The 52,553-nt window shown below is 65.8% G+C and carries 53 protein-coding genes; 27 read left to right on the top strand and 26 right to left on the bottom strand.

What is annotated here, in order from left to right; genetic code table 11:
• Positions 1–209 precede the first annotated feature (209 nt).
• A complete protein-coding gene (locus ACXJMY_RS31295; protein ID WP_456623201.1) occupies positions 210–1,175 on the top strand; it encodes a complex I NDUFA9 subunit family protein in 966 nt (321 codons plus the stop codon).
• Positions 1,176–1,258: 83 nt separating this feature from the next.
• On the opposite strand, the gene ACXJMY_RS31290 is transcribed toward ACXJMY_RS31295, so the two are convergent.
• The 3 genes from ACXJMY_RS31290 to ACXJMY_RS31280 all read right to left on the bottom strand — a co-directional run bounded on the left by ACXJMY_RS31290 (position 1,259) and on the right by ACXJMY_RS31280 (position 4,326).
• Positions 1,259–1,999 (bottom strand): SDR family oxidoreductase, encoded by a 741-nt coding sequence (locus ACXJMY_RS31290; RefSeq protein ID WP_456623200.1) that lies wholly within the window; start codon positions 1,997–1,999, stop codon positions 1,259–1,261.
• Positions 1,996–3,327 (bottom strand): FAD-binding protein, encoded by a 1,332-nt coding sequence (locus tag ACXJMY_RS31285; protein ID WP_456623199.1) that lies wholly within the window; start codon positions 3,325–3,327, stop codon positions 1,996–1,998. Before ACXJMY_RS31285 ends, ACXJMY_RS31290 begins: the two co-directional genes overlap by 4 nt.
• Positions 3,328–3,519: 192 nt before the next feature.
• Positions 3,520–4,326 (bottom strand): undecaprenyl-diphosphate phosphatase, encoded by an 807-nt coding sequence (locus ACXJMY_RS31280; protein WP_456623198.1) that lies wholly within the window; start codon positions 4,324–4,326, stop codon positions 3,520–3,522.
• 169 nt (positions 4,327–4,495) lie between these two features.
• Between ACXJMY_RS31280 and ACXJMY_RS31275 the strand changes: the two genes are divergently transcribed.
• From ACXJMY_RS31275 to ACXJMY_RS31265, 3 genes are all read left to right on the top strand, one after another.
• Positions 4,496–5,188 carry a glutathione S-transferase family protein gene (locus ACXJMY_RS31275; protein WP_456623197.1) on the top strand — a complete coding sequence of 231 codons (693 nt, stop codon included), beginning with the start codon at positions 4,496–4,498 and terminating at the stop codon, positions 5,186–5,188.
• Complete coding sequence (gene queG / locus ACXJMY_RS31270; RefSeq protein WP_456623196.1) at positions 5,137–6,312, top strand: tRNA epoxyqueuosine(34) reductase QueG; 1,176 nt, start codon at positions 5,137–5,139, stop codon at positions 6,310–6,312. Before ACXJMY_RS31275 ends, queG begins: the two co-directional genes overlap by 52 nt.
• A gap of 184 nt (positions 6,313–6,496) precedes the next feature.
• The gene (locus ACXJMY_RS31265) at positions 6,497–7,294 is read left to right on the top strand and encodes an acyl-CoA thioesterase domain-containing protein (RefSeq protein WP_456623195.1); all 798 of its coding nucleotides are present in this window, start codon (positions 6,497–6,499) and stop codon (positions 7,292–7,294) included.
• A gap of 132 nt (positions 7,295–7,426) precedes the next feature.
• On the opposite strand, the gene ACXJMY_RS31260 is transcribed toward ACXJMY_RS31265, so the two are convergent.
• The 3 genes from ACXJMY_RS31260 to ACXJMY_RS31250 form a co-directional block, all read right to left on the bottom strand.
• Positions 7,427–7,894, bottom strand: a complete 468-nt coding sequence (locus ACXJMY_RS31260; protein WP_456623194.1) for a nuclear transport factor 2 family protein — start codon at positions 7,892–7,894, stop codon at positions 7,427–7,429.
• Between the two features lie 182 nt (positions 7,895–8,076).
• Entirely contained in the window at positions 8,077–8,877 is an 801-nt protein-coding gene (locus ACXJMY_RS31255; RefSeq protein WP_456623193.1) for an alpha/beta hydrolase, read from the bottom strand.
• A 7-nt stretch (positions 8,878–8,884) separates the two neighbouring features.
• On the bottom strand, positions 8,885–9,091 hold the full coding sequence (locus tag ACXJMY_RS31250) for a hypothetical protein (RefSeq protein ID WP_456623192.1): 207 nt from the start codon (positions 9,089–9,091) through the stop codon (positions 8,885–8,887).
• A gap of 52 nt (positions 9,092–9,143) precedes the next feature.
• Here ACXJMY_RS31250 and infC point away from each other — a divergent pair, with 52 nt between their 5' ends.
• On the top strand, positions 9,144–9,683 hold the full coding sequence (gene infC / locus ACXJMY_RS31245) for a translation initiation factor IF-3 (RefSeq protein ID WP_456623204.1): 540 nt from the start codon (positions 9,144–9,146) through the stop codon (positions 9,681–9,683).
• A 249-nt stretch (positions 9,684–9,932) separates the two neighbouring features.
• Here infC and ACXJMY_RS31240 read toward each other — a convergent pair whose 3' ends face one another.
• On the bottom strand, positions 9,933–10,322 hold the full coding sequence (locus ACXJMY_RS31240) for a hypothetical protein (RefSeq protein ID WP_456623191.1): 390 nt from the start codon (positions 10,320–10,322) through the stop codon (positions 9,933–9,935).
• 263 nt (positions 10,323–10,585) lie between these two features.
• Between ACXJMY_RS31240 and rpmI the strand changes: the two genes are divergently transcribed.
• Positions 10,586–10,786 (top strand): 50S ribosomal protein L35, encoded by a 201-nt coding sequence (gene rpmI / locus ACXJMY_RS31235; RefSeq protein WP_008539890.1) that lies wholly within the window; start codon positions 10,586–10,588, stop codon positions 10,784–10,786.
• 80 nt (positions 10,787–10,866) lie between these two features.
• Positions 10,867–11,226, top strand: a complete 360-nt coding sequence (gene rplT, locus ACXJMY_RS31230; RefSeq protein WP_456623190.1) for a 50S ribosomal protein L20 — start codon at positions 10,867–10,869, stop codon at positions 11,224–11,226.
• Between the two features lie 32 nt (positions 11,227–11,258).
• On the opposite strand, the gene ACXJMY_RS31225 is transcribed toward rplT, so the two are convergent.
• On the bottom strand, positions 11,259–11,669 hold the full coding sequence (locus ACXJMY_RS31225) for a hypothetical protein (protein WP_456623189.1): 411 nt from the start codon (positions 11,667–11,669) through the stop codon (positions 11,259–11,261).
• 138 nt (positions 11,670–11,807) lie between these two features.
• Here ACXJMY_RS31225 and pheS point away from each other — a divergent pair, with 138 nt between their 5' ends.
• Genes pheS through ACXJMY_RS31205 form a run of 4 tightly spaced genes read left to right on the top strand, consistent with a single transcriptional unit; the run spans position 11,808 to position 16,527 of the window.
• A complete protein-coding gene (gene pheS / locus ACXJMY_RS31220; protein WP_456623188.1) occupies positions 11,808–12,890 on the top strand; it encodes a phenylalanine--tRNA ligase subunit alpha in 1,083 nt (360 codons plus the stop codon).
• Between the two features lie 2 nt (positions 12,891–12,892).
• Positions 12,893–13,282 carry an ASCH domain-containing protein gene (locus ACXJMY_RS31215; protein WP_456623203.1) on the top strand — a complete coding sequence of 130 codons (390 nt, stop codon included), beginning with the start codon at positions 12,893–12,895 and terminating at the stop codon, positions 13,280–13,282.
• A gap of 9 nt (positions 13,283–13,291) precedes the next feature.
• Positions 13,292–15,700 (top strand): phenylalanine--tRNA ligase subunit beta, encoded by a 2,409-nt coding sequence (pheT, locus tag ACXJMY_RS31210; protein WP_456623187.1) that lies wholly within the window; start codon positions 13,292–13,294, stop codon positions 15,698–15,700.
• Between the two features lie 56 nt (positions 15,701–15,756).
• Positions 15,757–16,527 (top strand): sulfite exporter TauE/SafE family protein, encoded by a 771-nt coding sequence (locus ACXJMY_RS31205; protein WP_456623186.1) that lies wholly within the window; start codon positions 15,757–15,759, stop codon positions 16,525–16,527.
• A 158-nt stretch (positions 16,528–16,685) separates the two neighbouring features.
• Here ACXJMY_RS31205 and ACXJMY_RS31200 read toward each other — a convergent pair whose 3' ends face one another.
• A complete protein-coding gene (locus tag ACXJMY_RS31200; protein ID WP_456623185.1) occupies positions 16,686–18,074 on the bottom strand; it encodes a flavin monoamine oxidase family protein in 1,389 nt (462 codons plus the stop codon).
• Positions 18,075–18,264: 190 nt separating this feature from the next.
• Here ACXJMY_RS31200 and ACXJMY_RS31195 point away from each other — a divergent pair, with 190 nt between their 5' ends.
• Positions 18,265–19,242 (top strand): YiiX/YebB-like N1pC/P60 family cysteine hydrolase, encoded by a 978-nt coding sequence (locus ACXJMY_RS31195; protein WP_456623184.1) that lies wholly within the window; start codon positions 18,265–18,267, stop codon positions 19,240–19,242.
• A gap of 178 nt (positions 19,243–19,420) precedes the next feature.
• On the opposite strand, the gene ACXJMY_RS31190 is transcribed toward ACXJMY_RS31195, so the two are convergent.
• A complete protein-coding gene (locus ACXJMY_RS31190; RefSeq protein WP_007598521.1) occupies positions 19,421–19,696 on the bottom strand; it encodes a metal-sensitive transcriptional regulator in 276 nt (91 codons plus the stop codon).
• A 63-nt stretch (positions 19,697–19,759) separates the two neighbouring features.
• Between ACXJMY_RS31190 and ACXJMY_RS31185 the strand changes: the two genes are divergently transcribed.
• Both ACXJMY_RS31185 and nikR read left to right on the top strand, forming a co-directional pair.
• On the top strand, positions 19,760–22,237 hold the full coding sequence (locus tag ACXJMY_RS31185; RefSeq protein WP_456623183.1) for a heavy metal translocating P-type ATPase: 2,478 nt from the start codon (positions 19,760–19,762) through the stop codon (positions 22,235–22,237).
• A 168-nt stretch (positions 22,238–22,405) separates the two neighbouring features.
• Positions 22,406–22,852, top strand: a complete 447-nt coding sequence (gene nikR, locus ACXJMY_RS31180) for a nickel-responsive transcriptional regulator NikR (RefSeq protein ID WP_456623182.1) — start codon at positions 22,406–22,408, stop codon at positions 22,850–22,852.
• 181 nt (positions 22,853–23,033) lie between these two features.
• On the opposite strand, the gene ACXJMY_RS31175 is transcribed toward nikR, so the two are convergent.
• Positions 23,034–23,981 (bottom strand): hydroxymethylglutaryl-CoA lyase, encoded by a 948-nt coding sequence (locus tag ACXJMY_RS31175; protein WP_456623181.1) that lies wholly within the window; start codon positions 23,979–23,981, stop codon positions 23,034–23,036.
• Positions 23,978–25,150 (bottom strand): CoA transferase, encoded by a 1,173-nt coding sequence (locus ACXJMY_RS31170; protein ID WP_456623180.1) that lies wholly within the window; start codon positions 25,148–25,150, stop codon positions 23,978–23,980. The genes ACXJMY_RS31175 and ACXJMY_RS31170 overlap by 4 nt, the downstream gene beginning before the upstream one ends.
• 105 nt (positions 25,151–25,255) lie before the next feature.
• Between ACXJMY_RS31170 and ACXJMY_RS31165 the strand changes: the two genes are divergently transcribed.
• The 3 genes from ACXJMY_RS31165 to ACXJMY_RS31155 all read left to right on the top strand — a co-directional run bounded on the left by ACXJMY_RS31165 (position 25,256) and on the right by ACXJMY_RS31155 (position 28,939).
• On the top strand, positions 25,256–26,188 hold the full coding sequence (locus ACXJMY_RS31165) for a LysR family transcriptional regulator (RefSeq protein WP_456623179.1): 933 nt from the start codon (positions 25,256–25,258) through the stop codon (positions 26,186–26,188).
• A 321-nt stretch (positions 26,189–26,509) separates the two neighbouring features.
• Entirely contained in the window at positions 26,510–27,925 is a 1,416-nt protein-coding gene (locus tag ACXJMY_RS31160; RefSeq protein WP_456623178.1) for an MFS transporter, read from the top strand.
• 273 nt (positions 27,926–28,198) lie between these two features.
• Positions 28,199–28,939, top strand: a complete 741-nt coding sequence (locus ACXJMY_RS31155; protein ID WP_456623202.1) for a sulfate transporter family protein — start codon at positions 28,199–28,201, stop codon at positions 28,937–28,939.
• Between the two features lie 6 nt (positions 28,940–28,945).
• On the opposite strand, the gene ACXJMY_RS31150 is transcribed toward ACXJMY_RS31155, so the two are convergent.
• The 3 genes from ACXJMY_RS31150 to nth all read right to left on the bottom strand — a co-directional run bounded on the left by ACXJMY_RS31150 (position 28,946) and on the right by nth (position 32,582).
• Entirely contained in the window at positions 28,946–30,574 is a 1,629-nt protein-coding gene (locus tag ACXJMY_RS31150) for an MFS transporter (protein ID WP_456623177.1), read from the bottom strand.
• The gene (locus ACXJMY_RS31145; RefSeq protein ID WP_456623176.1) at positions 30,561–31,703 is read right to left on the bottom strand and encodes an HlyD family secretion protein; all 1,143 of its coding nucleotides are present in this window, start codon (positions 31,701–31,703) and stop codon (positions 30,561–30,563) included. Before ACXJMY_RS31145 ends, ACXJMY_RS31150 begins: the two co-directional genes overlap by 14 nt.
• A 96-nt stretch (positions 31,704–31,799) precedes the next feature.
• Positions 31,800–32,582 (bottom strand): endonuclease III, encoded by a 783-nt coding sequence (gene nth / locus ACXJMY_RS31140; protein WP_456623175.1) that lies wholly within the window; start codon positions 32,580–32,582, stop codon positions 31,800–31,802.
• Positions 32,583–32,604: 22 nt separating this feature from the next.
• Here nth and ACXJMY_RS31135 point away from each other — a divergent pair, with 22 nt between their 5' ends.
• Positions 32,605–33,138 (top strand): DUF2244 domain-containing protein, encoded by a 534-nt coding sequence (locus tag ACXJMY_RS31135; protein ID WP_456623174.1) that lies wholly within the window; start codon positions 32,605–32,607, stop codon positions 33,136–33,138.
• 55 nt (positions 33,139–33,193) lie between these two features.
• Positions 33,194–34,090, top strand: a complete 897-nt coding sequence (locus tag ACXJMY_RS31130) for a methylated-DNA--[protein]-cysteine S-methyltransferase (RefSeq protein ID WP_456623173.1) — start codon at positions 33,194–33,196, stop codon at positions 34,088–34,090.
• Between the two features lie 116 nt (positions 34,091–34,206).
• Here the strand turns inward: ACXJMY_RS31130 and ACXJMY_RS31125 are convergent, their stop codons facing one another.
• The 8 genes from ACXJMY_RS31125 to dnaK form a co-directional block, all read right to left on the bottom strand.
• Entirely contained in the window at positions 34,207–34,830 is a 624-nt protein-coding gene (locus ACXJMY_RS31125; RefSeq protein ID WP_456623172.1) for a 2,3-bisphosphoglycerate-dependent phosphoglycerate mutase, read from the bottom strand.
• Positions 34,831–34,849: 19 nt separating this feature from the next.
• Positions 34,850–35,665 (bottom strand): 4-hydroxy-tetrahydrodipicolinate reductase, encoded by an 816-nt coding sequence (dapB, locus tag ACXJMY_RS31120; protein WP_456623171.1) that lies wholly within the window; start codon positions 35,663–35,665, stop codon positions 34,850–34,852.
• A 134-nt stretch (positions 35,666–35,799) separates the two neighbouring features.
• The gene (locus ACXJMY_RS31115; protein WP_456623170.1) at positions 35,800–36,111 is read right to left on the bottom strand and encodes a DUF1330 domain-containing protein; all 312 of its coding nucleotides are present in this window, start codon (positions 36,109–36,111) and stop codon (positions 35,800–35,802) included.
• Positions 36,112–36,182: 71 nt separating this feature from the next.
• On the bottom strand, positions 36,183–36,896 hold the full coding sequence (gene pyrF, locus ACXJMY_RS31110) for an orotidine-5'-phosphate decarboxylase (RefSeq protein ID WP_456623169.1): 714 nt from the start codon (positions 36,894–36,896) through the stop codon (positions 36,183–36,185).
• Between the two features lie 6 nt (positions 36,897–36,902).
• Positions 36,903–37,481 (bottom strand): NADPH-dependent FMN reductase, encoded by a 579-nt coding sequence (locus tag ACXJMY_RS31105; protein WP_456623168.1) that lies wholly within the window; start codon positions 37,479–37,481, stop codon positions 36,903–36,905.
• A gap of 57 nt (positions 37,482–37,538) precedes the next feature.
• Positions 37,539–38,138 carry a class I SAM-dependent methyltransferase gene (locus ACXJMY_RS31100; RefSeq protein WP_092190255.1) on the bottom strand — a complete coding sequence of 200 codons (600 nt, stop codon included), beginning with the start codon at positions 38,136–38,138 and terminating at the stop codon, positions 37,539–37,541.
• 93 nt (positions 38,139–38,231) lie between these two features.
• Positions 38,232–39,359: a molecular chaperone DnaJ gene (dnaJ, locus tag ACXJMY_RS31095; RefSeq protein WP_456623167.1), complete on the bottom strand. Its 1,128-nt coding sequence runs from the start codon at positions 39,357–39,359 to the stop codon at positions 38,232–38,234.
• A gap of 271 nt (positions 39,360–39,630) precedes the next feature.
• Complete coding sequence (gene dnaK, locus ACXJMY_RS31090; protein WP_456623166.1) at positions 39,631–41,532, bottom strand: molecular chaperone DnaK; 1,902 nt, start codon at positions 41,530–41,532, stop codon at positions 39,631–39,633.
• Positions 41,533–41,926: 394 nt separating this feature from the next.
• Here dnaK and ACXJMY_RS31085 point away from each other — a divergent pair, with 394 nt between their 5' ends.
• On the top strand, positions 41,927–42,868 hold the full coding sequence (locus ACXJMY_RS31085; protein WP_456623165.1) for a hypothetical protein: 942 nt from the start codon (positions 41,927–41,929) through the stop codon (positions 42,866–42,868).
• Between the two features lie 261 nt (positions 42,869–43,129).
• A complete protein-coding gene (gene pncA, locus ACXJMY_RS31080) occupies positions 43,130–43,852 on the top strand; it encodes a bifunctional nicotinamidase/pyrazinamidase (RefSeq protein ID WP_456623164.1) in 723 nt (240 codons plus the stop codon).
• A gap of 114 nt (positions 43,853–43,966) precedes the next feature.
• On the opposite strand, the gene grpE is transcribed toward pncA, so the two are convergent.
• Both grpE and hrcA read right to left on the bottom strand, forming a co-directional pair.
• Positions 43,967–44,584 carry a nucleotide exchange factor GrpE gene (gene grpE, locus ACXJMY_RS31075; RefSeq protein ID WP_456623163.1) on the bottom strand — a complete coding sequence of 206 codons (618 nt, stop codon included), beginning with the start codon at positions 44,582–44,584 and terminating at the stop codon, positions 43,967–43,969.
• A 96-nt stretch (positions 44,585–44,680) separates the two neighbouring features.
• A complete protein-coding gene (gene hrcA / locus ACXJMY_RS31070; RefSeq protein ID WP_456623162.1) occupies positions 44,681–45,769 on the bottom strand; it encodes a heat-inducible transcriptional repressor HrcA in 1,089 nt (362 codons plus the stop codon).
• 174 nt (positions 45,770–45,943) lie between these two features.
• Between hrcA and rph the strand changes: the two genes are divergently transcribed.
• From rph to hemW, 3 genes are read left to right on the top strand one after another with little or no spacing between them, the layout of a single operon-like run.
• On the top strand, positions 45,944–46,657 hold the full coding sequence (gene rph / locus ACXJMY_RS31065; protein WP_456623161.1) for a ribonuclease PH: 714 nt from the start codon (positions 45,944–45,946) through the stop codon (positions 46,655–46,657).
• A gap of 10 nt (positions 46,658–46,667) precedes the next feature.
• Positions 46,668–47,303, top strand: a complete 636-nt coding sequence (gene rdgB / locus ACXJMY_RS31060) for an RdgB/HAM1 family non-canonical purine NTP pyrophosphatase (protein ID WP_456623160.1) — start codon at positions 46,668–46,670, stop codon at positions 47,301–47,303.
• Positions 47,290–48,444, top strand: a complete 1,155-nt coding sequence (gene hemW, locus ACXJMY_RS31055) for a radical SAM family heme chaperone HemW (RefSeq protein ID WP_456623159.1) — start codon at positions 47,290–47,292, stop codon at positions 48,442–48,444. Before rdgB ends, hemW begins: the two co-directional genes overlap by 14 nt.
• Before the next feature lie 155 nt (positions 48,445–48,599).
• Here hemW and ACXJMY_RS31050 read toward each other — a convergent pair whose 3' ends face one another.
• Complete coding sequence (locus ACXJMY_RS31050; protein ID WP_456623158.1) at positions 48,600–49,832, bottom strand: penicillin-binding protein activator; 1,233 nt, start codon at positions 49,830–49,832, stop codon at positions 48,600–48,602.
• Positions 49,833–50,169: 337 nt separating this feature from the next.
• On the opposite strand from ACXJMY_RS31050, the gene rsmI reads away from it, so the two are divergent.
• From rsmI to gshB, 3 genes are read left to right on the top strand one after another with little or no spacing between them, the layout of a single operon-like run.
• On the top strand, positions 50,170–51,120 hold the full coding sequence (gene rsmI / locus ACXJMY_RS31045; RefSeq protein WP_456623157.1) for a 16S rRNA (cytidine(1402)-2'-O)-methyltransferase: 951 nt from the start codon (positions 50,170–50,172) through the stop codon (positions 51,118–51,120).
• The gene (locus tag ACXJMY_RS31040; RefSeq protein ID WP_456623156.1) at positions 51,107–51,514 is read left to right on the top strand and encodes a YraN family protein; all 408 of its coding nucleotides are present in this window, start codon (positions 51,107–51,109) and stop codon (positions 51,512–51,514) included. Before rsmI ends, ACXJMY_RS31040 begins: the two co-directional genes overlap by 14 nt.
• A gap of 10 nt (positions 51,515–51,524) precedes the next feature.
• A complete protein-coding gene (gshB, locus tag ACXJMY_RS31035) occupies positions 51,525–52,469 on the top strand; it encodes a glutathione synthase (protein WP_456623155.1) in 945 nt (314 codons plus the stop codon).
• The last annotated feature ends 84 nt before the right edge of the window (positions 52,470–52,553 follow it).

The raw sequence follows: 52,553 nt of genomic DNA, 5'->3' as shown, positions 1-52,553 counted from the left end.
CGGCCGTTAAGCCACTGGCACCTGAAGCCAGCGCGTCTACCAATTCCACCACCTGGGCATGCCGTTGGGGGCACGGAGGCGGTTACTACGGATCGGTGACGCGGTTGTCAATTCATGCTTGAACCGCGCCCGGGGTTGCCGATTGCGCATCGCAAAACGGCCCGATACAAGCCTCCCTCAGATCTACTCTTCCCGCAGGATTGGACCCCATGGCATCGAATCTGGAAACTCTCGTCACGGTTTTCGGCGGATCGGGGTTTTTGGGCCGGAATGTCGTCCGCGCGCTGTGCAAGCGCGATTACCGGGTCCGGGTGGCGGTTCGGCGGCCGGAACTGGCCGGATTCCTCCAGCCCTCGGGCAAGGTCGGGCAGGTCCACACCATCCAGGCGAATCTGCGCTACCCGGCGTCGGTCGAGGCGGCGGTGCGTGATTCGGATGTTGTGATCAATCTGGTCGGCATCCTCGCCGAGAGCGGCGCGCAGAGCTTTGACGCCGTCCAGGCCAAGGGCGCCGAGACGGTCGCCAAGGCGGCGGCCGCCGTGGGCGCCCGGATGGTGCATGTCTCGGCGATCGGCGCCGACGCGGAGTCGCCCTCGCGCTATGCCAAGGCCAAGGCGGCCGGCGAGGCGGCGGTGATGGCGGCGGTGCCGTCGGCCACGATCTTCCGCCCGTCGGTGGTGTTCGGGCCCGAGGACCAGTTCACCAACCGCTTTGCCGCGCTCGCCAGGATGTCGCCGGTGCTGCCGCTGGTCGGCGCGGACACCAAGATGCAGCCGGTCTATGTCGGCGACGTCGCCACTGCGATTGCGGATGCGGTCGATGGCAAGGCCAAGGCAGGCGCGACCTACGAGCTCGGCGGGCCGGAGGTGCTGACCATGCGCGAGATCATCGAGGCCATTCTGGCCATCACCGCTCGCAAGCCGATGCTGGTGCCGCTGTCGTTCGGGCTCGCCCGCTTCCAGGCCAACTTCCTGCAATTCGCGCCGAGCGCATTCAAGCTGACGCCGGACCAGGTCACGATGCTCGAGCGCGACAACATCGTCTCGGATGCGGCGAAGGCCGCAGGCCTGACGCTGGAAGGCCTCGGCATCGCCGCCGATTCGCTGGAGGCGATCGCCCCGCAATATCTCTGGCGTTTTCGCGCCGCCGGCCAGTTCCAGCGCATGAGCGTGTGAGGCTCTTTCTTCACCTCTCCCCGTAAGAACGGGGCGAKGGGGCGCACCGCCGCTGCGGCGAGCACTCGCGCGTCACACGACTTTCAAAACTTCAGCTTCTTGAACACCGCCTCCGGCAGCGTCTTGATGATCAGCATCACGAGCCGCCATTTGCCGCTGACATAGACGACGTCGGTCTTGTTCTCGACGGCCTGAAGGATCGCATCGCCCACCACGGGTGCTTCGACGGTGAGCGGGCCGATCAGCTTCATGCCTTCCGTCATTTTCGTGCGGACGAAGCCGGGTTTCACGGTGACGACGTGCACGCCCTTGCTGCTGGCGCGGGCGCGCAGGCCGGACAGGAACGCGGAGAAGCCGGCCTTGGCCGAGCCGTAGACATAGTTCGAGGCACGGCCGCGATCGCCGGCAACGGATGACACGCCGACGAGCGTGCCGCTGCCGCGCGCCAAAAACTTTTCGGCGAACAGGCCGAGGATCAGCGACGGCCCTTCGTAGTTGGAGCGCATGATCGTCGTGGCGTGCGCGAGATCGCTCTCGGCGTTCTCCTGCACGCCCAGCAGGCCGACGATCGAGATGACGACATCGGGCAATGCGGGGAGACCGCCGACGAAGCCGTCGAACGACGCGGTGTCGAGCACGTCGAATGTCCACGTGCTGCTTGTGACAGCGTAGCGCGCGCGCAGGTCGGCGGCGTCAGGCTCAAGCGCGGCGACGTCGCGACCCGCGAGGGCGACATCGTATCCCGCCTTGGCAAAGGCACGCGCCGCGGCGCGTCCGATATCGGAGGAGCCACCCAGCACCAACACAGTCTTGCGCGACGTCACGGCTGCACCTCATCAAACAGGCGTTGTGAAAGTTTCGACCGGATGTTGCCCGCGGGATCGAGCGACTTTCGGATCGCGTTGAACCGTTGCAGGGCGGGATAGCCCGCCTCGAAGGTCGCGCGTGACTGGCGCGCATCCTTGGCGAGATAGAGCCTGCCGCCGGCGGCGACGACCAGGCGGTCGATCTCGTCGAGGAAATTCAGGATGTCGCCCTTCACCGGGAAATCCAGCGCCAGCGTGTAGCCGGGCAGCGGAAACGACAGAATGCCGTCGCCCTGGCCGAGCTTCTTCAGCACCGCGAGGAAGGAGGCGTCACCGCGCCTTGCGACGCGGCCGAGGATCTCGCCGAGCACGTCGCGCGCGCCTGGCTCCGGGATCACGCATTGATGCTGGAGGAAGCCGCGCTTTCCATAGATGCGATTCCAGCCACCGATGCTGTCGAGCGGGAAGAAATAGGGGAAGATCGAAACCACATGGCTGCCGCCGGCGCGCCGCGCACCCATGCGGTAATAGAGCTCGTTGAAGGCGCGGACGCTGTAGCGGTTCAGCGTCATCGACGGCAAGTCGATGGGGATGGAGAGCCCGGGATCCCTGCCGGCCGGAAACCGATCGGCGCCGTCGGCAAGCTGGTCCGCGCCGGCGTGCTCGCCGAGATAGATCAGCGAGCGGCCGAGGTTGCTGCCGGCCGCCGCGCAATCGATCCACGCCACCGAATAGGTCGCGGAATCGCTCGCCTCGAGCGCGCGCATCGCGGCATCGAGATCGGCCGCGGAAATCACCCGCTCGCGGATCCAGCCGGTTTCGACGGTGCGCAGCCGGATCGTCGCCTCCAGGATGATTCCGGTCAGGCCCATGCCGCCGATGGTCGCAAGGAAGGCATCGGCATGGTGCTCGCGCGAGGCCTCGATGGTCTCGCCCTGCCCGGTGCGCAGCAGGATGCTCTCGACATAGCGGCCGAAGCCGCCCTCGCAATGATGGTTCTTGCCGTGCACGTCGGCGGCAATGGCGCCGCCCACCGAGACGAAGCGCGTGCCGGGCACGACGAAGGGCAGGAAGCCGCGCGGACCAAAAGTGTCGATCAGGTCCGACAGCAGCACGCCGGCTTCGAGGCGGATGCGGCCGGTCGCCGGATCGAACGACCTGACCCGGTCGAACCCGGTCATCGCCACGGTCCGGCTGGCGCCGATCGCGGCATCGCCATAGGCGCGGCCATTGCCGCGCGCCGCCGAGCCGGTCACCACGGCTTCGCCCACGGCCTCGAACGACCGCGGACGCAGCACATCGCTATCGACGACCGGGAAACGCCCCCAGCCGCTGACGAGGGTCATGGTTCAGCTCCTGTGCGAGGTGCGCGCCTTGCGTTGGAAACTGCCTACCGGTCAAAAGCTTATATTGCGTTGAGAACGCCGGTCTAACCGGGCGGCGTAGCCCGGATGAAGCGCAGCGTAATCCGGGGCCGTCAGCGCTTGTGGCACGATCCCGGATTGCGCTGCGCTCCATCCGGGCTACGGGCCATAAAGTTAACGGCCGAGCGCCAGCGCGATCAGGCCGAGCGTTCCGACGATGACGCGCCACCAGGCGAACACCACGAAGCCGTGGCGGGTGACGTATTCCAGGAAGGTCTTCACCACGATGATCGCGGTGATGAACGACACCACGAAGCCGATCGCGACGACGCCCATGTGGTCCATCGTCATCTCGGAGCGGTTCTTGTAGAAGTCGTAGGCGAACGCGCCGATCATGGTGGGGATGGCGAGGAAGAACGAGAACTCCGCCGCCGCGCGCTTGTCGGCCCCCAGGAACATCGCGGCGACGATGCTGGCGCCGGAGCGCGACACGCCCGGGATCATCGCTATGCACTGCGCGATGCCGATATAGAGATACATCAGCAGCGGAAACCGGGTGGCGTCATGCTCGCGCGCCTTGAGATCGAGCCGATCGACCCACAACAGGATGGCGCCGCCGACGATCAGCGAGAAGCACACCACCCACGGATTGAACAGCATGCTCTTGATGTATTTGCCGGCGACCAGGCCGACGATGACCGCGGGCAGGAACGCCACCAGCACGCCGATCACGAAGCGGCGCGCATAGGCGTCGCCGGCGAACATGCCGATCGCGACATCCCACAATTTCTTGAAGTACAGCACGACGATCGCAAGGATCGCGCCGAGCTGGATCAGAACCGTAAACGAATCCCAGAAGGCACCCTCGCCGAGGCCAAAAAAGCGTTCCGCGAGCAGCAGGTGGCCGGTCGAGGAAACGGGAAGGAACTCGGTCACACCCTCGATGATCCCGAGGATCACTGCCCGTATTTCATCTGACATATTTACGGTCCATTTCGGCTGGAAAAGCGGGGCTCTTCTCGCCCATTCGCCTCTTTGCTGCAATCGCAAAATGCGCCATCACGGCCTTGCCTCGCGGTTTTGAAGGACTAGTGTGGCGCCGAACAAACATTGATGGATTCTTAAGCACCACCCAATAATCAAAGGCTGCATGTTTACGCTGTTTCATCATCCGTTCTGTCCGCATTCGCGTTTCATCCGCCTGATCGCGGGCGAATACGGGCTCGAGCTGCGCCTCGTCGAGGAGCGCAGCTGGGAGCGGCGCGAGGCATTTCTCTTGCTCAATGCCGCGGGCACCACGCCGGTCCTGGTGGACGAGGAACAGCCGCCGATACCGGGCGCCGCCATCATCGCGGAGTATCTCGACGAGGCCTATGGCGCCGAGATGGGGCCCAAGCGGCTGATGCCGGAGACGGTCACCGAGCGCGTCGAGGTGCGCCGGCTGATGGCCTGGTTCAACGAAAAGTTCTTCGAGGAAGTTTCACACCCTCTCGTCACCGAACGCATCTACAAGCGCTTCATGAACGAGGAGGACGGCGGCGGCGCGCCCTCGGCCGACGTGATGCGCGCGGCAAAAGCCAATGTGCGCTATCATCTGGCCTATATCGGCTGGCTGGCGCAGACCCGTAACTTCCTCGCCGGCGACCGGCTCTCCTACGCGGATCTCGCCGCCGCGGCGCATCTTTCGGCGATCGACTATCTGGGCGACGTGCCATGGAGCGAGGACGACGCAGCAAAGGCGTGGTACGCGCGGGTGAAATCCCGCCCGTCGTTCCGTCCGCTGCTGAGCGAATGGCTGGCCGGCGTGCCGGCGTCGCGGACCTATGTGGACCTGGATTTCTGAACCCCGATCCGGCTGAATTGAAGGCGGCGCTCGCGCGCGAGGCGCAGACGCTCGGCTTCGACTGCATCGGTATCACCGAGCCCGGCGCCATCGAAGACGCCGGAAGGCATTTTCTCGAATTCATCGCCTCCGGCGGCCATGGCGACATGGACTGGCTCGCCGCGCAGCCGGAGCGCCGCGTCGATCCGCGCGGGCTGTGGCGGGACGTGCGCTCCGTGATCATGCTCGGCGTCAATTACGGCCCCGACCAGGATCCGCTGGCGATCCTGCAACAGCGCACGCGCGCGGCGATCTCGGTCTATGCGCAGGGCGACGACTATCACGACCTGATCAAGAAGCGGCTGAAGGCCTTGGCGCGCTGGCTGGTTGCGACCGCACCGTCGGAAGTGAAGGTGTTCGTCGACACCGCGGCGGTGATGGAGAAGCCCTTGGCGCAGGCCGCGCATCTCGGCTGGCAAGGCAAGCACACCAACCTCGTCTCGCGCGAGTTCGGCTCGTGGCTGTTTCTCGGCGCGATCTACACCACGCTCGAATTGCCGCGCGACGACGCCGAGATCGATCATTGCGGCTCGTGCCGGGCGTGTCTCGACATCTGCCCGACCGCGGCATTTCCCGCGCCCTACAAGCTCGATGCGCGGCGCTGCATCTCGTACCTCACCATCGAGAACAAGGGACCGATCCCGCAAGAGTTTCGCAAAGCCATCGGCAACCGCATCTATGGCTGCGACGACTGCCTCGCCGCCTGCCCCTGGAACAAGTTCGCGCAAGAGGGCCGCGAGGCAAAACTCGCGGCGCGTGACGCGTTGCGTGCGCCTGGTCTTGCCGAGCTCGCACGGCTCGATGACGCCGCGTTTCGCGCCCTGTTCACGAAGTCGCCGGTCAAGCGCATCGGCCGCGACCGCTTCTTGCGCAATGTGCTGATCGCGATCGGCAACTCCGGCGATGCGGCGCTGGCCGAGGCGGCGCGGCGATTGCTGGATGATGCGAGCCCGCTGGTTCGCGGGGCGGCGGTGTGGGCGCTGGGGCAGCTGGTGCGGAGTGAGGAATTTGCGGCGATGAAGCTGGATATGCTCAAGCGCGAATTGGATGATGCCGTGCGTGAGGAATGGGACCTCGCCTCCTGACCCTCACTGTCATGCCCCGCGAAGGCGGGGCATCCAGTACGCCGCGGCCTTTCGATTCAATCACCGCCGTCTTTGGAATACTGGATCGCCCGCCTGCGCGGGCGATGACACCTGTTGTTGCGGTCGGCTTACGCGCATACACCCACACTTGATTTCCCCGCGCGTTCCCGCAAAGTCGCGCATCATGACAAACACGCCTTTCTTCACCCGCGACGGCGATACATTCCATCCGACGGAAGCCGCCAACGGTCCCTGGGATCCGAAATCGCTGCACGGACGCGTCATCGTCGGCCTCGTCGGCTGCGCCATCGAGGAGCGTCATTCCGGTCCTGAATTCGTGCCGGCGCGCCTCACCGTCGACATGTTCCGGCTGCCGACCATCGACAAGCCGATCGAGGTGACGACGCGGCTGGTGCGCGACGGTCTGCGCATCCGCGTGGTCGAGGCGGAGTTTGTTTCCGGCGGCGTCAGCATGGCGCGCGCCTCCTGCCAGCTGTTGCGCCGGACGCAGAATTCCGACGGCAATGTCTGGTCGCCGCCGAACTGGGACGTGCCGAAGCCGGCTGATATTCCGCCGCCGACCGATCCGCGGCTCGGCATGCACGGCAAATGGACGACGCGGCCGATCGTCGGCCATATGGGTTCGCTCGGCCCGCGCCGGCTCTGGATGAGCGAGGTGCGCGAGCTCGTCGCGGGCGTGCCGATGACACCGTTCGTGCATGTCGCCACCGGCGCCGATTTCGCAAGCCCCTTTGCCAATGCCGGCGACAAGGGGCTCGGCTACATCAACAGCGACGTGACGATCTATCTGCACCGGCTGCCGGTGACGAACTGGATCGGCTTCGAGGTGGTGAACCATCACGCCACCGACGGTGTCGCGATCGGCGAATGCTGGCTCTACGACGAGCAGGGCGCGATCGGCACCGCGACGGTGGCCGCGCTGGCGCAGCGCAAGCCGATGGCGAATCCGTCGAAGCGGTAGGGACGCCCTCGTCGTCATTCCGGGGCGCGACGAAGTCGCGAGCCCGGAATCCATAGCCACGATCGGGAGTATGGATTCCGGGCTCGCGCCAAGAGGCGCGCCCCGGAATGACGAGAGGAGAGAGCCGTGCGCCTACCCCAGATGCCGCTTCATCTCCGGCCGCGCTTTCAGTTCGGCGCCCTGCTTTCCGACGATCTTCGCAATCCGTTCCGGCGCGAACTTCAGGTCGACGAAGGCGGGTGCAGTGTTGGCGACCTCGCGATAGCTCGCGATCCTGGCGTCGCGGAGCGTCATGATCGCCACGCCCTCGAACATCGCCCGCGCGCCGTTCGCGTCCGACAGCGTCGAGCGGTAGCTGAACGTATAGCGCGCATAGAGCGTGGTGCCGTCGGACACGGGATCATGCATGTCCCAGCGGAAATCGCTCGCGGTGCGATAGAACCAGTCGTCGATCATCGCGGCGATTTTCACACGCCCTGCGAAGACGCCGTAGAACACGTCGTGATAGACGCCGTCTTCGGTGAAGAGATCCGCGAAGGCACGGCCGTTGCGCTGCTCGACGGCATCGCAGAAGGCGCGCAGCATGGCGGTGGCGGTCATTGGCGTGGCTCCTTCCCCGTTCTCCGTCATGCCCCGCCACCGGGTCTCGCCTTCGGCGAGCCCGATGACAGGCTCCGGCGAGGCATCCAGTACGCCGCGGCCCATCGGCTCAATCACGACCGCTGGTGGAATACTGGATCGTCCGCCTTCGCGGACGATGACACCGACTGTTTAGAGACACTTCACCCGAACTCCGCCACCGCGGCAAGCATGCGGGCGATGTCCTGCGGGCGCGACAGGCGATGGTCGCCGTCCTGGATCATGGTCAGCACGACGTCGTCGGCCGGCAGGCGGTGCGTCAGCGCGAAGGCGTGCTGCCACGGCACGTCCGGATCCTGCGCGCCTTGCAGGATGCGGACGGGGCAGCCGAGATCGATGGCGCTGCCGAGCACGAGGTGGTTGCGGCCCTCCTCGATCAGGTTCCGCGTGATCGGATAGGGCGAGCCGTCGCCGTATTCGGACGGTCTCAGCCAGAAGCCCTTGGTCTCGATCTCCTGCTTCACCGCGGGCGAAAATTTCTTCCACATCAGCTCTTCGGTGAAGTCGGGCGCCGGCGCGATCAGCACCAGGCCCGCCAGCGACGCCTTCGCTTGCTGTTCTCCCTGCCGCTTGCGGATTTCGCGTGCGAGCAGCAGCGCCATCCAGCCGCCCATGGAGGAGCCGATCACGACCTGCGGGCCGTCGCAGAGGCGCTCGAACACCGTCACGCTCTCCTCGAGCCAGCGCCCGATGGTTCCGTCGGCGAAATCGCCGCCGGATTCGCCGTGGCCGGAATAGTCGAACCGCACCGCGGCGCGGCCGTGCCCGCTGGCCCAGCCGTCGAGCGCCACCGCCTTGCTGCCCTGCATGTCCGACTTGAAGCCGCCGAGCCAGAACAGGCCGGGGCCGGTTCCGGCGCGGCTGCGCACCGCGATCTTGCGTGCCGAGGGGCCCTCGCCCATTTCGATGAAGTCGAGCACGGCTTCGGAAATCGCATTGGTCATGGAACGTTTACTCGGGCTGTGCGGTTTGAGGTGTCTTGGTTTGAGCTATTTTGGCCGCTTCGGCGGCATAATCGGCTATCAACCCTGTCCTTTTGGGGCGCTTGCGGAACCGGAGCAAGGTGTCTATGTCGAGCGGCGTGCCGATGGGCGTGACCAAAATGCCTCGCATTTGAGGGTTTTCGATCGCGGTACACGCGACTTGCTTGCCGGCCAACGCTTCTTCCTTCAAACTAGCCGCTTCCTTTCACAACTTTGGAGAACCACCCATTCGCCGTCCTAATAGAGCCCCGGCCCCTGCCAGCAAAGACGGGCCGCGCATCAATGATGATATCCGCAATGCGCAGATCCAGCTGATCGATCAGACCGGCGATAACAAGGGCACGGTCGAGACCGTCGTGGCCATCCGCATGGCCCAGGAAGCTGGCATGGATCTGGTCGAGATTTCGCCGAATGTCAGCCCTCCCGTCTGCAAGATCATGGACTACGGSAAGTACAAGTATTCCGCCCAGAAGAAAGCCGCCGAGGCCCGCAAGCGGCAGAAGACCGTCGAGATCAAGGAGATCAAGCTCCGCCCGATGATCGACGATCACGATTACGACGTGAAGATGCGCGCGATGCAGCGGTTCTTCGAAGAGGGCGACAAGGTCAAGATCACGCTGCGCTATCGCGGCCGCGAAATGGCGCACCAGGAAATCGGCACCAAGCTGCTGGACAAGATCAAAAGCGACGTCGCCGAACTCGCCAAGGTCGAGCAGGACGCCAGGTTCGAGGGCCGTCAGGTCGTCATGGTGCTGGCGCCACGCTGACGCCGGTTGTTCAAGTTTGAGAGTTCAACGGCCCGTCCGGATCTCCGGCGGGCCGTTTTGGTTTGTGCAGTTTGGCGGGAACATCGCTCGCGGCGAACTCGCTGCAACCTCTCCCGCTTGCGGGAGAGGTCGGCGCGAAGCGCCGGGTGAGGGCGCTCACCTCTTGGGGGGTCCTCGCTTGCGGAGACACCCTCTCCCCAACCCTCCCCCGCAGGCGGGGGAGGGAGCGCACCGTCGTCTTGGCGCCAGCTACGACCGCGTCGCCTGCCAGGTGCCCTGGCAGCGGTCGCCGGAGATGATGCCGTTCCAGGAGCCCGCGCCCACCGCACCGGCGAGCCGGCCGCCGCCACTGGCGTGGGAGGCGCCGACCGAGACATGGACCGCGACGGCGCCAGAGCGGTTGACCAGGCCCGAGACCCGGCCGCCGCCGGCGGATGACACCCGGCTGCCCGTCACGGTGAACGGAACACTGTAACCCGAGCTGCAATTGCCGCGGGTGGTGGCGAAGGTGACGTTCCAGACGCCGTCATAGCGACCGACACGGGCGTCGGCGGTCGAGGGGATGGCGGCTGCGGCGAGCACGGCAAAGAGCGCCAGGCGGCGCGGAAAGCGGACGGAGAAACACGGGAAATCGGCCATTTGGGTCCACCTCCGGGCAGGAAATGTGGGGCGATCTCGAATAGTCGGCAAGCCCGTTGCCGCGGTTCATCGTTGCCATTTGGCTCCTGCTCTGTCATAAGCCCAGCCTTCATCGCCCGGCTGATTTAAGGGCTGCCGCGGCGGTGTCCGTGCGGGTTTCGCGCTGGTTCGCAAAACCTGAGCACAATCAACGCTCTAACGAGCATTTTAGACGGCCAGCCGCCTTCACGGGCGGCATTCTGTTGTGGCCATAGGAGAGCAAAATGCCCAAGCTGAAGACCAAATCGGGCGCTAAAAAGCGCTTCAAGGTGACTGCCACCGGCAAAGTGATGCACGCCCAGCGCGGCAAGCGTCACGGCATGATCAAGCGGACGAAGAAGCAGATCCGTCAGCTCCGCGGCACCCGCGTGCTGTTCAAGACCGACGGCGACAACGTCAAGAAGTACTTCTTGCCGAACGCCTGATCGCGTCCACGATCACTGCCACCGAGCCGCGTTCCGCGCGGCAATCCGAAAACCAAAGTCATCTCTGAAGGATATTTGTCATGTCTCGCGTCAAACGCGGTGTGACCGCCCACGCCAAGCACAAGAAAGTCTACAAGGCCGCCAAGGGCTTCTACGGCCGCCGCAAGAACACCATCCGCGCCGCCAAGCCGGCCGTCGAGAAGGCCCAGCAGTACGCCTTCCGCGACCGCAAGCGCAAGAAGCGCACCTTCCGCGCGCTCTGGATCCAGCGCCTCAATGCGGCCGTGCGTCCGTTCGGCATGACCTACAGCCGATTTATCAACGGCCTCGCCAAGTCGGGCATCACGGTCGACCGCAAGGTGCTGTCGGATCTCGCGATCAACGAGCCCGCGTCGTTCCAGGCGATCGCCGAGAAGGCCAAGGCTGCGCTGGCTGCCTGAGAGGCCGCTCGCGCCGGCTGAGCAACGCAACGCTAACGGCCGGCTCCGCCGGCCTTCAGCGCTCTTCGCGAGTAGCGCTGGGCGACCTCCGCCCGGCAGAAGGCTGTGGCCGAGAGATACATCGTGCCGGACTTGTTCCGGTATTTCCGGTCGCAGACCCGCAACTCGCGCTGAAAGCTGAGCGTCTGCGGCGGCTTCAGGGCCTTGAGAAAATCGGCCTCGCACTTCTTCTCGACCGCTGCGCCGAATTGCACATCGCCGCTGGCACCGTACGCGCAGGCTTCGAACAGCTTCATGGCGCGGTCGCAGCCCGGCGCTGCGTCGAGGGCGGCGATGATGTCGTCCATCGAATTGGATTTGGCCGGGCATTCTTCGGTCGCGGCCTGCGCCGCACCCGCCAGAAGCGCCAGGGCCAGACCGGCCAGGCATGATCGCAGACGCATCGTCCTCTCCTTCGATTTCCCGTTGGTGCCAGCCATGCCAATACGGTTCAAGTCCCCGACGGTCTCCACGCTCTAGACGGCTTGACGTTCCGGCCCGGCTGCGGCCACAACCCGGCAGCCTTTTGAAAGGATCTGACCGTGTCCGACCTCGCCAGTCTCGTCCAATCCATCCTCGCGCAGATTACCGCCGCCGGCGACGAAGCCGCGCTCGAAGCCGTCCGTGTCGCCTCCCTCGGCAAGAAGGGCTCGATCTCGGCATTGCTCGCAACGCTGGGCAAGATGTCGCCGGACGAGCGCAAGACGCAAGGGGCCGCGATCAACCAGGCCAAGGACGAGGTCACCCAGGCGCTTGCTGCACGGCGCGACGTGCTGAAATCTGCGGCGCTCGATGCGCGGCTCGCCTCCGAGACCATCGACGTCACCCTGCCGCTGCGCGATGCGCCGGCAGAGGCCGGCCGCATCCATCCGCTGAGCCAGGTCTGGGACGAGCTCACGACGATCTTCGCCGACATGGGATTTTCGGTCGCCGAAGGTCCCGACATCGAGACCGACGACTACAATTTCACCAAGCTGAATTTCCCGATCGGCCATCCCGCGCGCGAGATGCACGACACCTTCTTCTTCCATCCGAAGGAGGACGGCTCGCGCATGCTGCTCAGAACCCACACCTCGCCGGTGCAGGTGCGCACCATGCTGAGCCAGAAGCCGCCGATCCGCGTGATCTGCCCGGGCCGCACCTATCGCATCGATTCGGACGCGACCCACACCCCGCAATTCCACCAGGTCGAAGGCCTCGTGATCGACAAGCACTCGCATCTCGGCCACCTCAAATGGATCCTGCACGAGTTCTGCAAGGCGTTCTTCGAGGTCGACCACATCAACATGCGCTTCCGGCCCTCGTTCTTCCCGTTCACCGAGCCGTCGCTGGAAGTCGACATCCAGTGCCGCCGCGACAAGGGCGAGATCCGCTTCGGCGAAGGCGAGGACTGGCTCGAGATTTTGGGCTGCGGCATGGTGCACCCGAACGTGCTGCGCGCCTGCGGCATCGATCCGGACGAGTACCAGGGTTTTGCCTGGGGCATGGGCATCGACCGCATCGCCATGCTGAAATACGGCATGAGCGATCTGCGCCAGCTGTTCGACAGCGACGTCCGCTGGCTGTCCCACTACGGCTTCAAGCCGCTGGAAGTCCCGACGCTCGCGGGGGGATTGAGCACGTGAACCTGAGCGCCGTCCCAGAGCAATATCGCGGCCTGCGGTCGTTCGCCTTCGGCGACGGCCCGGCGCTCGCCGACGAGTTGCTCGATCTCGTGATCCGGGGCGTCAAGACCGCGACATGCAGCACCGAGGACGAGCCCAACACCTCGACGCCGGGCGAACGCTGGATCGTGCTGGACGGACGCGGAGAGCCACGCTGCATCATCGAATCGACCGAGGTGAGCTATCGCCGCTTCGGCGAGGTCGATGCGGCCTTTGCCTTCGACGAAGGCGAAGGTGATCGCAGTCTCGACTACTGGCGCAACGCGCATCGCAACTATTTCAGTCGGCAAGGCAAGTTTCGCGAAGACATGATGCTGATGTGCGAACGCTTCCGCCTGGTCGAGGTTTTCTAGGAACGCAAAATGAAATTCACGCTCTCCTGGCTGAAAGATCATCTCGACACCGACGAGCCGCTGGACAAGCTCGCCGACAAGCTCACCATGATCGGGCTCGAGGTCGAGAACATCGAGGACAAGGCGAAGGCCCTGAAGCCGTTCACCATCGCGAAGGTGATCTCGGCCGAGCAGCATCCGAACGCGGAGCGGCTGCGCGTCTGCATGGTCGACACCGGCGACGGTGGCGCGCCGGTGCAGGTCGTGTGCGGCGCGCCGAACGCGCGCGCTGGCCTGGTCAGCGTGTTCTCGCCGCCCGGGACCTACATTCCCGGCAAGGACATCACGCTCGGTGTCGGCACCATCCGCGGCGTCGAGAGCCGCGGCATGCTGTGCTCGGCGGCTGAGCTTCAGATCTCCAACGACCATGATGGCATCATGGAATTGCCGGCGGACGCGCCGATCGGGGCTCCTTACGCCGAATGGGCCGCGCTCGGCGATCCCGTGATCGAGATCAATCTGACGCCGAACCGGCAGGACTGCACCGGCGTGCACGGCATCGCGCGCGATCTCGCCGCCGCCGACATGGGCAAGTTCAAGGATCCGACCATCAAGGCCGTGAAGGGTGAATTCCCCTGCCCGGTGAAGGTGACGGTCGAGGACGCCACGCTGTGCCCGGGCTTCGCGCTGCGCCTGGTGCGCGGCGTCAAGAACGGCCCGTCGCCGGAATGGCTGCAAAAGCGGCTGACCGCGATTGGCTTGCGTCCGATCAATGCGCTGGTCGACATCACCAATTTCATGACGTTCGATCGCGCCCGGCCGCTGCATGTGTTCGACGCCAGGAAGGTGAGGGGCAACCTCGTCGTGCGCCGCGCCCGCGACGGCGAGAGCCTGCTCGCGCTCGACGGCCGCACCTACAACCTCGATCCCAACATCTGCGTGATCGCGGATGAGCACGGCGTCGAATCGCTCGCCGGCATCATGGGCGGCGAAGCCTCGGGCTGCGACGAGAATACCACCGACGTGCTGATCGAATCGGCGCTGTGGAACGAGATCAACATCGCCCAGACCGGGCGCAAGCTCGGCATCAACTCGGATGCGCGCTACCGCTTCGAGCGCGGCGTCGACCCGGCCTTCATGGTGCCGGGGCTGGAGCTCGCGACCAGGCTGGTGATGGAGTTGTGCGGCGGCGCGCCGTCGGAGACTATCGTGGTCGGAAAGGCCTTTGGCGACGACCGCGTGATCGATTTCCCGGTCACCGAGGTCAAGCGGCTGTCCGGCATCGAGGTGCCGCAGCCGGAGATGAAGCGCATCCTGACCCATCTCGGCTTCATGATGGCGGGCCCGGGCCCGGTGGTGAAGGTCGCGGTGCCGTCCTGGCGCTCGGACGTGCACGGCAAGGCCGACATCGTCGAGGAGATCGTGCGCATCTTCGGTATCGACAAGGTACCGATGACGCCGTTCGAACGCGGCGAGGACGCGCGCAAATCCGTGCTGACGCCGATCCAGCTCCGCACCCGCCGCGCCAGGCGCGCGCTCGCGAGCCGCGGCATGATCGAGGCGGTGACGTGGTCGTTCATCGCGAAGCCTGCGGCCGAACTGTTCGGCGGCGGCCAGCGCGAGCTCGAAGTGGCCAATCCGATCGCGTCGGACCTGTCCGACATGCGCCCGACCCTGTTGGCCGGCCTGATCGCGGCCGCGCAGGCCAATGCCGATCGCGGCCTTGGCGATGTCGCGCTGTTCGAGGTCGGCCAGGTGTTCAAGGGCGATCGCCCGCAGGATCAGTTCATGGCAGCGAGCGGCATCCGCCGCGGCTTTGCCGCCTCGGAAGGTCTCGGACGGCACTGGTCGGGCTCGGCGGCCGCCGATGTGTTCGATGCCAAGGCCGATGCGCTCGCGGTGCTGGCTGCCGCCGGCGCGCCGATGCAGGCGCTGCAAATCGTGGCCGGCGGACCGGCCTGGCTGCATCCGGGCCGCTCYGGCACCATCCAGATCGGCCCGCAGAACGTGCTCGGCACGTTCGGCGAGATGCATCCGCGCGCGCTCGAGGCGCTCGGCGCCGACGGCCCGCTGATGGTGTTCGAGGTGATCCTCGACCGCATCCCCGAGGCGAAGAAGAAGCCGACGCGCGCCAAGCCCGCGATCGAGTTGTCGGCGTTCCAGCCGGTGTCGCGCGACTTCGCCTTCATCGTCGACCGTACCGTCAAGGCCGGCGACATCGTGCGCGCCGCGCAAGGCGTCGACAAGAAGCTGATCACCGGCGTGAACGTGTTCGACGTCTATGAGGGCAAGGGCATCGATGACGACAAGAAGTCTGTCGCGATCGCGGTGACGATCCAGCCGCGCGAGAAGACGCTAACCGACCAGGAGATCGAGGCCGTGGCCGCGAAAATCGTGGCCGAGGTGACGAAGAAGACCGGCGGCACGCTGAGGGCATGATGCCGAAAAGCGTGCAGCGGTTTCCGGATCACGTCATGCTCCAGAAACAATAGAGCATGACGCCTACTGACTTTCTCCCGAAGGACGTCAGCCTCACCATTGCGATGGCGCTCTGCGCCGTCGCTTTCATCTCGGGCGCCGCGCGCGGCTTCTCGGGCTTCGGCTCGGCGCTGATCTTCATGCCGCTGGCGAGCAGTATCGCGGCGCCGCGGCTGGTCGCAGCGCTGCTGCTCGTCATCGATTTCGTTGCGGCCGCGCCGCTCTTGCCGGATGCATGGCGGAAGGCGGACCGCAATGCCACTGCCGTGATCGTGCTGGGCGCGCTGGTCGGCGTGCCCGTCGGCACCTATTTCCTCAGCGTGCTCGAACCGGTCACCACGCGCTGGATCATCTCCTGCTTCGTCGCCGCGCTGCTGCTCTTGCTGCTGTCGGGCTGGCGCTATCGCGGCAAGGACCACGCCTGGCTCTCGGTCGGGATCGGCGGCCTCTCGGGCTTCTGTAGCGGGCTGGCGCAAACCGGCGGCCCGCCGATCGTCGGCTACTGGCTCGGCCGCCCGATCGCCCCGATCGTGGCGCGCGCCAACATCCTGCTGTTCTTCGGCGCGTCGGATTTCTTCTCGATGGTCAGCTACGCGACGACAGGCCTGATCTCACGCGAATCGCTGGTGCTGTCGCTGATCGTCGGCCCGGTCTACGCCATCGGCGTCGCGTTCGGTGCCTCGCTGTTCGGCCGCGCCAGCGAGACGGTGTTCCGCGGCATCTGCTATGTGCTGATTGCGATTGCGGTGATCGCCGGGCTGCCGCTGCTGGATGGGATTTTGCGATAACTCCCTCCGAGTCGTCCTGGCGAAAGCCAGGACCCATTACCCCGGTCAGCTTTTGTAGCGCGAGCTGATCACCACGAGTCTTCGCCAAACCACTCCCTGTGGTTATGGGTCCCGGCCTTCGCCGGGACGACAAGTGAGTTTGTCGCCGCTCAATTGCCCTACAGCCGCGGCGTCCGGCGCTTCTTCGTCGATTGCGTCGGCACATCGGCCGGCTCGTCCCTGAGTGCGCCGATCTTGCGGAGCGCGGCCTCCGCGGCGCGCTCGCCGCTTTCCCAGGCGCCGTCGACGGTGCCCCAAAGCGTGTCGTGCGCTGCCTCGCCCGCGAGGAACATGCAGCCGATCGGCTCGGCCAGAATTCTTCGCGAGAGCTGGCCGCCGGGCGAGGCCGCCGACATCGCGCCCATCACGAACGGCGAGGCGTTCCAGCGCGTGGCGCTGGTCTTCTGCACGGTCGCCGCCGCCTCGCTGCCGAACAGCTTTGTGATCCATTCCCTGGCGAAGGCGATCATGGCTTTTTCGCCCTGCTCCGAGAGATCGCGGCCGAACGAGCCGCCGACATCGATCGAGCACAGCGAGGAGCCGCCGATATTGGCGAACATCAGCGCCGTGCGCGTCGAATTGCTCTGCTCGATCAGGATGTCGTCGCGCGACAGTCCGAGCGGATTGCCCGGCAGCTGCAGCACGATGTGATCGTAGCTGCCGAGCGTGAGCTTTGCGGCGGCATCGAGCGTGCGCTTCGGGATGTCGGGCGCGAACTTGATCGCGCCCGCGGTCAGCACATTGGTCGAGACCGTGATGATGGCGGCGCGCGCGGCGATCTTGCCGGACGGCGTCTCCACGCTGACGTCGCGATTGCTCCAGGCGATGCGGCTCGCCGGCGTCGCCAGCGCGACCGGCGCCTGCTCGCCGAGCTTGCTGATCAGCGTGCCGAGGCCCTGGCGGCAGGCGATCGCGGCATTGCGGTCCTGCGCGCGGGCCTTGTCGATCGCCGACAGCTCCTTCAGGTCCTTGCCGGCAAAGCTCGCACCCAGCACGAACTCGGCCGCGCCCGCCCAATCGCCGAGATCCTTCGGCAGCACCGCGGCGCAGGATGTATCGAGCTTGCCGCGCGCGGCTTCGTCGATGGCGCGGTTGGCACGCACCAGCGCCGCCAGAAATTCCTCGGTCTCGCCGGCGCGCGCATTGCGGCGACCGATGCGCATCCTCTGGCCCGACGGCGCCGGCAGCACGTCGAGCCCGGCGCTGCGCGCCAGCCGGATCATCGGATTGGTCTCGGGATTGTGCATCCAGCGCGCGCCGCGATCGAACGGCACGTCGAACGTCGTCGCATCCGTGATGCAGCGGCCGCCGATCTGCGATGCCGCTTCCACCACCACGACCTTGCGATTGGCCGCCATGACGCGCCGCGCCGCGGCAATCCCGGCCGCGCCTGCGCCGATCACGACAATGTCAGCCTCGCGCGGCAGGGGTGCGGCCGTTGCGCGCAGGACCGGCGCTGCGGCAAGGGCTGCCGACGCCGATAGGAAGCTGCGGCGCGTGATTGTCATGTCATGGTTTCCGGGGACTTGCGGCGAACGGGAACAGCTAGCGAACCTTGCCGCATCCGATGTTGCGCGGCAACTATCATGGTGAATCAATCGTGCTTGACCTCACGGGGCTATGAACTGAATTGCAACACGTTTCGACCATGGTAGAGAAGGAAAAAACAAGGCCGGAAAAGGCCATGGGGAGTTCGACATGGGGACCGTCCTAGACTCAGTCGGCAAGCTGATTGCCGCGTACCTCTCGAAGGAGGTGCCGGGCTATGAGCCGTTCACGCCGAGCGATCCGGAGCATCTGCGCGGCATCATCGAGCCCGGCGACGTGCTGCTGGTCGAGGGCAACAACCGCATTTCCGGCATCATCAAATACCTGACGCAGTCGACCTGGTCGCACGCCGCGCTCTATGTCGGGCCGATCGAGGGGGCGGAAGAGCCCAATGGCGAGCAGCACGTGCTGATAGAGGCCAATATCGGCGAAGGCGTCACCTCCGCGCCGCTATCGAAATATTTCCCCTATCACACCCGCGTCTGCCGCCCGGTCGGGCTGTCCCACGAGGACCGCACCACGGTCTGCCGCTATGCGATCAACCGCATCGGCTTCGGCTACGACACCAAGAACATCGTCGATTTGATGCGCTTCCTGTTTCCGCTGCCGATCCCGCAGCGCTGGCGGCGGCGCATGATCGCGATCGGCTCGGGCGATCCCACCAAGATCATCTGCTCGGCGCTGATCGCGCAGGCCTTCGACGCCGTACGCTATCCGATCCTGCCGAAGATCACCAAGGCCGGCAGCCGCGCCGCCCGCCGCGAGATCCTGCACATCCGCGATTCCTCGCTCTACATGCCCCGCGACTTCGACATCTCGCCCTATTTCGAAGTCGTCAAACCCACCATCGTGCACGGGTTCGACTACACCGCCCTGCACTGGGCCGACAAGCAAAAGCCGCTCGAGGAGGTAGCCGGCACGTTCGGTGTGTTTCCAGAAGCGATCAGTGCGCCGCCGCTCGTTCCTGAAGCGATTGACGAAGAGGCGCCGGTTCCGGCTGAAGAAGTGATCGGGCAGCCCGCCGAGATGGTCGAACGCGTTACCATCTCGGAGCATTTCCTGCTGCTGAAGAAGATCGCGATGTACCGCCCGCGCCGACGGGCACGCACGCGCGAGAGGGCGGCGTAACTCCGCCGTCGTCCCGGCGAAGGCCGGGACCCATACCGCGTGATTTATCGATTGCAGGCGGTAGTCGTACCGAACCACGAGTCTTCGCCAAACTCCTCCCTGGGGTTATGGGTCCCGGCCTTCGCCGGGACGACGTGGAGGGGGATCGTGTGCGCCCCCAATGGCCGAGCGTGCGAGCCTACCGCTCCGCCCGTCCGATCACCGCCATCAGCTCCGCGATCTTCTCGCGCTGGTCGGCCTTGTCGCCGCTTGCGATCGCGTGCTCGACGCAATGGGCGACGTGGTCCTTCAGGACCTCCTCCTCGACCCGGCGCAGCGCGGCACGCACCGCCGAGATCTGCGTCACGATGTCGATGCAGTAACGGTCTTCCTCGACCATTTTCGAGAGGCCACGAACCTGGCCCTCGATCCGGCCGAGCCGTTTTCCGACAGATGCCTTGATGTCCTTGCGCATGCCGTCTATATACCCCTACCGGGTATGGGTTGCAAGGACCAAGCGCAAGGCCGGAGCATGGCAATGAACGACGCCGAACACGAGCACCATCACGACGCGAACGGTCACACCGGATGCGGCTGTTCGAGCAAGGCCGCGACGCCGCCGAGCGACAAGCCTGCGGCAGCCTCATGCTGCGGCGGACACGGCGATCATGCCGGCCACGCCCATCATCACACCCATGACCACGGCGCCGCAGCGACGAAGGTGCACGACCCCGTCTGCGGCATGACGGTCGACCCGGCGACATCCAAGCATCACTTCGACCACCACGGCGAGACCTTCCATTTCTGCTCGGCCGGATGCCGCACGAAATTTTCCGGCGATCCCGCAAAATACCTCGCCAAGAAAAACGAAGAGCAGAAGGCGCCCGAGCCCGAGATGCCGGCGGGCACCATCTACACCTGCCCGATGCATCCGCAGATCCGCCAGGTCGGACCCGGCACCTGCCCGATCTGCGGCATGGCGCTGGAGCCGGAGGTCGCGAGCCTCGAGACCGGCCCCAACCCCGAGCTCGCCGACATGACGCGGCGGTTCTGGATCGGCGGCGTGCTGTCGGTGCCGCCGGTCGTGCTCGAAATGGGCGGCCATCTCGCCGGACCGCACAACTGGATCGATGCGGCGCTGTCGAACTGGATCCAGCTCGTCTTCGCCACGCCCGTGGTGCTGTGGGCCGGCTGGCCGTTCTTCGTGCGCGGCTGGCAGTCGCTGGTGACGCGCAACCTCAACATGTTCACGCTGATCGCGATGGGCACCGGCGTCGCCTATGTCTACAGCATCATCGGCACGCTCGCGCCGCAGATATTCCCTGCGACCTTCCGCGGCCATGACGGCGCCGTTGCCGTCTATTTCGAGCCTGCCGCGGTCATCACCGTGCTGGTGCTGCTCGGCCAGGTGCTGGAGCTGCGCGCCCGCGATGCGACGTCCGGCGCGATCAAGGCGCTGTTGCAGCTCGCGCCGAAGACTGCGCGCCGCGTCGAGCCTGATGGTAGCGAGCACGAGGTCGAGATCGACGCACTTCATGCCGGCGAGCACTTGCGCGTCCGCCCCGGCGAAAAAGTGCCGGTCGACGGCGTCATTCTGGAGGGCCGTTCCTCGCTCGACGAATCCCTCGTCACCGGCGAATCCATGCCGGTCACCAAGGAGATCGGTGCGAAGGTGATCGCCGGCACGCTCAACCAGTCGGGCAGCTTCATCATGCGTGCCGACAAGGTCGGGCGCGAGACGCTGCTGTCGCAGATCGTGCAGATGGTCGCGGACGCGCAGCGCTCGCGCGCGCCGATCCAGCGCCTCGCCGACCAGGTCGCGGGCTGGTTCGTACCGATGGTCATCGTCGTTGCCGTCGCCGCATTTGCGGCCTGGGCCTGGTTCGGACCGGAGCCGCGGCTCGCCTTCGGCCTCGTCGCCGCCGTCAGCGTGCTGATCATCGCCTGTCCCTGTGCGCTGGGGTTGGCGACCCCGATGTCGATCATGGTCGGCGTCGGCCGCGGCGCGCAGGCCGGCGTCCTGATCAAGAATGCCGAAGCGCTGGAGCGGCTGGAGAAGATCGACACGCTCGTGGTCGACAAGACCGGCACGCTGACCGAGGGCAAGCCCAAGGTGGTGGCGATCGTCGCTTCGGCCGGCTTTGCCGAGGATGACATCCTCCGCATTGCAGCCAGCGTCGAGCGCGCCAGCGAGCATCCCCTGGCCGATGCCATCGTGCGCGCGGCGAAGGAGAAGCAGCTCGCCCTCGGCCAGGTCGAGCAGTTCGATTCCCCGACCGGCAAGGGTGCGACCGGGAAGGTCGACGGCAAGACCATCGTGCTCGGCAATGCCAGATATTTCGCCTCGATCGGCATCGACACCAAGGCGCTCGACGCCGAGGCCGAGCGCCTGCGCGGCGACGGCGCCACTGTCATCAACATGGCCGTCGATGGCACGCTCGCGGGCCTGTTTGCGATCGCCGATCCGGTCAAGGCCTCGACACCGGAGGCGCTGAAGGCGCTCGCCACCGAGGGCATCAAGGTGATCATGCTGACCGGCGACAACCGCACGACGGCGCAAGCCGTCGCGCGTCGGCTCGGCATCACCGAGGTGGAAGCCGAGGTGCTGCCGGACCAGAAGAGCGCGGTGGTGACGAAACTGCAAAAGGCCGGCCGCAGCGTCGCGATGGCCGGCGACGGCGTCAACGACGCACCGGCGCTGGCTGCGGCCGAAGTCGGCATCGCCATGGGCACCGGCACCGACGTCGCGATGGAAAGCGCCGGCATCACCCTGCTCAAGGGCGACCTTGTCGGCATCGTGCGTGCGCGAAAGCTGTCGCAGGCGACCATGAGCAATATCCGCCAGAACCTGTTCTTCGCCTTCATCTACAACGCCGCCGGCATTCCGATCGCGGCCGGCATCCTCTATCCGGCGTTCGGCATCCTGCTGTCGCCGATCATCGCGGCGGCGGCGATGGCGCTGTCCTCGGTGAGCGTGGTCGGAAATGCGTTGCGGCTGCGCGCGACGCGGCTGTGAGATGAAGGTGCGCTCCCTCGCCCCGCTTGCGGGAAGACGCTACAAAGGCGTCGTAGCCCGGATGGAGCGAAGCGCAATCCGGGGTCTGTCCTCATAACGAGGCTGTCCCGGATTTCGCTTCGCTCCATCCGGGCTACGGACCGCGGACACGCGCGAGGGAGCATCTTGATGCAGCGAATTACGATCACGATCGAGGACGATCTGCTGGCGGAGATCGACGCCGCGGCGGAGGCCCGCGGCTACCAGAACCGCTCCGAGATCATCCGCGATCTCGCGCGCGCCGGCCTGCAACAGTCGACCGAGGACACCGCGCAGACCGGGCCCTGTGTCGCCGGCCTCGTCTATGTCTACGACCACGCCGCGCGCGATCTCTCAAAGCGCCTGGTGCAGGAATTCCACGGCCACCACGACCTGGCGCTGGCGACGCTGCACGTCCATCTCGACGACAACAACTGCATGGAGATGACGGCGCTGCGCGGCGCGGCCGACGAGGTCAGGCATTTCGCCGACCACATCATCGCCGAACGCGGCGTGCGCTACGGCCGCGTGGTGATGATCCCGACCGGCGAAGGCAAGCAGGCGAAGGCGCGAAAGCACGGGCAAAGGCATGAGTAGGTCTGCCGCATAGACGGTGCGTTCCCCTCTCCCCTTGTGGGAGAGGGTGGCTCGCCGCGAAGCGGCGAGACGGGTGAGGGGTATGCCTCCGCGACCACTCCTCTTCGAGCTCGCGGAGAGAGACCCCTCATCCGGCGCGTCGCGCCACCTTCTCCCACAAGGGGAGAAGGGAAGAAAGACATCACGCCGCCTTCGCCGCCGCTCCGCCGGGCAACCCCGCTCGCGCGAGGCCGCCGTACAGCGGCTCGTTCGGCATCGCCTCGCGCAGGATCTTGCGCACGGCGATCAGCCGCTCCAGGTCGATGCCGGTGGCAAAACCCTTGCTCTCGCACAGGAACACGAGGTCCTCGAACACGACATTGCCGGTCGCACCGGGCGCGAACGGGCAGCCGCCGAGACCGCCGAGCGAGCCATCGAGGATACGCACACCTTCGTCCAGCGCGGCCGCAGCGTTCGCGATACCCATGCCGCGGGTATCATGGAGATGGATGCAGATCGGCTTCGAGCCCGCGAGCCTGACCGCGGCGCGCGTCAGGTCGGCCACCTGCTTCGGGCCGGCATAACCGACCGTGTCGGCGATCGCGACGAAATCGACGCCGGCTTCAAGGCATTTGTCGACCAGACGAAGCACCTCGACAGGATCGACCGCGCCGGTGATCGAGCAGCCCAGCGCCATCGAGATCGCGGCGTTCACCAGCGGCTTGTGGGGGCTGGCGTCACGCATGTCGCAGAGACGTTTCACATTGGCGATCGCGGATTCGCGCGAGCGGTGCGCATTGGCCTGGCTGTGCTCTTCCGTCGCCGAAACCACCGAGGCGATCTCGCCGACGCCGGACTCCAGCGCCTCGTTCACCCCGCGCTCGTTGAGCGCGAGCGCAATGCCGTGCGCGCCGGGCAATCCGGCGACGGTCGCGACGATGTCGCGGACATCGACGAATTGCGGAAAGGTCGTTGCCGGCAGGAACGAGCCGACCTCGAAATGCCGCACGCCGGCGGCATATTCATCGCGCACCCAGCGCTGCTTGGCCTCGGTGGACGGAATTTTTTTCACGAGCTGGAGCCCGTCGCGCAGGCCGACCTCGCGCAGGCTGACGCGGTCGGCCGGGTAAATCTCCTCAATCCTGCTCATGTGCGCCTCCCTGCGGCTTTGGACGTGACGTCGTTGTCGATCTCGGCGCGAACGGCCGCGGTGTCGGCGCCGAGCGGCGCCACCTTCAGGCCCTCGCCGATGTTGCTGCCGTTCCACTCGATCGGCAGCGCCGGCACGCGGAACGGTTTTCCGTCGGCGTTGACATTGTTGACGAGCCCGCCCGGCCGCAGCACATGCGGGTCGGTCAGGAGATCCTCGGGCCTGTTGATCGGCGAAAAGCAGATGTTGAGTGCATCGAGCCTTTGCGACAGTTTTGCCACGTCCCACTGCCTGATGACCTCGGCGACGCGCGGAATGATCCGCCCGCGTGCCAGGATGCGATCGGTCGTGGTGCGAAGCGCGGGATCATCGAGAAATTCAGTCAAGCCAAATTCCCGGCAAAAGCTCTGCCAGTGGCCCTCGGTCACGACGCCGATGAAGATGCGCGCGCCGCCGGCAGCGTCAAAAATGTCGTAGATCGGCCAGGCATGCTCGCGCTCCGGCATCGAGCGCGGCTTGTTGCCGGTCATCTCATATTCGACCATGTGCTGGGCGACCAGGAACAGGCAGTTCTCGAACAGGCCGATGCGGATGTCGGCGCCGTCGCGCTTGCCCCCGCGCTTCTGATACAGCGCCGCCAGGATCGCGATCACGCCGAACATGCCGCCCATGATGTCGTTGGCGGACGAGCCGACGCGCTGCGGCTTCTCGCGGGTGCCGGTCATGGCGGCAAGGCCCGACATCATCTGCACGACCTCGTCGAGCGCCGGGCGGTGCTCGTAGGGGCCCGACAGAAAGCCCTTGTGGCCGGCGACGATCAGATGTGGATGCCGCCGGCGCAATTCGTCCGCGCCGAGCCCCTGCTTGTCGAGCTGGCCATCGCGAAAATTCTCCAGGAACACATCGGCCGTCTCCAGCAGCCGGTGCATGGTGTCGCGATCCTCAGGCTGCTCGAAATCCAGCACCACGCTGCGCTTGCCGCGGTTGAACAGCGGAAAGAACGCCGTCCCCATGCCGCCGAGGGTCCGGGTCTTGTCGCCCGCCGGCGGTTCGACCTTGATCACCTCCGCGCCCAATTGCGCGAGGATCATGCCGCAGGTCGGGCCCATGACCATGTGGGTCATCTCGACGACGCGCACGCCTGCAAGCGGCAGTCCGGTCTCGGCCATGCGTGTCTCCCTGTTCGTCCATCACGAAGACTAGGCCTTCCCAAGCCTTCTGAAAAATATAATCTATCGAAGATTACCTTCACGATTATAGAACGCTTCGCCGTCATGGATTCACGCCAGCTCCGTTATTTCATCGCCGTGTACGAGCAGCGGAACCTGTCGCGCGCAGCCGACCAGGTGAACGTCGCGCAGTCCGCGCTGAGCCATCACATCTCGAACCTGGAGGCCGAGTTCGCAACGCCCCTGTTCGAGCGCAAGTCGCGCGGCATGGAACCGACCGCGGCCGGCGAACGGCTCTATGAGCACGCCCGCATCATCCTGCGCGCGATGGCGGAAGCCGAGACCGAAGTGCGCGAGGGCGCTCGCGTCATTGCCGGCGATATCTCCATCGGCATGGCAAATTCCGGCGTCAAGGCGATCGGCGTGCAGCTGATGCGGACGGTGCTCACCAAATATCCCAAGCTCAAGCTGTCGCTCACCGAGAGCCTGTCCGGCGCGACGCTGATGCACCTGATGATCTCCAATGTCGATTTGGCGCTGGTCTACAATCCGCCGTCGGAGAAGGAGCTGATCACGGAGCCGGTGCTCGAAGAGGAGATGTTCCTCGTCGGCATTCCAAAACTGGTCGGCAAGGGCAAGGCGCCGATCCGCTTCGAGGAGCTGAACCGGCTGCCGCTGATCCTGCTTCGCTACGGTCTCGGCCTGTCCTCGCGCGCGTTGCTGGACGATCCGGTCCTGCTCAAGCGGCTGGAAGGCGGCGCGATCCTGCACGCCAACTCGATCACCGGCATGACCGGCGCGCTGGTGGAAGGGCTGGGCTGCACCATCGCGACAAAGCTGTTCGCGCGGGAGGAGCTGGCGGCGGGCCGCCTGATCGCACGCAAGGTGATCGAGCCGAAGCTGACCCGCACGCTCTATCTCTGCCGCCTGCGCAACCGCCCGATGACCTATGCCATGGAGGAGATGCGCCGCCTGATGCTGGCGCTGATCGCCGAGCAGGTGCGCGAAGGCAACTGGCAAGCGGAGCTGCTGAGCTGAGGCACGGCCAATTCCTCCGGCGTCATGGCCGGGCTTGTCCCGGCCATCCACGCTTTGCCACACCGCACCAAGAACGTGGATGCCCGGGACAAGCCCGGGCATGACGACCTCTCGAACTGGCGATCTGCGGTTGCTCTAACGCAAGCCCAGGGAGAGGCGAACGAACCACGAGTTCGAACTTATCGAACGCTTCCATCGATATGTTCGTCTGGATTTCTGGCTCGCAGCGGCCAACATGGCCGCGATCCGGCAGAGCTTCAGCAAGAAAGCCGCCGGGAACCAGAGCCGCACGCAGCCGCGCGCTCTTCCGGGGAGGATTTCATGAGCGTTGTCGGCATCGACACTGGCTTTGAGCTCGGCACCACGTCCGCGGGGCCCGACGAGATCTCGCGGCGGCTGGAGGCAATGCCGGCAACGCGTTACGTCTGGAAGCTCGTCATCCTGCTTTCGCTCGGCGGCTGTTTCGAGATCTATGACCTGTTCCTGACCGGCTATATCGCGCCGGGCCTGAGCCGCAGCGGGCTCCTGACCACGACGACGCAGGGCTTTTTTGGTTTCTCAGGCATCGGGGCCTTCGTCGCCGCGACGTTTGCCGGGCTGTTCGTCGGCACCTTCTTCCTCGGGTTTCTGGCCGACCGCTTCGGGCGGCGCGCCATCTTCACCTATGCGCTGCTCGGCTACACCGCGGCGTCCGTGATCATGGCCTGCCAGACCTCCTCCGAAGGCCTGCTGTTCTGGCGCTTCCTCGCCGGCATCGGCATCGGCGTCGAGGTCATCACCATCGACGCCTATATCACCGAGCTGGTGCCGAGCCGGATACGCGGCCGCGCCTTTGCGGTGAACCAGTCGATCATGTTCGTCGCCGTGCCCGTCGTCGCCTTTCTCGCCTGGTGGCTGGTGCCGCTCGCGCCCTACGGCATCGACGGCTGGCGCTGGGTGGTGCTGATTGGTGCTGGCGCCAGCATGATCATCTGGGTGCTGCGGCTGTTCCTGCCTGAGAGCCCGCTCTGGCTGGCGCGGCATGGCCGCACCGAGGAGGCGTTTCGCATCCTGGCAACGCTGGAAGGTGCAGGCCAACGTCCGCCGGCAGGACTCGCGCCTGCGCTCGCGCGACCGGCGATGCCCCCTGCAGCACGCGTCGGCTTCGCCGATCTGTTCCGGCCGCCCTACCTGTCGCTCGTCATCCTCTTCATGGTGTTCAACCTCTGCCAGGCATTCGGCTTCTACGGCTTCGCCAATTGGGTGCCGACGCTGCTGGTCGAGAAGGGCATCAATGTCACCAAGAGCCTACAATATGCCTTCATCGTCGCCTTCGCCTATCCGATCGCGCCGCTGCTGGCCTCGAGCTTTGCCGACAAATTCGAGCGCCGCTGGATCATCACCGGTGCGTGCGTGGCCATCATCGCCTTCGGCATGGCGTTCGCGCAATTGACCGAGCCTGCGCTGCTGATCGTCTGCGGCGTGCTGCTGACGGCCTGCAACACCACGATGTCCTACGCCTATCACGCCTATCAGACCGAAGTGTTTCCGACGCAGATCCGGGCACGGGCCTCCGGCCTCGTCTATTCGATGAGCCGGCTCAGCGCGACATTCTCGGGCTTCATCGTCGCCTATATGCTGAAGGAAGCCGGCGTCACCGGCGTGTTCGGCCTGATCACCGCGGCGATGCTGATCGTCGTGGTGTCGATGGCGCTGTTCGGGCCCAATGTGCGCGGCAAGCCGCTGGACGCGGTGTAGATCGCCGCCCGGATCCACGGGGGATCTGGCCGCTGGAGCACGGCCTGTCGTGCCGTCACCTGCTGGGCCATCATCGTGGCGGAGCCTAGAGCCATTTCCGTTCCGATAGAATCGGAACGGGGCTCTAGATTCTTGTTTTGACGCGTTTTCTTTACGCGAACCGGTATCCACTTCGCTCGAAAACGCTCTAAAGCCGCAGGCCGGACAGGGTCACTTGCCGAAGCGGCTTGGGGTGTCTACCTCTCGCGGGTGGTTTTCGTGAAAGGTACCCCCATGCTGGATGCCGCCGTAAAGGCGCTGTCGCAAATGATCTCGCCGCCGATGCGCTCGATCCTGTGGCGATCGATCGGCGCTGCCCTGGTGCTGATCACCGTGCTGGCGATCGGGTTGCAGCGGCTGCTCAGCTGGTTTGCGACCTATGGCGAAGTCTGGCTCGAAGGCCTGCTCGGGCCGGGCTGGCACACATCGCTCGGGGTTCTGGCCTGGATCGTCTCGATCGCGGCGGGCCTGGGCGTCGTGTTCGGCGCCGTGTTCCTGATGCCCGCGATCACCTCGCTGGTGGCGAGCCTGTTCGTCGACGACGTCGCCGACCATGTCGAGCGCGAGCATTATCCGGCCGAGCGTCCCGGCGTTGCGCTGCCCTTCAGCCAGGCGATCTACGAGGGCGTCAAGACTGCATTGCTGACCATCCTGGTCTATCTGATCGCGCTGCCCTTCGTGTTGCTGGCCGGCGCCGGCTTCCTGATCTTCTTCCTCGCCACCGCCTGGCTGCTGGGCCGCGAATATTTCGAGCTCGCCGCGATGCGCTTCCGATCGCCGGAGGAGGCCAAGGCGATGCGGCGCGACAATGCCGCGACCGTCTTCACCGCCGGCCTGATCATCGCGGCCTTCGTCTCGATCCCGATCGTCAATCTGGCGACGCCGATCTTCGGCATGGCCTTCATGGTCCACATGCACAAGCGCCTGTCCGGACCGCGGCCCGAGCTGATCGAGCCGGCGCGGCAGATGCGGTAGAGCCAATTACGCTACCGGCACCCCGCATTTGCGCAACAGCATCTTGGCGAAGCCGAACGGCGCGGGCGTGAACGGGCCCGGCGGCGCGCGGGTGATCAGCGCGATGCAGCCGAGCGCGACCATCGCCAGCCAGAAGCACAGCCAGAAGCCGTCGATATAGGCGAGCACATTGGCCTCGCGCTGCACGAAGCTTGCGAGCGTTCCCACCGCGCGCGCCGGCGCCGAGCCGGCGCCATGGGCCGCGAAGTGATCGGCAAGCTGCTTCAGAATCCGCACCACGTCGACGTCACCGACCGTCAGGTTCTGGCCGAGATAAAAGGAATGGACCTGCTCGCGGACGCGCAGCCACGTCCCCATCAGCGCCACGCCGATCTCGGCGCCGCCGAGCCGCATGATCTGGATATAGGCGGCAAAGGCCGTGGCCCGGCTGGGGTCGGAGTTCGACACCGCCAGGATGATGATCGGCAGCAGCGTCAGCGACTGGCCGACCGATTGCAGCAGCACGATGCCGATAAAGTCCTCGCGCGCCCAGTCGTGGGTGAGCTGGGTGCCCCAAAGATTGGCGGCGGCGAAGCAGGAAAATCCCAGTATCACCACCACGCGCGCGTCGAAGTGCCGGAGCATATAGATCGAGATCGGCACCAGCACGAACATCGGCAGCGCGCCATAGGTGAACAGCAACAGGCCGCTCTGTTCCGGCCTGAGCAGGCCGATATTGCCGAGGAAGTTCGGCACCAGCGATGAGTTGGAGAGGCTGGTCAGCGTGTAGAGCAGGATCACCACCAGCGACAGGCCGATATTGCGCGAGAACAGGACGTTCACATGCGCCCAGGGCTGGCGAGCCAGCACCTCGTTGATGACGAAGGCCACGAACAAAACACCACCACCGACAAGCAGCGCCATCACCGTGCCGGAGCCGAGCCAGTCCAGCCGATTGCCCTGGTCGAGGCCGGCATAGATCATCGAGACGGCGGCGCCGAGCAACAGCATGCCGCCCCAATCGGCCTCGCGCAGYAGGACGCGGTTAACCGGCTCGTTCGGCGTGCCCAGATAGACCATCAGGCCCATCAAGGGCGCGATCACGACGCCCTGCCAATACAGCCATTGCCAGCCGAGATGATCGACATAGAAGCCGACCAGTGATGACGAGGTGTCGAGCGCGAAGCCGACGCGGATCGAATAGATCGCGATCGCCGGTAGCCACCAGCGGATCGGCAGATTGCGGAACACGATCATCAAGGTCGCCGGCACGAAGGTACCGAGCAACAACCCGTGCACGACGCTGAGCGCGATCAGTGTCGGATAATCGCGCACGAACGGAATCGTCAGAGAGACCGCGGCATAGACGAGGCTAGGGATACCAAGCACACGCCGCAGGCCGAACACGGTCGCAAGCCAAGCCACCGCGGGCGCGATGAAGATTTGCGAGCCGATGCCGGCCGTGGACAGCCAGGCGCCTTCGTCGAATGAGAGCGAGAACGCGCCGCGCAGGTCGGGCAGGCCGACGGTGGTCAGCCGGCTGTCGAAATTGGCGAGGAACGAGCCAAGCAGCACGGCGGCCACGGCAAACAGCGGCTGCGGCGCGATGCCGCCGCGCGAGACCGGCCCGCGGCTGGCGTCGTCATTTTCCGCCATTCGCGCCCTTCGTGTCGATGCCGGTGACGACCGACATGCCCGGTACGAGCCGCGCCAGCAGCGGCTGGTTGTCGTCGAACTGGATGCGCACGGGGATACGCTGCACCACCTTGGTGAAATTGCCGGTCGCATTGTCCGGCGGCAGCAGCGCGACCTGCGCACCCGTCGCCGGCGCGATGCGCTCGACCCGGCCGCGCAGCTTCTCGCGCGGAAAACTGTCTACGGTGATCTCGACCGGCTGGCCCGGTGCGACATGCGTGAGCTGGGTCTCCTTGTAGTTCGCGATCACATAGACCTTTGGCAGCGGCACCACATTGATGAGGTTGGTGCCGATGTTGACGTAGTCGCCGGGCTGCACCTGGCGCTCGCCGACGACGCCGTCGAACGGCGCGGTGATCCTGGTGTAACCGAGCTTGAGCTTGGCGCTCGCCAGCGTAGCCTTGGTGGCGTCGAGATCGGCGGCGCGCTGCTTCCTGGTGCCTTGCAGGACCTCGAGCTGATGCTGCTGGGCGGCGATCACGGCGCGGCTGGCGCGCACGTCGGCCTGCGCCTTGGCGTAGCTAGCGACCGCCTGCTCGAAGCGTTGCCGCGTGCCGGATTCGGTCTGCGACAGCGATTGCTGGCGCTCCTGCTCCTGCCGCGCCTCGACCTCGATCGCTTCGGCCGACAGCCGCGCGGCCTCGGCCTGCGCAATCGTCGCATATTGCAGCTCGACCTGGTTGGCGAGATTGTCGAGCACGGCTTGCGCAGCCGCAACCGCGGCTTCGGACTGTGCGACCTGCGCCTCGTAATCGGCGGGGTCGATCTGGATCAGGAGATCGCCGGCCTTCACCCGCTGGAAATCGGTCACCGCGACAGTCAGCACTTCGCCGGAGACGCGGCTCGCAAGCCGCGTCAGCTCGGCGCGCACATAGGCGTCATTGGTGGTCTGAATCACCGCATTGCCGACCCATTCGTCGAAGCGCAGCGTCGCCAGCGCGACGAAGGCGAGCGCGACAATCACCGCAAACAGCGGGATCGCGAGCCGGCTCCAGAGCGAACTGGCGGGCGGTTGTGCCGGCTTGGGCGGCGCGGCCGGTGCGGCAGGAGCGACGGCCGGCGGCGACGAAACTTGCTCTTGTTGACTCACGGATGACCCCAGAACCGGCTTTGCTCGAACATAGATCTCACCATCGTCATTCCGGGGCGGTCCGAAGGACCGGACCCGGAATGACTCGATTGTCGCTCAGACCGTCTTCTCCGGCCACCGGCAGAGATCGTTGATCAGGCATACCTCGCAGCGCGGCTTGCGCGCGAGGCAGGTGTAGCGGCCATGCAGGATCAGCCAATGATGCGCATGCAGCATGAACTCGGACGGGATCACCTTTTCGAGACCGAGCTCGACCTCGAGCGGCGTCTTGCCCGGCGCAAGCCCGGTGCGGTTGCCGACCCGGAAGACATGCGTGTCGACCGCCATGGTGTGCTCGCCAAAGGCCATGTTGAGCACGACATTGGCGGTCTTGCGCCCGGCGCCGGGCAATGACTCGATCTCCGCGCGCGTGCGCGGCACCTCGCCGCCGAACTCGCTGAGCAGCTTGGCCGACAGCCCGATCACGTTCTTCGCCTTGGTGCGGTAGAGCCCAATGGTCTTGATGTACTCGCGCAAGCGCTCCTCGCCGAGATCGAGCATCTTCTGCGGGGTGTCTGCGACCTCGAACAATGCGCGCGTGGCCTTGTTGACGCCGGCGTCGGTGGCCTGTGCCGACAGCACCACCGCAACCAGCAGCGTGAACGGATTGACGTGCTCGAGCTCCCCCTTCGGCTCCGGATTGGCCTTGCGGAAACGGCTGAAGACCTCATGGATCTCGGCTGGCGTCCAGGGTTTTGCAGGCTTGGATTTTGCGGGCTTGGGTTTTGTGGCCTTGATCAATGTCTTCGCGGACGCCTTCGGCTTCGCGGCGGCCGGCGTTGCCTTTTTCTTCGGCAGCGCCGGTTTGCGCGCGGCTGCCTTGCGGATGATTTTTGCCATGATCGGGATATACTGAGGGACGATGAGCACAGGCAACGAAATTGAGCGCGAGAAATCTGCAAGCGAACCAGAGCCGCAGATCTTCTCCGCGCTGCTGACGCCGCACCGCTCGCTGAACCGCACCGGCTTCCTCGCCGTGATGCTGTTCCTGAGCGTCGTCAGCTTCGTCACCGGCATCGTGTTCCTGATGATGGGGGCGTGGCCGGTGCTCGGCTTCTTCGGCCTCGACGTGCTGGTGATCTGGTGGGCCTTCAAGGTCAATTTCCGTACCGCGCGGGCGAGCGAGCAGATTGTGGTTACCCCGTCCGAGTTGCGCGTGCGCCGCATCAGCCATCGCGGCCAGGTCGCCGAATGGACGTTCAATCCGCTCTGGGTCCGGCTCGACCTGGAGGTCGACGAGGATTTTGGCCTCGAACACCTCTACCTGATCTCGCGCGGCCGCCGGCTCCAGCTCGCCGGCTTTTTGGGGCCTGAAGAAAAAGCAAGCTTTTACAATGGCTTGGTTGAGGCGCTGAACGCCGCCAAGCGCGGACCGACCTTCAACCCCATTCGCTGATGTCACGTCGGAAATCGGGTGGTTTCGAACCGCCCCCGCTCCTACATTTCCGGTCATGATGACACTCGCCATACATGATCAGCGCCTGGCCAAGCCGGGCCCCCAGAACGCCGCGCTGCGCGACTATGACTCGGTGCGCCGGGCGATCGCCTTCATCTCGGAGAACTGGCGCGCGCAGCCGACCATCGAGGCGATGGCGGATGCGGCCGGCGTCACGCCGGATGAGCTGCACCATCTGTTCCGCCGCTGGGCCTCGCTCACGCCGAAGGCCTTCATGCAGGCGCTGACGCTCGACCATGCCAAGGGGCTGTTGCGCGATTCCGCGAGCGTGCTCGACGCGGCGCTCGACTCCGGCCTCTCAGGTCCGGGCCGGCTGCACGATCTCTTCGTCACGCATGAAGCGATGTCGCCGGGTGAATGGAAGAACGGCGGCGCAGGCCTCACCTTGCGCTACGGCTTTCATCCCTCGCCCTTCGGCACCGCCATCGTGATCGCGACCGATCGCGGATTGTCGGGACTTGCCTTCGCCGATCCCGGCGACGAAAAAGCAGCGCTTGCCGACATGACGCGACGCTGGCGCAACGCAACTTACGTCGAGGATCACGAAGGCACCGCGCCGCTCGCACAGCGCATCTTCGATAAAAAGCTGTGGCGGCCCGACCAGCCGCTGCGCGTGGTCATGATCGGCACCGATTTCGAGGTGCGGGTGTGGGAGACGCTGCTGAAGATCCCGATGGGCCGCGCGGTGTCCTATTCCGACATCGCCTGCAAGATCGACAGCCCAAGGGCCTCGCGCGCCGTCGGCGCCGCGATCGGCAAGAATCCGGTCTCGTTCGTCGTCCCCTGCCACCGCGCGCTCGGCAAGAGCGGCACGCTCACCGGCTATCACTGGGGCATCACCCGCAAGCAGGCGATGCTGGGCTGGGAAGCCGGGCAGGTGGGGATGCAGTGATTGTCTGATGTCGTTCCGGGGCGATGCAAAGCATCGAACCATGGTGCGCAATTGCGCACCTGAGAACCTCGAGATTCCGGGTTCGCCCTTCGGGCGCCCCGGAATGACGGCGTCTGTTACCCCGCCAGATCCAGCTTCGAGGCCACGGTCGAATCCGCGTTGAGGCGGTAGATGATCGGCACACCGGTGGCGAGCTCGCGCTTCAAAATGCCTTCGGGCGAGAGCTTTTCCAGCACCATGATCAGCGCGCGCAGCGAATTGCCGTGGGCGGCGACGAGCGTGCGCTTGCCGTTGAGCACGCCGGGCAGGATTTCCTGAACGTAATACGGCAGTGCGCGCGCGAGCGTGTCCTTCAGGCTTTCGCCGCCGGGCGGCGGCACGTCGTAGGAGCGGCGCCAGACCAGCACCTGGTCCTCGCCCCACTTCTTGCGCGCGTCGTCCTTGTTCAGCCCGGAGAGATCGCCATAGTCGCGCTCGTTCAGCGCGAGGTCCTTCGACGTCGGCAGACCCTTCTGGTCGAGTTCGCCAAGGATGAGATCGAGCGTGTGCTGCGCGCGCGTCAGCACCGAGGTGTAGGCGACGTCGAACACGAGCCCCTGCGCCTTCAGCTTGCGGCCGGCTTCCCTCGCCTCGGTCACGCCGAGCTCGGTGAGATCGGGATCCTTCCAGCCCGTGAACAGGTTCTTCAGATTCCATTCGCTCTGGCCATGGCGCACGAGCACGAGAAGACGTTCGCTCATCAACTGCTTTCCGTTTTGTTCAGATGTCGGACAGGCCGAGCACGTCGGCCATCGAGTAGAGTCCCGGACTCTTGCCGTGCGCCCACAACGCCGCCTTCAGCGCGCCATGGGCGAACAGCATGCGATCCTCGGCATGGTGCGAGAGCGTCAGGCGCTCGAACGGACCGAGGAAGCTCACGCTGTGATCGCCGGCCGCGGTGCCGCCGCGCAAGGAGGCGAAGCCGATGTCGCCGGGCCGCCGCGCACCGGTGATGCCGTCGCGGCCGCGCGCCGCATGCTCATCGAGCGAGACGCCGCGGCCGGCCGCGGCGGCCTGGCCCAGCATCAGCGCCGTGCCCGAGGGCGCATCGATTTTCATGCGATGATGGGTCTCGACGACCTCGATGTCGAAGCTCGCATCGAGCGCCTTGGCGACGCGCTTGACCACGGCGGCGAGCAAATTGACGCCCAGGCTCATATTGCCGGACTGCACCACGACCGCGCGGTTGGTGACGCTCTTGATCACGGCGTTGTCGGAGGCTGACAGGCCCGTCGTGCCGATGACATGCACGAGGCCGCGCTGGGCGGCGATCGCGACATTGGCGATGGTCGCCGCGGGCACGGTGAAATCCAGAATGCCGTCGGCGTCCTTCGACAACTCCCAGAGGTCGGCAGAGAGCTTGATGCCGTTGGCAGGGAGACCCGCGAGCACGCCGGCATCCTTGCCGAGCAGCTCAGATCCCGGCGCCTCCAGCGCGCCGGCCAGCACCGCGCCATTGGTCTCGGCAATCGCCCGCGTCAGCGCCCGGCCCATCCGGCCGCCGGCTCCAGCAACAATCAAGCGCATGTCGGACATGGTGTGATCCTCTCAGGTGCGTTGTAGCGGGGGGACGCAGTTCCGGCAACCGAGGGGGAGCAGTCGGCGGTGACGCCACGTTCACCGTCATTCCGGGGCGGCTCGCAGAGCCGAACCCGGAATCTCGGTGTGCCTCAGCCGTCAGACGGCTGCGGGCCGTCATAACCCTCGATGATGATGAGGTCGGCGACCGAGTGCGGCTGCCGCACCTTGATGTTGGCCTGGTATTCCGGCGAGTTGTAGCAGGCGATCGCGGTCTCGTAGTCCGGGAATTCGATCACGACGTTGCGGGTGCGGCTGGCGCCTTCGACGGTGGTGAACTTGCCGCCGCGGACGACGAAGCGGCCGCCCCATTTCTTGAAGATCGCGCCGTTGGCGACGACATACGGCTTGTAGCCCTCGTCATTGTTCACATCGACGCGCCCGATCCAGTAGCCTTTTGCCATTGTTCTTCTCCCTTGTGGTTGTCTCTATTTGAGCATGATCTGACCGGAAAACCGCTGCACACTTTTCCGGATCATGCTCCCAGCGCCTGCGCAATCTCGGCCTGGATTGCGTCAGCCGTTGCCCTGGGGTCGGCGGCTTCCACCACCGGCCGCCCGACGACGAGATAGTCTGCGCCCGCGGTGATCGCACGGCCCGGCGTCATGATGCGCTTCTGGTCGCCGCTCGCCGCGCCCGCCGGCCGGATGCCGGGGGTGACCAAACTCATCTGATGACCGACGATCTTGCGCAGGCTGCCCACTTCTTCCGGCGAGCAGACGAGACCGTCGACGCCGAGCACCTGCGCCTGCTGCGCACGCGCTTCGACCAGCTCGGAGACGCCGAGCCGGTAGCCGGCCGCATGCAGATCGTCGTCGTTGTAGGATGTCAGCACCGTGACGGCGAGGATCTTCAGGCTGGCGCTGCCGCGGCCTTCGACCGCGCCCTTCATGGTCTGCGGGTAGGCGTGCACGGTGAGGAAGGTCGCGCCCAGCCTGGTGATGCTCTCGACACCTTGCGCCACCGTGTTGCCGATGTCGTGCAGCTTGAGATCGAGGAAGACCTTCTTGCCCTTGTCGGCGAGCTTTCCGACCAGCGGCAGACCACCGGCATAAGCGAGCCGATAGCCGATCTTGTAGAAAGTGACGCTGTCGCCGAGCCTTGCGATCATCGCTTCCGCGGCATCAACGCTCGGCAGATCGAGCGCGACGATCAGGCGGTCTTTCGGGGCGATTTCGGCTGGCGTCATGTCACCTCACATCATGCGTTGAGAAATGTCGATCAACTGCCGCACCATCTCCTTCAGCGCGTCGATATCGCCCTGGTTCTTGAGCCTGTCCATATCGTCATAGGCCTCGTGGGCAAAGGCGAGCGTGAGCTGGCTGGCGATCACATTGGCGTGGCAGGAGGTCAGGATCAGCCGCAAGGCCTGAAGCGCGCGGGCCGCGCCGAGCCGGCTCTGCGAGGCGCCGGCGAGCGCAAAGACGCGGTTGCGGAACACCTCGCCGCGCGCCTCATGCAGCTCATGCACGCGGCTGACCCAGTCGATGGCGTTCTTCAGCAGCGGCGGCACCGAGGCGTTGTATTCGGGCGTGACGATCAACACGCCATGGTGCGCACCGATCATGCGCTTGAGGTTGATCGCATGCTTCGGAACGCCGGACTTGGCCTGGAGATCGCCGTCATAGATCGGCAGCGGAAAATCGGCGAGCGAGATGCGGGTGATGTCGACGCCGGCCTGGGCGAATTCATACGCGGCGACCGCCGCCAGCTTCGCATTATGCGAGCCGGTGCGCAGCGAGCCGGGAATGATCAGGATCCTGGGTGCGGACATCCGCTTCCATGCGTTCGGCGAAACGAGCCCGCCGCGCAAAAAGGGAAGCCGGCGGAATTAGTCCTTGCGATACACCCAGACGCGGGCCGGCGGAAGGTTCATCCAGATCCGTTCCGAGGCCTCTGTGGACACGCCGGGCAGCGATTTCGGGATCGGCGGCACCACCGCATAGGTGAACTGCACGAAGGGGGCGCCGGGCGCGAGCGCCGTGAAGGCGTCGCGGACGAGCCGCAGCCGCGTCAGCATCGGTTTTGTGACAAGCGGCAGGCCGGAGACGACCGCGGAGGCCGGCGCGCTCAGCACGTTCCAGAGCGTGTCGCGCAGGCGATAGGCATCGCCCTGCACCACCTTGGCTTGCGGATAACGGTCGCGCAGCAGCGCACAGAAGCCGGGATTGTATTCGACCAGCACAAGACGCTTCTGGTCGACGCCGCGCTCAACCAGGGCCGAGGTGATGGCGCCGGTGCCGGGTCCGAGCTCGACCACCGGTGCGTCCGAATTGACGTCGACGTAATGAGCCATGGTCCGGGCAAGCAGCTTGCCCGACGGCATCACCGCCCCCATGTGCAGGGGCTTTTCGATCCATGATCGGAGAAAACGCACCTCGTCATCAAGACGGGGCTTCTTCAACGCACGCGCGGACGACGGCAATGGCATGTCTGGACCGGACGGGACGAGACCGCGTGACCGCGGCGTGTCAGAAAATGGTCATAAACAGGTATAGGCCGAAGGCGGTACGGTCAAGACGGCTCAACTCGCCCGATTACCGAAGAAATCCTTGACCTTGGTGAAGAAGCCCTCGGATTCCGGCTGGGTGTTGCCGGAGGAAAGCTTTTCGAACTCGGCCAGCAATTCCTGCTGCTTCTTGGTGAGGTTCTGCGGCGTTTCGACCACGACCTGGACGTACATGTCGCCCATCTGGCGCGAGCGCAGCACCGGCATGCCTTTTGATGCGATGCGGAATCGACGGCTGGACTGGGTCCCCGCCGGCACCTTCACCTTGGTCTTGCCCTTCTCGATGGTCGGCACCTCGAATTCACCGCCAAGCGCCGCCGTCACCATCGAGATCGGAACGCGGCAATGCAGATCGGCGCCGTCGCGCTGGAAGAACTGGTGGTGGGCCAGCGACAGGAAGATGTAGAGGTCGCCGGGCGGGCCGCCGCGGACGCCAGCCTCGCCTTCGCCGGCGAGCCTGATCCGCGTGCCGTCCTCGACGCCCGGGGGAATGTTGACCGACAGCGTCCGCTCGCGGGTCACCCGGCCCTGGCCCGAGCAGGACGGGCAGGCGTCCTCGATCATCTGGCCGCGTCCCTGACAGCCGGGACAGGTGCGCTCCAACGTGAAGAAGCCCTGCGACTGCCGCACGCGGCCGGCGCCGCCGCAGCTCGAGCAGGTCTTCGGCTTGGTGCCGGCCTTGGCGCCGATGCCCGAGCAGGCCTCGCAGGTGACCGAGACCGGGATCTCGATCTGCGCGGTCTTGCCGCCGAAGGCTTCCTCGAGGGTGATTTCCATGTTGTAGCGCAGGTCGGCGCCGCGCTCGCGGCCGCCGCGGCCGCGCTGTCCGGCCATGCCGAACAGGTCCTCGAAAATGTCGGAGAAGGACGACGCGAAGCCCGCGCCGAAACCGGCGCCGCCACCGGGACCGCCCTGCTCGAAGGCGGCATGACCGAAACGGTCATAGGCCGCGCGCTTGTCCTTGTCCTTGAGGACCTCGTAGGCCTCGTTGATTTCCTTGAAGCGGACTTCGCTGGTGTCATCCCCCGGATTGCGGTCGGGATGAAATTTCATCGCAAGCTTGCGGAACGACGATTTCAGGACGGAATCGTCGGCGGAGCGTTCGACTTCGAGGGTCTCGTAATAGCAGCGCTTGGTGGACATGTCTGACTCGGTCTATCCAATCGCGATTCAAGTCGGGGCGAAACAACGTCGCCACGCGACGATATAGGCAGCCTTCCGCGTTGCGGCAGAGGGCAGCGTGGCGGCGTTGAGCATAGCGGCTGGGAATTGATCGATCGTAACGGGGCCGATCGCAACAGAGCCTTGCTCCGTCCCTTGCCCCGTCATACCCGACACGAAGGCCTCCCCCCTGAGGGGGGAGGCTGGTGCAGCGTGTGGGGTCCAAGCCGTCCGCATCATGACCCTCGCGGGCTTATGCAGACTTCTTGTTGTTCTTGTCGTCGTCGACTTCGGTGAATTCCGCGTCGACGACGTCGTCCTTGGCCGCATCCTTCTTGGCGTCGGCCTCGGCCTGCTGCTTGTACATGGCTTCGCCGAGCTTCATCGAAGCCTGGGCCAGCGTGTTGGTCTTGGCCTTGATCGCCTCGGCATCGTCGCCCTTCAGCGCTTCCTTGAGATCGCTGACGGCATCCTCGATGGCGCGGCGCTCAGTCTCGGCGACCTTCGAACCATGCTCGGCCAGCGCCTTCTCGGTGGAATGCACCAGTCCGTCCGCATCGTTCTTGGCGGTCACCGCCTCGCGGCGCTTCTTGTCCGCCTCGGCATTGGCCTCGGCGTCTTTGACCATCTTCTCGATGTCGGCTTCCGACAGACCGCCGGAGGCCTGGATGCGGATCTGCTGCTCCTTGCCGGTGGCCTTGTCCTTGGCCGAGACGTTGACGATGCCGTTGGCGTCGATGTCGAAGGTCACCTCGATCTGCGGCATGCCGCGCGGAGCCGGCGGAATGCCCATCAGGTCGAACTGGCCGAGCATCTTGTTGTCGGCCGCCATTTCACGCTCGCCCTGGAAGACGCGGATGGTGACCGCGTTCTGGCTGTCCTCGGCGGTCGAGAACACCTGGCTCTTCTTGGTCGGGATCGTGGTGTTGCGGTCGATGATGCGGGTGAACACGCCGCCCAGCGTCTCGATGCCCAGCGACAGCGGGGTCACGTCGAGCAGCAGCACGTCCTTGACGTCGCCCTGGAGCACGCCGGCCTGGATCGCGGCACCGATTGCCACGACTTCGTCCGGGTTGACGCCCTTGTGCGGCTCCTTGCCGAACAGCTGCTTCACGACTTCCTGGACCTTCGGCATGCGCGACATGCCGCCGACCAGAACGACTTCACCGATCTCACCGGCGGTGACGCCGGCATCCTTCAGCGCCTTGCGGCAGGGCTCGACGGTCTTCTGCACGAGGTCGTCGACCAGCGCTTCGAACTTGGCGCGGGTGAGCTTCATCGTCAGATGCTTCGGGCCGGTCTGGTCCGCGGTGATGAAGGGCAGGTTGATCTCGGTCTGCGTCGTCGAGGACAGCTCGATCTTGGCCTTTTCAGCGGCCTCTTTCAGGCGCTGCAAGGCGAGCTTGTCGTTGCGCAGGTTGATGCCCTGCTCCTTCTGGAACTCGTCGGCCAAATAGCCCACGAGGCGCATGTCGAAGTCTTCGCCGCCGAGGAAGGTGTCGCCGTTGGTCGACTTCACCTCGAACACGCCGTCGCCGATTTCGAGAATGGAGATATCGAAGGTGCCGCCGCCGAGATCGTACACGGCGATCGTGCCGGTCTTGGTCTTGTCCAGGCCATAGGCGAGCGCGGCCGCGGTCGGCTCGTTGATGATGCGGAGCACTTCGAGGCCCGCGATCTTGCCGGCGTCCTTGGTCGCCTGGCGCTGGGCGTCGTTGAAGTAGGCGGGAACGGTGATGACGGCCTGGTCGACCTTCTGGCCGAGATGGGCCTCCGCGGTCTCCTTCATCTTCTGCAGGATGAAAGCGGAGACCTGCGAGGGCGAGTAGGTCTGGCCGTCGGCCTCGACCCAGGCGTCGCCGTTGGAAGCCTTCACGATCTTGTACGGAACGAGCTTCTTGTCCTTCTCGACCATCGGGTCGTCGTAGCGGCGGCCGATGAGGCGCTTCACTGCGAAGAAGGTGCGCTCGGGATTGGTGACGGCCTGACGCTTGGCAGGCTGGCCGACGAGGCGCTCACCGTCGTCCGTCACGGCGACGATCGAAGGCGTCGTGCGCATGCCTTCGGAATTCTCGATGACTTTGGCGTTCTTGCCATCCATTACGGCGACGCACGAATTCGTGGTGCCGAGGTCGATCCCAATGACCTTTCCCATGGTCCTGATATCCTTGTTTTTGCGGCAGGCTGGTTGGGCCCAGAAGGCACCCGGTCCAAACCCCCTAAGATCAAACATCCGCGATATTGCGATGGTTGACGCTCATATAGGAGGGGGGGAGGGGCCCGCAAGGACCGAACGCAAGTTTCGGCCGTGAAAACATTGGGTTTTGGAAGATCATATCCGGGCTGAACCACCCTTGCGGGTGAGGAAATATTAACAGGTCCGGCTGTCGGCCGGCCCCTCCCGGTGGTCCGCCGCACCCTGTTACGGCGACCCCAAACCCGCTAAAAGGCGGGCGGCCGGACGCCTCCTCGGCGAGGCGGTCTTGCGCGACAATGCGGCCCGGTGGTCCACCATCGAACGGCCTCAATGTGAACCAATCAGAGTGCCCATGAAGCTGATCCGCCCCCTCGCCGCGCTCGCCCTGCTCGCCGCCACGGCATTTCCGGCCCTTGCCGCCGACGCCGTCTTCCCGCCCGGGCTGCGCCTCGGCATGGTGCCGCTGATCGGCCTCGGCACGGCAAAAACCTTTCCGGGCTTCGAGAGCGAGGACGGCAACGTCAAGGTGCTGATCACCGAGCTGCCGCCGGCGGCCTATGGCGAGGTCGTGAGCGCCTTCAATTCCAATCCGGCCGGCGCCAATGGCGTCAAGCAGGACAAGATCGAGACCCCCGCGGGCCTCGCCTATTTCACCACCGAAAGCGGCAAGGCCGGCGACACCCCGGTGAAGCGCTATTCGATGATCGTGCCGGGCGCCGGCTTCTCCGGCTATGTCGCGGTGCAGATCCCGGAGAATGCGACCAAGATCTACACCGACGAGGCGGTGCGGCAGATGTTCGCGAGCGCCGTGACCCGCAAGCAGGTCTCGGCCGAGGAGCAGATCGCGCTGATGCCGTTCAAGATCACCGATCTCGCCGATTTCAAGGATGTCCGCACGCTGGCGCCGGGCTCGAGCATCATCCTGGCCGACGGCGACGAGACCACAGGCTATGAGTCGAAGCCGTTCATGATCCTCGGCCTGATCGGCGCCACCCCGCAGCAGGCCGACGACCGCGCCCGCTTCGCCCAGGAGGCGGCGCTCCAGATCCCCGGCGTGCGCGAATCCCGCGTCACCATGTCCGAGCCGATCCGCATCAACGGCCAGCAGGGTTTCGAGACCCGGATCGACGGCGTCAGCGGCAAGGACAAGACCCCGGTGACCGTGGTGCAGTGGATCCGCTTCTCGAGCGGCGGCGCCTCGCTACGCATCATCGCCAGCGCCCCGCGCGACCAGTGGCAAGCCGCCTTCACCCGCTTCCGCGCCGTGCGCGACGGCATCCAGCCGAAGGGTTAGCGAAGGCGGCTCCACATCCTCGGTGTCGTCCCGGCGGAGGCCGGGACCCATCACCACAGGGCGTGGTTGCGGGGCGCGCTGGTAACTCCGAGTCTTCGCAAAACTATTGCTGCGGCGTATGGGTCCCGGCCTTCGCCGGGACGACGTGACGATAGCGCGCTTAAGCACTCACCAAAGCCGGCTGCATTTTCGGGCTTCTGTTCGTACACAAGCGGAACTAGGCTCCTGCCCAATCGGGTTCATCCTGGAGGGAGGCGAACGATGCTGGATCGGCGACAAATCTTGGCGGCGCTTGGGACGGGCGCCCTCGCAGCGATCGCTCCAACCGCGCTCTTTGCAGCCGCATCGATCAAGCCGGATGAATCATCCGCGCTGCTCGTGATCGACGTGCAGAACTGCTTCCTTCCAGGCGGCAGTCTCGCGGTGAAGGAAGGCGAGCAGGTCGTGCCCGTCATCAACAAAATGGCAAAAGCGTTCGCGAATGTGGTGATGACGCAGGACTGGCACACGCCCGGCCATATCTCGTTCGCCTCGGTTCATTCCGGCAAGAAGCCGTTCGAGACCGTCGACCTGCCCTATGGCAAGCAGGTGCTGTGGCCCGACCATTGCGTGCAGGGCACCGACGGCGCCGCGCTGTCGAAGGACCTTTCGATCCCGCACGCCGAGCTCATCATCCGCAAGGGCTTTCACAAGGACGTCGACAGCTATTCGGCCTTCCTCGAAGCCGACGGCAAGACCTCGACCGGCCTCGCCGGCTATCTGAAGGGGCGCAAGATCAAGCGCGTCTTCGTCGCTGGGCTGGCGACGGATTTCTGCGTCGCCTGGACCGCGCTCGACGCGCGCAAGGCGGGCTTCGAGGTCTATGTCGTGGAGGACGCCTGCCGCGGCATCGACACGCAGGGCTCGCTGGCAAAAGCCTGGGCCGACATGGCCAAGGCCGGCGTGAAGCGGATTCAGTCGGCGGACATCGCGGCGAGCGCGTAAGACTTTCACGCGGTCATTCCGGGGCGATGCGAAGCATCGAGCCCGGAATCTCGAGATTCTCAGGTGCGCACCGTCAGTTCGATGCTTTGCATCGCCCCGGAATGACGCCCAAACTCAGTTGGCCGCGCCGCTCGACTCGTTGTTGTTCGCCGCGGGTGCAGCCTTCGCGCCGCCCTTGGCGACGCCGACGAGAGCGGGGCGCAGCACCCGGTCGCCGATGGTGTAGCCGGCCTGCATAACCTGCACCACGGTGCCCGCAGGCACCGACGGATCCGGCACTTCGAACATCGCCTGCTGGAAGTTCGGATCGAACTTCTGGCCCGAGGGGTCGAACTTCTTCACGCCGTGCTTTTCCAGCGCATTGAGCAACGAGCGCTCGGTGAGCTCGACGCCCTCGATCAACGATGTCAGGCCGGGATCGGCGGCGGCACGGGCCTCGGCCGGAACCGCGTCCAGCGCGCGCTGGAGATTGTCGGCGATGTCGAGCACGTCGCGGGCGAAGCCGGTGATGCCGTAGAGGCGGGCGTCGGCCACCTCCTTGGCGGTGCGCTTGCGCAGATTTTCCATCTCGGCCAGCGTCCGCAGCATGCGGTCGCGCGCCTCGGCGGCCTCCTGCTGCAACAGCTCGACCGAGCCGGGCTCGGGATCGTCGGGCATCACATAGGGCTTTGACACCACGGGCTCGCCGGTCGCAGCGGTCGTGTCTTCGGGTTGCCGGTCTCGATCGTTCATCGGCTCTCTTTTCGTATTCGTCTCAGGGGTTTTCTCGCCCGCATATCGTGCTTCGGACGCCGAAAATCAAGCGCCCGTGATCGACTGGGCCGCCGGTCAGCCGCCCAGCAGGCGACTGACGATGCGGGCGGCGTAGTCCACGGTCGGGATCACGCGGGCATAATTCAGCCGCGTCGGCCCGATCACGCCCAAAACGCCGACGATATGGCCGGCGGCATCCCGATAGGGCGAGATGATGGTGGAGGAGCCTGACAAGGAAAACAGTTTGTTCTCCGAGCCGATGAAGATCCGCACGCCCTCGGCGGTCTCGGCGCGGCCGAGCAGGTCGATGACGCCGCGCTTGGTCTCGAGGTCGTCGAACAGGAGGCGCACCCGCTCCAGATCCTCCAGCGCATGCAGGTCTTCGAGCAGATTGGCGTGGCCGCGGACGATGAGCTGGCGGTCCTCGTTCTCGCCGCCGGACCAGCTGGCGATGCCGGCCGAGATCACCTTCTGCGTCAGCTGATCGAGCTCGGTGCGCGCCTCGCCGAGCGCGGTCTCGAGTTCCAGCCGCGCCTCGGCCAGGGTCCGGCCCCGGATTCGTGCATTGAGGAAGTTGCCGGCTTCGGTCAGGGCCGAGGATGGAACCCCCGGCGGCAGCGTCAGCACACGGTTTTCGACCTGACCATCCTCGCCGACCAGGATCACCAGCGCCTTTTCCGGTTCCAACCGGACGAATTCGATGTGTTTCAGCCGCGCATTGGATTTCGGCGTCAGCACGACGGCGGCGGCCCGGGTCAGGCCGGAGAGCCGCGTCAACGCCTCCTCCAGCGCGGCCTCGACCGATTGCGCCTGGCCGACCGAGGTCAACTGGCTCTGGATCGCCTGCCGTTCGCCGTCATTGAGATCGCCGACCTGCATCAGGGCGTCGACGAAGAAGCGCAGCCCGAGTTCCGTCGGCAGTCGGCCGGCAGAGGTGTGTGGGGCATAGATCAGGCCGAGCTGTTCCAGGTCGGCCATGACATTGCGGACCGAGGCCGGCGACAGCGGCATGGCGATCAGGCGCGAGATATTGCGCGAGCCGACCGGCTCGCCGGTCGCGAGATAACTCTCGACGATTTGACGAAAGATGTCGCGAGACCGCTCGTTGAGCTGGGCGAGGCCTGCGCGCGGCGCGATCAGATGGATCGGATCGTGATGGGCCACAGACGTCAACTCCTCTCGGATGCTTGTAACTTGTCTATCCGGGAGGCCGCTGACAAGCGTGGTTTTGCGGTTGCTTGAAGGTTGCCTGGGGACCGAAAAGGCCTTGCCGCCCATCCCCACCCCACCTACAAGCACCGCGAATAGCCTTTTCCCGTGAGTTTTGGAGGAATTCCCATGCGGCCAAGCCGCCGTGCGCCCGATGAATTGCGCCCCGTGACGCTGGAGCGTGGCGTGGTCAAATATGCGGAAGGCTCCTGCCTGGTGAAGTTCGGCGACACCCATGTGCTGGTCACCGCGACGCTGGAAGAGCGCCTGCCGCCGTGGCTGAAGGGCCAGGGCCGCGGCTGGGTCACCGCCGAATACGGCATGCTGCCGCGCGCCACGCTGGAACGCACCCGCCGCGAGGCTTCCGCCGGAAAGCAGAGTGGCCGCACCGTGGAAATCCAGCGCCTGATCGGGCGCTCGTTGCGCACCATCGTCGATCTCGAAGCGCTCGGCGAGCGCCAGATCACGGTCGATTGCGACGTGATCCAGGCCGATGGCGGCACCCGCACGGCCTCGATCACCGGCGCCTGGGTCGCGCTCGCCGACTGCATCAGCTGGATGAAGGCGCGCAACATGATCAAGGCCAATGTGATGCGCGACAACGTCGCCGCGATCTCCTGCGGCATCTACAACGGCACGCCGGTGCTCGATCTCGACTATGCCGAGGATTCGGAAGCCCAGACCGACGCCAATTTCGTCATGACCGGCGATGGCCGCATCATCGAGGTGCAGGGAACCGCGGAGCGCGAGCCGTTCACGGAAGCCGAGTTCCTGGCGCTGATGGCGCTGGCGCGCAAGGGCGTCGCACGTCTCGTGGACTTGCAGAAACTGGCCGTGGCGTAGTCAATAGGCCATGCACCGCCGAATCACAGGCCAACTCGTGATCGCGACCCACAATCCCGGCAAGCTCGCCGAGATGCGGGAGCTGCTCGCGCCGCACGGCGTCGAGGCGGTCTCGGCCGGAGAGCTCGGCCTGCCCGAGCCGGAAGAGACCGGCCATGATTTCCGCAGCAATGCGGCGATCAAGGCGATCGCGGCGGCGCAGGCGACCAAGCTTCCCGCGTTCGCCGATGATTCCGGCATCGTGGTCGACGCGCTCGACGGCGCACCCGGCATCTACAGCGCGCGCTGGGCCGGTCCGACCAAGGATTTCACCGCGGCGATGACGCGGATCGAGCGCCTGTTGCTGGAGCGCGGCGCCACCGCGCCCGACAAGCGCAAGGCGCACTTCGTCTCCGCGCTCTGCGTTGCCTGGCCCGATGATCATCGCGAAGAGGTCGAGGCGCGCGTCGACGGCACGCTGGTGTGGCCGCCGCGCGGCACCGCCGGCTTCGGCTACGATCCAATGTTCTTGCCCGACGGCCACAGCCGCACCTTCGGCGAGATGGAGAGCATCGAGAAGCACGGCCTGCCGCCGCTCGGTCTTGGCCTGTCGCACCGCGCCCGCGCCTTCGTGAAACTGGCGGAGATCTGCCTTGAGCCGCGCTAAGGAAGCCTTCGGCGTCTATGTGCACTGGCCGTTCTGCCTGTCGAAGTGCCCGTACTGCGACTTCAACAGCCATGTCCGCCACGCCGCGATCGACGAGGCACGCTTTGCGAGCGCCTTCGCGCGCGAGATTGAGACAACGGCGCAGCGCGCGCCGGGCCGCGAAGTGACCTCGATCTTCCTCGGCGGCGGCACGCCGTCCTTGATGCAGCCCGCGACCGTCGGCGCGGTGCTCGATTCGATCGGCAAGCACTGGAAGGTCGCGGGCGATGTCGAAGTGACGCTGGAGGCGAACCCGACCAGCGTCGAGGCCACGCGCTTTGCCGGCTATCGCGCYGCCGGCGTCAACCGCGTCTCGCTCGGCGTGCAGGCGCTCGACGATGCTTCGCTGAAAGCGCTGGGCCGGATGCACAGCGCGCGCGAGGCGCTCGACGCGGTCGCCATCGCGCGCCGCTCGTTCGATCGCTATTCGTTCGATCTGATCTACGCCCGCCCCGACCAGACGCCGGCGATGTGGGCCGATGAACTCCGGCATGCGATCGACGAGGCGGCCGAGCATCTCTCGCTCTACCAGCTCACGATCGAGGAAGGCACGCCGTTCTTCGGCCTGCACCAGGCCGGCAAATTGAAGACACCGGACGAAGCGGTCGCGCGCGCGCTGTACGACGTGACGCAGGAAACCTGCGACAAGCTCGGGCTGCCCGCCTACGAGATTTCCAACCACGCGCGGCACGGCGCCGAGTGCCGGCACAATCTGGTCTATTGGCGCGGCCACGAATACGCCGGCATCGGACCGGGCGCACACGGCCGCCTCGACATCGACGGCATCAGGCATGCGACCGCCACCGAGAAGCGGCCCGAAGCCTGGCTGATGCGGGTCGAGACCAACGGCGATGGCGTCGTCACCGACGATCTCCTCAACAGCGAAGAACGTGCCGACGAATTCCTGCTGATGGGATTGCGCCTCGCCGAGGGCATCGACCCCGAGCGCTACAGCGCGCTCTCCGGCCGCCCGCTCGATCCCAAACGCATCGCGCTGCTGCGCGAAGAAGGCGCGATCATCGTGGATGCGACGGGCCGGTTGCGGGTGACCAGCAGCGGTTTCCCGGTACTGGATGCCGTGGTCGCGGATCTCGCGGCGTAACGAGCTGCCGTAGGGTGGGTTAGCCCTGCAGATGCGCAAAGCGCATCTGCAGGCGTAACCCACCAACTTCGTCCCGCGTGCGCGGAAGCATGGTGGGTTACGCCTTCGGCTAACCCACCCTACGGCACTGCGCTCCATCCGGGCTACGAAACCAACTACGCCCCAAAACTCTTCGGCGAACCCGCCACTGCCACACCGCCGCCGGTCGTCACCTTCATCACCGCGAGGCCGCGCTCATTCGTCCCGTCGGCGCGGAAGCGGAACAGGCCGTCGATGCCGGCGAAGCCGGAAGGGTTGGTGAGCACGTCGGAGGAGAAGCGCGTGGTGCCTTGCGTGCGCGCGAGCGCTGCGACCAGCGCCACCGCGTCATAGGCGAGCGTTGCGGTGCGCACGGGCTCGGCACCGTATTTGGTGCGGTAGCGGCCGGAGAAGGCGCGGAAGCCGGCCGGATCCGGCGCGGCATAGAGACCGCCTTGAAGCGCAGAGCTGGCATAGACGCGCGGATTGTCCCACAGGCCGGTGCCGAGCAACTGGATGTTGCGCAAATTCGCACCCGCCGCGGTCAGCGCATCCGCCACCGCGACGACGGCGTCACCATCATCGGCAATGAACAGCGCATCGGCGCTGCCGAGCTGCTGCGCCACGGTCCGCGCCGGCGTGGCGCGATCGGCGCCGTATTTCTCGAACGCGACGATGCGTCCGCCACGCCGCGGCACCGCCGCCTTCACCGCCGCCTCGACGACATTGCCATAGGCATTGTCGGGCACGAGCGCGGCGAAGGAGCGCTTACCGACGCTGGCGGAATATTCGACGATGCGGTTGACGTCGGATTCCGGCAGGAAGGAGAGCAGGTAGACGCCGCGGCCGGCAATGCTGGAATCGGTCGAGAACGCGATCACCGAGATGCCGCGGGTGCGCGCGACCTGCGCCACCGCGGGCACCGACTGGGCAAACAGCGGCCCCAGAATGACCTCCGCGCCTTCGTCGAGCGCCTGCTGCGCGCCCTGCTGGGCGCCTTGCGGGCTGCCATTATCGTCCTTGATCAGCAGCTGGATGTTGGGATTCTGGAATTCGGCCAGCGCCATCTCGGCGGCGTTGCGCATGGATTGCGCGGCCAAACCGGCGTTGCCGGCGGCCGAGAGCGGCAGGATCACGGCGACCTTCACCCCGCCGGTGCCGGCGGTCGTGGCCTGTTGCGGCGGACCCCCAGGCTGCGCCGGCGGCGAGGAGCTGCTGAAGGGATTGGAAAACTGGCTGAGGCTCTGCTGCACGCCGGCGCAGGCCGACAACAGCGGCGCGCCGAGCAACAGCCCAAGCGCGCTCCGCCGGGTCGCCCCTGATAATCGGGAGCCCTGAACGGGAGATTTTGGATCGCGCGGGCCCAGCATCACAGCTTCTCTTCTGACCGGCGTCGCCAGCCGGTCACAACATTCTTTCCACGACACAAGCCGCGGATTCAGGCATATTGTCGGCAAATAGTTAACTAAAACAAAAGGATAATGACCGCTTAACGCGGCCGCACCTCAAGCCCTGGCTAGCTGTCCGCCATCCGTCACCCGCATCAAGGCGGCGTTTCCGCCGCGAATATGGCGCTGACACTTCATTCCCTCTGGAATGTGATGCCGGATGGATCACATTCCAGCCCTTCCTCACCCCTGACCTGGCGCGATCTTTTTCCGAGGACCGGTTCCCAGCCCCGGGGATCATGCCTAAGTTCGTTTCATTATGCGCGCAAAGCCGAGCCCGATAAATACACCTGAGACTACGGATCCCGCCCCGCGCGGGTTTTCCATCGATGCCCATCGGCTGGCGGCGCCGAAGGCGGCGCCGGGCCTGCATCTGGTCGCGACCCCGATCGGCAATCTCGGCGACATCACGCTGCGCGCGCTTCAGACGCTCGCCGGGGTCGATATGATCGCCTGCGAGGACACCCGCATCACGCGGCGCCTGACCGAACGCTACGACATCTCGGCGCCACTCAAGCCCTATCACGAGCACAACGCGGAAGCCGCGCGGCCAAAAATTCTGGAGGCGCTGGGGCAGGGCGGCTCCATCGCGCTGGTGTCGGACGCCGGCACGCCGCTGATCTCCGATCCCGGCTTCAAGCTGGTGCGCGAGGTCTGCGCGGCCGGCCATGCGGTGTTCGCACTGCCGGGCCCGTCCTCGGTGCTGGCGGCGCTGTCGGTGGCGGCGCTGCCGACCGACCGCTTCTTCTTTGAGGGCTTTCTGCCGGCCAAGGCCACCGCCCGTCGCAACCGCCTGACCGAGCTCGCCCGTATCGATGCGACGCTGGTGATGTTCGAATCCGGCAACCGCGTGCAGGACACGCTGGCCGAGCTCGCTGGCATCATGGGGAGCCGCGAAGCCGCGATCTGCCGCGAGCTGACCAAGCTGCATGAGGAGATTTCGCGCGCGACGCTGCATGAGCTTGCGCGCGACGCGGACACGCTGGAAACGCGCGGCGAATTCGTGCTGGTGATTGGCCCGCCCGCGGCTGACGCGGAGGTGATGGCGGCCGGCGCGCTCGACGACCTCCTGCGCGGGCAGCTTGCCACCCACAGCGTCAAGGACGCGGTGGCGCATGCGGTCGAGCTGTCGGGGCGGCCGCGCCGCGAGGTCTATGCCCGTGCGCTCGCGCTTGCGAAGGACTTGCGGGGCGGCGATGGCGAAGACTGACGGCGCGACGCCCGCGGAACCAAAGATCGCCTCGCCGGAGCGGGTCGCCGCGTTCCGCACCGGCATCTCGGCCGAGAGCCGCGCCGCGGCCTTCCTCATGGCGAAGGGCTATCGCATCCTCGCCAAACGCTACCGCACCCCGCATGGCGAGATCGACATCGTGGCGCGCCGCCGCAACCTGATCGCCTTCGTCGAGGTCAAGGCCCGGGCGACGCTGGATGACGCCGCCTTTGCCGTGACGCCGCGCCAACAGCAGCGCATCATCGACGCCGCGCAGGGCTGGCTCGCCGCGCATCCCGAGCATGCGGAATTCGAACTGCGATTCGACGCCATGCTGATTGCGCCGCGGTCACTTCCGCGCCATGTGTTGGCGGCATTCGACGCCTCGACCTGAAAGGCAGACCATGAAACTGAACGTCGCCGTCCAGATGGACCCCATCGCCCGCATCAACATCAAGGGCGATTCCACCTTCGCGCTGCTTCTGGAGGCGCAGAGGCGCGGCCACGGCCTGTCCTATTACACGCCCGACAAGCTCTCGATGGTCGGCGATGAAATCGTGGCTCCCGTTCAGCTCCTGACCGTGCGCGACGAGCCCGGCGATCACTTCACCCTCGGCGAGCCGCGCCGCGAGGCGCTGAACGGCTTTGACGTGGTGCTGCTGCGCCAGGACCCGCCGTTCGACCTCGCCTACATCACCTCGACGCATTTGCTCGAGCGCATTCACCCCAAGACGATGGTGGTCAACGATCCCGCTTCGGTGCGCAACGCGCCGGAAAAGCTGTTCGTGATGAACTTTCCGCAGCTGATGCCGCCGACACTGATCTCGCGCGACTTGGATGAGATCAACGCCTTCCGCGACCGGCACGGCGCCGTCGTGATGAAGCCGTTGCACGGCCATGGCGGCGCGGCGGTGTTCCGCGTGATGCCGCAGGACATGAATTTCGGCTCGCTGTTCGACATGTTCTCGGTCACCTTCAAGGAGGCCTGGGTGATCCAGCAGTTCATCCCCGAGGTGAAGCACGGCGACAAGCGCATCATCCTGGTCAATGGCGAGTTTGCCGGCGCCGTGAACCGCGTGCCCGCGGCCGACGACCTCCGCTCCAACATGGTGCGCGGCGGAGCGGCGCAGGAGACCGAGCTCACCCCGCGCGAACGCGAGATCTGCGCGACCGTCGGCCCGGCGCTGCGCGAGCGCGGCCTGCTGTTCGTCGGCATCGACGTCATCAACGGCAACCTCACCGAGATCAACGTGACCTCGCCGACCGGCATCCGCGCCATCGCCCGGCTCGGCGGCCCGGACGTCGCGGCCAAGGTCTGGGACGCGATCGAGCAGAAGCGGGCGAAGTAGGGCGGAAGTGACCGCGTAGAGGACGCGCACGGCCACTCTCCAACGTCGTCCCGGCGAAGGCCGGGACCCATAACCCCAGGGAGG

The organism is Bradyrhizobium sp. P5_C12 (assembly GCF_054049735.1).
Note: the sequence above shows the minus strand (reverse complement) of the source record. Positions and strands in the feature narration are given on the sequence as shown.

What these genes read in the sequence shown, in the direction of transcription:
- pyrF (WP_456623169.1), bottom strand. Translation starts at nt 36,896, where the DNA reads ATGACGCCAGCCGAAATCGCCCCGAAAGACCGCCTGATCGTCGCGCTC.
- ACXJMY_RS31280 (WP_456623198.1), bottom strand. Translation starts at nt 4,326, where the DNA reads ATGTCAGATGAAATACGGGCAGTGATCCTCGGGATCATCGAGGGTGTG.
- ACXJMY_RS31240 (WP_456623191.1), bottom strand. Translation starts at nt 10,322, where the DNA reads ATGGCCGATTTCCCGTGTTTCTCCGTCCGCTTTCCGCGCCGCCTGGCG.
- grpE (WP_456623163.1), bottom strand. Translation starts at nt 44,584, where the DNA reads ATGAACGATCGAGACCGGCAACCCGAAGACACGACCGCTGCGACCGGC.
- ACXJMY_RS31105 (WP_456623168.1), bottom strand. Translation starts at nt 37,481, where the DNA reads ATGTCCGCACCCAGGATCCTGATCATTCCCGGCTCGCTGCGCACCGGC.
- ACXJMY_RS31260 (WP_456623194.1), bottom strand. Translation starts at nt 7,894, where the DNA reads ATGACCGCCACCGCCATGCTGCGCGCCTTCTGCGATGCCGTCGAGCAG.
- ACXJMY_RS31200 (WP_456623185.1), bottom strand. Translation starts at nt 18,074, where the DNA reads ATGACAATCACGCGCCGCAGCTTCCTATCGGCGTCGGCAGCCCTTGCC.
- ACXJMY_RS31265 (WP_456623195.1), top strand. Translation starts at nt 6,497, where the DNA reads ATGACAAACACGCCTTTCTTCACCCGCGACGGCGATACATTCCATCCG.
- rph (WP_456623161.1), top strand. Translation starts at nt 45,944, where the DNA reads ATGCGGCCAAGCCGCCGTGCGCCCGATGAATTGCGCCCCGTGACGCTG.
- nth (WP_456623175.1), bottom strand. Translation starts at nt 32,582, where the DNA reads ATGGCAAAAATCATCCGCAAGGCAGCCGCGCGCAAACCGGCGCTGCCG.
- ACXJMY_RS31255 (WP_456623193.1), bottom strand. Translation starts at nt 8,877, where the DNA reads ATGACCAATGCGATTTCCGAAGCCGTGCTCGACTTCATCGAAATGGGC.
- rdgB (WP_456623160.1), top strand. Translation starts at nt 46,668, where the DNA reads ATGCACCGCCGAATCACAGGCCAACTCGTGATCGCGACCCACAATCCC.
- ACXJMY_RS31115 (WP_456623170.1), bottom strand. Translation starts at nt 36,111, where the DNA reads ATGGCAAAAGGCTACTGGATCGGGCGCGTCGATGTGAACAATGACGAG.
- pncA (WP_456623164.1), top strand. Translation starts at nt 43,130, where the DNA reads ATGCTGGATCGGCGACAAATCTTGGCGGCGCTTGGGACGGGCGCCCTC.
- ACXJMY_RS31125 (WP_456623172.1), bottom strand. Translation starts at nt 34,830, where the DNA reads ATGAGCGAACGTCTTCTCGTGCTCGTGCGCCATGGCCAGAGCGAATGG.
- ACXJMY_RS31040 (WP_456623156.1), top strand. Translation starts at nt 51,107, where the DNA reads ATGGCGAAGACTGACGGCGCGACGCCCGCGGAACCAAAGATCGCCTCG.
- ACXJMY_RS31185 (WP_456623183.1), top strand. Translation starts at nt 19,760, where the DNA reads ATGAACGACGCCGAACACGAGCACCATCACGACGCGAACGGTCACACC.
- nikR (WP_456623182.1), top strand. Translation starts at nt 22,406, where the DNA reads ATGCAGCGAATTACGATCACGATCGAGGACGATCTGCTGGCGGAGATC.
- dnaK (WP_456623166.1), bottom strand. Translation starts at nt 41,532, where the DNA reads ATGGGAAAGGTCATTGGGATCGACCTCGGCACCACGAATTCGTGCGTC.
- rplT (WP_456623190.1), top strand. Translation starts at nt 10,867, where the DNA reads ATGTCTCGCGTCAAACGCGGTGTGACCGCCCACGCCAAGCACAAGAAA.
- ACXJMY_RS31130 (WP_456623173.1), top strand. Translation starts at nt 33,194, where the DNA reads ATGATGACACTCGCCATACATGATCAGCGCCTGGCCAAGCCGGGCCCC.
- ACXJMY_RS31170 (WP_456623180.1), bottom strand. Translation starts at nt 25,150, where the DNA reads ATGGCCGAGACCGGACTGCCGCTTGCAGGCGTGCGCGTCGTCGAGATG.
- ACXJMY_RS31195 (WP_456623184.1), top strand. Translation starts at nt 18,265, where the DNA reads ATGGGGACCGTCCTAGACTCAGTCGGCAAGCTGATTGCCGCGTACCTC.
- queG (WP_456623196.1), top strand. Translation starts at nt 5,137, where the DNA reads ATGGCTGGCCGGCGTGCCGGCGTCGCGGACCTATGTGGACCTGGATTT.
- ACXJMY_RS31275 (WP_456623197.1), top strand. Translation starts at nt 4,496, where the DNA reads ATGTTTACGCTGTTTCATCATCCGTTCTGTCCGCATTCGCGTTTCATC.
- ACXJMY_RS31100 (WP_092190255.1), bottom strand. Translation starts at nt 38,138, where the DNA reads ATGCCATTGCCGTCGTCCGCGCGTGCGTTGAAGAAGCCCCGTCTTGAT.
- ACXJMY_RS31155 (WP_456623202.1), top strand. Translation starts at nt 28,199, where the DNA reads ATGCTGGATGCCGCCGTAAAGGCGCTGTCGCAAATGATCTCGCCGCCG.
- ACXJMY_RS31050 (WP_456623158.1), bottom strand. Translation starts at nt 49,832, where the DNA reads ATGCTGGGCCCGCGCGATCCAAAATCTCCCGTTCAGGGCTCCCGATTA.
- ACXJMY_RS31160 (WP_456623178.1), top strand. Translation starts at nt 26,510, where the DNA reads ATGAGCGTTGTCGGCATCGACACTGGCTTTGAGCTCGGCACCACGTCC.
- ACXJMY_RS31135 (WP_456623174.1), top strand. Translation starts at nt 32,605, where the DNA reads ATGAGCACAGGCAACGAAATTGAGCGCGAGAAATCTGCAAGCGAACCA.
- dnaJ (WP_456623167.1), bottom strand. Translation starts at nt 39,359, where the DNA reads ATGTCCACCAAGCGCTGCTATTACGAGACCCTCGAAGTCGAACGCTCC.
- ACXJMY_RS31285 (WP_456623199.1), bottom strand. Translation starts at nt 3,327, where the DNA reads ATGACCCTCGTCAGCGGCTGGGGGCGTTTCCCGGTCGTCGATAGCGAT.
- rpmI (WP_008539890.1), top strand. Translation starts at nt 10,586, where the DNA reads ATGCCCAAGCTGAAGACCAAATCGGGCGCTAAAAAGCGCTTCAAGGTG.
- ACXJMY_RS31205 (WP_456623186.1), top strand. Translation starts at nt 15,757, where the DNA reads ATGACGCCTACTGACTTTCTCCCGAAGGACGTCAGCCTCACCATTGCG.
- ACXJMY_RS31165 (WP_456623179.1), top strand. Translation starts at nt 25,256, where the DNA reads ATGGATTCACGCCAGCTCCGTTATTTCATCGCCGTGTACGAGCAGCGG.
- gshB (WP_456623155.1), top strand. Translation starts at nt 51,525, where the DNA reads ATGAAACTGAACGTCGCCGTCCAGATGGACCCCATCGCCCGCATCAAC.
- ACXJMY_RS31190 (WP_007598521.1), bottom strand. Translation starts at nt 19,696, where the DNA reads ATGCGCAAGGACATCAAGGCATCTGTCGGAAAACGGCTCGGCCGGATC.
- ACXJMY_RS31225 (WP_456623189.1), bottom strand. Translation starts at nt 11,669, where the DNA reads ATGCGTCTGCGATCATGCCTGGCCGGTCTGGCCCTGGCGCTTCTGGCG.
- ACXJMY_RS31295 (WP_456623201.1), top strand. Translation starts at nt 210, where the DNA reads ATGGCATCGAATCTGGAAACTCTCGTCACGGTTTTCGGCGGATCGGGG.
- ACXJMY_RS31175 (WP_456623181.1), bottom strand. Translation starts at nt 23,981, where the DNA reads ATGAGCAGGATTGAGGAGATTTACCCGGCCGACCGCGTCAGCCTGCGC.
- ACXJMY_RS31085 (WP_456623165.1), top strand. Translation starts at nt 41,927, where the DNA reads ATGAAGCTGATCCGCCCCCTCGCCGCGCTCGCCCTGCTCGCCGCCACG.
- rsmI (WP_456623157.1), top strand. Translation starts at nt 50,170, where the DNA reads ATGCGCGCAAAGCCGAGCCCGATAAATACACCTGAGACTACGGATCCC.
- dapB (WP_456623171.1), bottom strand. Translation starts at nt 35,665, where the DNA reads ATGTCCGACATGCGCTTGATTGTTGCTGGAGCCGGCGGCCGGATGGGC.